A 54,891-nucleotide genomic window follows, 5' to 3' on the forward strand; every position below is an offset into this window, starting at 1 on the left:
TCGGCGACGGCCTCCATGGCGGTCTTGAAGATCTGCGGCATGGAATAATGCGCGACGACCTCGATGGTCTGGGCGCGAACCACATTTGGCATGGCAATGGTCGCGGCGCCGGCCATCAGGCCGAGCGTCGAGCGGCGGGTCATCTGGGTGGTCATCGGAACCTCTGGTTCGGGCCGGCTCAGGAGGATGGATCCGCCGCTCCGGCCCGTCCGGCGCGGCGGAATGGCAGAAGCGATCAGGCGCGCGGCAGGAGGCGGGCGACCTCGGCGGCCATGTCGGCGAGGGCGGTGTCGATCGGAGCCTTCTGCTCGACCACGCGGGTGATGTTGTCGGTGATGACGCGGGTGATGCGCACGCCGTTCGGGCCGGGGAAGGCGAACCACGGCACCATGAGCGGCATCTGGTTGACGCCGGTGCGAAACAGCGGGTTGGCGCGGTAGAAGTCACCGAGATGGCTGGAATCGGCGCCGGCAAGCGCGTTGACCGGCACGTAGCCCGTGCCCTTCACCATGATCGCGGTGCCCTCCGGGCTCGTTGCAAAGCGCAGGAACCGGTAAGCGGCCCGCTGCCTGGCGGGATCGCGGGCCAGCACCACGCCGGCGGCGCCGCCGGTCGGCAGGCGTCCCTTCTCGCGGTCGCCGCGCGGGAATGCCCAGGTGGTCAGGGCGAAGTTCTGGCCGAGCGAGTTGATCGCCGAACGCAGGAAGGCGGTCGACCAGAAATACATGCCGATCCGGCCAGCAGCGAAGGCCTGGGCGCCGGCCTCGCCGGCAAGCGTCGGCATCCCGCCCTCGCGCACCAGACGATCCAGAACGCCCAGCGTGGCGCGGCCCTCGGGCCCGGCAAAGCCGACCTCGGTCTCGGCCTCGTTCATCATGCGGCCGCCGAAGCCGAACAGCAGCGAGGAATACATCCAGTCGCCCTGCCAGCGGTAATAGGAGCCGTGGATGCCGTTGCCGAGAGCGGTGATGCGCTTCGAGGCCTCGATCACCTCGTCCCAGGTGGTCAGGGGCCTGTCCGGGTCGAGGCCGGCGCGGCGAAACAGGTCGGCATTGACGTAGACGATCGGATTGGAGGTGGCGAAGGCAAGACCGGCCTGGATGCCGGCCGCGCGGCCGAGGCTGAGCAGCTCTGGCGAGTAGCCAAGGGCACCGGCGTCGCCCTCCTGGGCGAGCAGGGGCGAAAGATCGAGAGCCAGGTTCCGCTCGGCGATGCCGCGGACCCGGTTCAGCCCCTGGAAGGTCAGGTCCGGCTGCTGTCCGGCCACGGCCTGGCGCAGCACAAGCTGCGTGCCGTCCTCGTAGTTCGGCGAGGGCGTCCGGTAGGACACCTTCACGTCGGCATTGCGCCGCATGAACTCGGCGGCGATCTGCTCCTTCACGTCCTTGTAGACGAGCGGCATGGCATAGTGGACCTCGATCTCGACCGGACTGGCGAGGGCAAGGCGCGGCGCGGCAAGCGTCGCGGCGGTGGCGAGAAGGGCGGTTCGCCGGCTCATCGATGAGGTCATGGGTCTCTCCGTCGGTTGCATGTCGAGAAGGGCGGGTGGCCGCCTCAGCCCTTGAGGCCGGTCATGGTGATGCCCTCGATGAAGCGGCGCTGGGCGATGAGGAAGGCGGCGACCAGCGGCAGGGTCGTGATCGTGGCGGCTGCCATCAGCGCGCCGAAATCGTCGCCCGCCTCCTCGGCGCGGAAATAGAGGACGCCGAGCGCGGGGGTCGCGAGCTCGCCCTTGCCGGAGACGGCGATCAGCGGCCAGAACAGGTCGTTCCAGTGCGCCACCACCGAGAAGATCGCGAAGGCGGTTGCGGCCGGCCAGGCGTTGGGCACGACGATGCGCCAGACGATGGACCATTCGCCGAGACCGTCCATGCGCGCGGCCTGGATCATCTCGTCCGGCATAGCGCGAAAGAACTGGCGGAACAGGAAGATGGCGAAGACCGAAATGGTCGAGGGGGCGATCAGCGCCGCATAGGTGTTGAGGATGCCGGTCTGGGCAAAGGCGATGTAGAGCGGGATGGCCGGGACATGGGCGGGGATCAGAAGTCCCAGCATGACGAAGGCGAACAGCGTCTCGCGGCCACGGAAGTTCAACTTGGCCAGCGCATAGCCGGCGGGCAGGGCGAAGGCGAGCTGGAAGACCAGGATGCCGAGGCAGACGATGGCGCCGTTCAGAAGATAGCGGCCGATCGGCACTTCGCGAAACACGCGCCCGTAGTTCCGGTCGACGGCGAAGGTTTCCGGGATCAGCGACATGGAGGCGCGCCAGACTTCGTCCAGCGGCTTCAGCGAGACCGAGATCATCCAGATGTAGGGCAACAGGAAGATCAGGCCGAGGACCGACAGCAGGATGAGCCGGGGCAGATCCGCGGCCAGGCTCTTGTCGTGCGGTGAGGAGGGGGTCATCGGTGCCTCACCCGTAGTGGACGCGGCGGTCAAGCACGCGCGTCTGGAGCATCATGAGAACCACCACCACCAGGAGGAAGACCACGGTGATGGCGCCCGAATAGCCCATGCGGAAGAAGGTGAAGCCTTCCGTGTACATGGTGAACAGCAGCACTTCGGAGGCCTTGTTCGGCCCGCCCTGGGTGAGCGTTGCGACGATGTCGAAGACGCGCAGGGCGCGGATCATGGTGATGGTCAGCACGAACAGGCTGGTGGGGCCGAGCAGCGGCCAGGTGACGGTCCAGAACCGCGACCAGGCCGAGCGCACGCCGTCGACCTCCGCCGCCGCGTAGAGGTCGCGCGGGATGGCGGTGAGGCCGGCCAGGAACAGCACCATGTTGAAGCCGATCTGCTCCCAGGTGCCGATGATGGCGAGCGTCCACATCACGCTGTCCGACGACCCGAGCCAGTTCGGCCCGACGACGCCAAGCGCCCTGAGCGCGGCATTCACCGGGCCGATGGTGGGGTGGAACATGTACTGAAACGCCGTGGCCATCGCGACCATCAGCGAGACCACGGGAAGGAAGAACACCGCCCGGAAGAACGCGCGCCCGCGTGTGCCCGCCTCGATCAGCATGGCCAGCAGCAGCCCGCCGATGATCGAGGCCGGCGTCGTCACCGCCACATAGAAGGCGGTGTTGCGGAACGAGGTGACGAAGCCGCGATCCTCCATCAGCTCGGCGAAATTGGCGAGGCCGACATAGCGCAGGCCCGGCGCGCCGAGCTCGTAGTCGGTGAAGGCGATGGCGACCACGGCGAGGGTCGGCAGGCCGAGCATCAGCACGAAGGCCGCGATGGCGGGCAGCGTCAGCATCCAGGCGGCGAGTGCCTCGGTCCGGCCGGGGCGGTCGGTCGCGCGGGCCGCTGAGGCCGGTGCGGGCAGGGCGATGTCAGACATAGCGGGGAACCCGCGGGGGCGTGGCCCGGACCTGTGCGGCGGCCGCGTCCCGGATCAGGCCGACGCGGCGGCCGGTGCGGTCGAAGGCGAGGAGGCGGCCCTCCTGCGGCAGGACGTGCAGCGCTTCCCTGGAGGGCGCATCCTCCCAGTCCTCCGGCGCGAGGCGCAGGATGAGCTCCGAGCCCTGCGCCGTTTCGCGCGCATAGACCAGCACTTCCGAACCCAGAAACTCGACGTGATGGGGCTTTGCCGGGATGCCGGCAGTGCCAAGCGTCAGGTGCTCGGGGCGGATGCCGATGTCGAGCGGGCCGGACGTGCGCGGGGCAACGGCCGTGGTCGTGTGGCCGGCAACCGTCACGCGGCCCTCGGGGCCGGCCTCTCCGGCAAGGATGTTGATGCGCGGCGAGCCGATGAATTTCGCAACCTCGATGGTGGCCGGCGTCTCGTAGACCTCGCGCGGCGAGCCGAACTGCAGAACGTGGCCGGCCAGCATGACCGCCACGCGGTCGGACATGGTCATGGCCTCGGCCTGGTCATGGGTGACATAGACCGTGGTGACGCCGACGCGCCGGTGCAGATCGACCAGTTCGCGGCGCATGTCGTGGCGCAGGGCCGCATCGAGATTGGACAGGGGCTCGTCCATCAGGAAGGCCTTCGGATGCCGCACGATGGCGCGGCCGAGGGCGACGCGCTGGCGCTGGCCGCCCGAGAGCTGGCCCGGCCGTCGCTGCATCAGGTGGTCGATGGACAGGAGCCGCGCGGCATCCTCCACTTCGGACCGGATCGCAGAGCGCCGCTCGCCCGTGCCGGCAATGAAGCGTCCGAGCAGCGGCGCGCGCTCGAAAGAGCTGAGCCGGCGCATGACCAGCGGCAGAGCGATGTTCTGCTCGACCGTCATATGCGGGTAGAGCGCGTAGTTCTGGAAGACCATCGCGACGTCCCGGTCCGCGGCGCGGCGGCCAGTCACGTCGATGCCACCGATGGCGACCGAGCCTGAATCGGCCTGTTCGAGGCCGGCGATGATGCGCAGCAGCGTGGTCTTGCCACAGCCGGACGGACCGACCAGCGAGACGAAGGCCCCCGCCTCGAAGCCGAGGCTGACGCCGTTGAGGACGCGCGTGGCGCCAAATGACTTCTCGACCCGGTCGAGAGTGATGCCGGCCATGAACCTGAACCTCCTGGATGAGGTCCGGTTAAGCGGTCCAGACAACAGTGCGGCGACGGGGGGATGACGTTTCACCGACATTCCTGCGACGGACCGGTGACACAGGCGATGCCGGGTTGCCTGTCGCGCGCCTGTCATCTGAGCCGGCTAGGCGACCTCTGATCCCTTCATCGGAGCTGCCCCATGCTGATCGCCCATCTGACCGACCTCCACGTACGGCCCGTGGGCTTGCCCGCCTATCGCACGGCCGAGACCAACATGCTGACCGAGCGGGCGATCGAGGCGGTGCTGGCGCTCAATCCCCGGCCGGACTGCGTGATCATTTCGGGCGACCTCACCGACAACGGGCTGATCCCGGAATATGAGAACCTGAAGCGCATGCTCTCCCGGCTGCCGATGCCGGTGTTCCTGATCCCCGGCAATCACGACCGCCGCGAGAACCTGAAACAGGTGCTGGCCGACTATCCCGGTCTGACGCAGCATCCGACCTATGCGCAGTGGACGGCCGAGCTCGGCCCGCTCAGGCTGATCGGCCTCGACACGGTGCTGCCGGAATCGGGCGCCGGCCGGCTTTGCACCGAGCGGCTCGCCTGGCTGGAGGAGAGGCTGGCCGAGGACCAGGCCCGCCCGACCGTGGTGGTCATGCACCATCCGCCCTTCACCTGCGGGCTCGGACATATGGACCGGATCGCGCTGATCGACGGCCGGGAGACCTTCGTCGACATCATCGCGCGCAATCCGCAGGTGGTGCGCATCCTGTGCGGCCATCACCACCGGCCGATCCAGGCCATCGTCGGCGGCACGCTCGCCATGGTCGGCCCCAGCATCGCCCATCAGGTGGTGCTGGACCTCAGCGGTGCCCAGACGGCTGCGTTCAACTTCGAGCCGGCCGCCTTCCATCTCCACCAGTGGCTGGACGAGACCGGTCTCGTCAGCCACACGGCCTATGTGGAAAAGGCGCCCGGCCCGTTTCCCTTCCTGCCGGACCCGGACTATCCGGGCCGGCCCAAGGCCTGAGGGCTCAGCCGACCGGCACGGTCTGCTTCATCGAGGCGCGTTCGGCGAACCCGGCATACCAGGCGGCAAGGCGGTCATTGCCGTTGCGCCAGCCGATGTCGGGGAAGCGGAAGTCGAGATAGGCGAGCGCGCAGCCGGCCGCCACGGTGCCGAGGTCGAGCCTGGTCTCCAGATGCTCGATCCACTGGCCGGAGAAGGTCGAGACCGTCGTGTGGATCTTGGTGATCTGACCCTTGGTCCAGTCGTTCCAGCGCAGCGATTCCGGGCGGGCGACGGTCTCGTAGCGGGCGAGCAGCGCGGCGTCGAGCAACTCGTCGGCCGCCGATTGCAGGACCAGCGCGCTCCAGCGTGCCGGCCCGCTGTCGGGGACGAGCTTCGGCGCATTGCCGATGGAGTCGAGATATTCGCAGATCACTCGGCTATCGTAGATGGCCATGCCGTCGTCGGCGACCAGGGTGGGAACCTTGCCGGTCGGATTGTGCGCCTTGATGGCGGCGTCCTGGTTGATCGGATGGGCCGCCGAGGCAAGCTTCTCGATCTGACCGTCGATGCCGCGCTCGATGGCGCAGACCATGACCTTCCGGACAAAGGGCGAGGCGGGGGAGAAGAACAGCTTCACAGCGGCGTTTCCTTGGGCAGGGATCTGCCGGCGCCGGTCATCGGCGCGCGCGTCCCGTCCGCATGACAATAGGGCGCCGAGGGTCCGGCGGCGAGATGGCGCGATGCAGGGGGCCGGCGCCCTGGCGGAATGGCTGGCAAACCAGTCGAAACGTGACGGTGGTCACTTCGCCGCAGCGCAACAAGGCGCATGGAAGGGGCAACGCATTCGCGCCCCATTGCCCCAGCCAAGGAGAACCGCCCATGGCGATCCATCCGGACGAAATACAGCCGGCAGCCCGTTGCTGGCCGCTTCTCGGGGCCCGGGGAGCGGCGCCGGCGGCCAGGTCCTGCCCCTCCCCCTGCCTCCAGAAGGGAGGTGGCCGAAGCCCTGATTTAACCTCGCGGAGGGACGCGCGGCCGGAGCCGGTCTGACTTTCTTCGGAACTCCCTCGGTCTCGGGACGTTGACCCAGCGAGCCCTTGTCGCAGGAGGACCCGCTATGACAAACCACGATCCCCGCGAACCGCGCCGCGCAGACGCCGATCCGATCGCGCCCGAGGCGCGCCGCACCAACACCGAGCCGCCGCTGCCGGTGGGCGATCCTCGCTTTGACCGCAGCCCCGGCAATCGCTGGATGGTCATCGGCGGGATCGCCGCTGCGCTCATCCTTGTCATCGTCGTGATGTCGATGCTGGGCTCGTCCGGGACGCCGACCGTCCGCGCTCCCGAGGCGCAGCGACCGCCGGTTGCTCAGGGCACCCCGGCCGTGGTTCCGCCGCCTGCCGCCGATCCGGGCACGACCGGCTCGGTTCCGCCGGCCCAGCCGATCCAGCCGGCGCCGCCTCCGCAGACGCCCGCCCAGCAACCCTGACGCGGCCTTCCGGCCTGTCACATCAGACGATTCAAGAAACACAAGGGCCGGTCCTTCGGGGCCGGCCCTTTGCTGTGCGCGCCTCCCGTCGCCGCAAGCCCTGCCAGCGCTGAACGCCTTGCCAGACGCTTGGAACTCCCGTCCCGGAGGAACCCCCCCGCCCTGACAAACGTTGATATGGCACCATTTCTCATTCCGGGAGACAGGACCATGACCCACTACGATCCCCGCGATATTCGCGAGCCGCGACCGGTGGATGTGGATCCCGCCACGCGTGATCGCCACATGCCGGGCAGCACCAATCATCCTTTGAGCGACCCGCGCCTGCAGGCTTCGGCAAGCGGCACGGGCGTGATGATCGTCGGCGGATTTGCCGCCGCCCTGCTGCTGGTGTTCCTGGTGGCTTCCATGTTTGGCGGGCCGGCCGAGCGGACCGCCCAGGCGCCGTCCGCGCCGCAGATGGAACAGCGCGCGCCGACCCCGGCTCCGCCGGCCCCGGCTGCCCAGCCGCCGGCAGCCGATCCGGCCGTGCCGGCCCCGAACCCGCCCGCCTCGCAGCCCTGACGGCACGCCAATCTGATCTAGGGTCCGGGAGAGGCTGATTGATGGCCCCGGAATTCTCAAGGGGGAGCGGCTCCGCAAGGGGCCGCTCCTGCCACTTCGGGGTCCGGGCCTCCTACCCGGCGCTTGCCTGGCTCAGAACGTCACCACGCTTCGGATCGACTTGCCCTCGTGCATGAGGTCGAAGGCGGTGTTGATCTCGTCGAGCGGCATGGTGTGGGTGATCAGCGAGTCGATGTCGATCTTGCCGTCCATGTACCAGTCGACGATCTTCGGAACGTCCGTGCGGCCTCTGGCGCCGCCGAAGGCCGAGCCCTTCCACACACGACCGGTGACAAGCTGGAACGGCCGCGTGGAGATCTCCGTCCCCGACGGCGCAACCCCGATGATGATGCTCTCGCCCCAGCCGCGGTGGCAGCATTCCAGCGCCTGGCGCATGGTCGTGGTGTTGCCGATGCACTCGAAGGAGAAGTCGGCGCCGCCACCCGTCAGGTCGACAATGGCCTGAACGACCTTGTCGCGGCCCACCTCGTCCGGATTGATGAAGTCGGTCATGCCGAACTTGCGGGCCATCTCGGCCTTGGCCGGGTTGAGGTCGATGCCGATGATCCGGTCGGCGCCCACCATGCGGGCGCCCTGGATGACGTTGAGACCGATGCCGCCAAGGCCGAACACCGCGACATTCGCACCCGGCCAGACCTTGGCCGTATAGATCACCGCCCCGATGCCGGTCGTCACCCCGCAGCCGATATAGCAGATCTTGTCGAAGGGGGCGTCCTCGCGGACTTTTGCCAGGGCAATCTCCGGCAGCACGGTGAAGTTCGAGAAGGTCGAGCAGCCCATATAGTGAAACACCTCGTTGCGGCCGCCGCCGGCGGGTTCGCAGGAAAAGCGAGATGTATTGTCGGGCATCAGGCCCAACCCCTGGGTGCCGCGGATGGCGGTGCACAGGTTCGAGCGTTGCGACAGGCAGGTTTTGCAGGCCCGGCATTCCGGCGTGTAGAGCGGAATGACATGGTCGCCGACCTTCACCGAGGTGACGCCTGCGCCCACCTCGCGGACGACGCCCGCGCCTTCGTGGCCGAGGATCGCCGGAAACTTGCCCTCCGAATCGAGGCCTGACAGCGTATAGGCGTCGGTGTGGCACACGCCTGTTGCCATGATCTCCACCAGCACCTCGCCGGCTTTCGGGCCGCCGATGTCGATGGTCTCGATGGTCAGGGGCTTGTTCGCCTCCCAGGCCACAGCCGCACGCGTCTTCATCCTCATCTCCATCATGCCCTGCGGCCGACTGCCGCGCACCGATGACACCACGGCGGCCAGATCGTCGCAACCGGCGGGTTGACAGTGTCAACGTAAGAAGGTAGGCAGTGTCAACCTGATGCTCGGAGGACCCTGTGATGGTGCCGCACAACCACACGACCGGCAGGCATGCAACGCCCTTCCTCCTGCGCTACGGGCCTTGGGCCGTGGTCACCGGGGCGTCGGATGGCATAGGCCGGGCCATGGCCCTGAACCTCGCCCGCCGGGGCTTCGGTCTGGTGCTGGCGGCTCGCCGGCCTGACCGCCTGGCGGCAGTGGCAGCCGAGGCCGCGGCCGCCTCGGGTATTGAACCGGTGGTGGTGGCCGCCGATCTCGGCACGGAAGACGGACTGAGGGCGCTGATCGATGCCTCTGCCTCGCATGACGTGGGGCTGGTGGTCTGCGCTGCCGGCTTCGGTACATCCGGTCCCATTGCTTCCGCCGATGCGGAGATCGAACGCGCCATGGTCCGGCTCAATTGCGAGAGCGTGATGCTGACCGTCCATCATTTTGCGGACCGTCTGTCGCGCCGCGGCAGGGGCGGCATCGTGCTGATGAGCTCGCTGGTCGCCTTCCAGGGCGTGCCTCGCGCCGCCCACTATGCGGCCACCAAGGCCTATGTGCAGACGCTGGCCGAAGGGATCCGCCGTGAGCTTGCCCCTGCCGGTGTCGATGTCATCGCCTCCGCTCCCGGGCCCGTGACGAGCGGCTTTGCTGCCCGTGCCACCATGACCATGGGCCGCGCCGAAACGCCGGACGTCGTCGCCCGGGGAACGCTCGCGGCTCTCGGCCGGCGCACGACTGTGCGTCCCGGCCTGCTCGCCAAGCTTCTGGGGGGGGCGCTTGCCCTGTTGCCGCGCGCAGGCCGGACCAGGATCATGGAGGCGGTGATGCAGGGCATGACGGGAGCGGGGCATGGCAAGGGCACGATCGGCAGTGGCGGACCTGCGTGAGGCCTGCGTTGGCGAGGCTATGGCGGTGATCGAGCAATCCGGGGTCGAGGCGCTCAGCCTTCGGGAGGTTGCGCGGCGGCTGGGGGTGTCGCACCAGGCGCCCTACAAGCACTATCCCAGCAGGGATCATCTGCTGGCGGAGGTGGTGCGCCGGATCTTCGACGGCTTCGCGCGTCACCTCGACGACCGTCCCGCGACCGACGATCCCCATTCAGATCTCAGCGCGATCGGTTCGGCCTATCTCGCCTATGCCAGTGCCCATCCGCTGCAATACCGCTTGATGTTTGCCACGCCCCTGCCGGACCCCGCGGGTCATCCGGACATGATGCGCAGCGCCCAGCACGCATTCGCCATTCTCGGACGGGCCATCGCCCGCATCCAGGCCATGTCCGTGCCCGCCGGCGGTGAACGCCTCGCCCAACTGGACGCCCTCTATGTCTGGGCAACCGTGCATGGCCTGGCCAGCATCATGCAGTCGCCGGCCGTCGGAACGCTGGGTCTGCCCGGAACCGTCCACCAGTCCATGCAGTGCCACGCCATGGCCCGGCTGCATCTGGCCCTTTCCGCGCCGCCACCGGAGGACGCCCTGCCATGACGCCGATGCGCGCAGGCCTTGCCGAAACCGTGCTGTGGTCGGTCGCCGGCCTGTGCGGGCTGCTGTTCCTTGCCACGCTCGTCCTGTGGGCGTTCGACAAGCGCCTCCTGGGGGATGCCAGCGTCTGGGCCAAGCCGATGAAGTTCGCCATCTCGGTTGGCATCCACACGGCGACCATGGCGCTGGTCGCCGGGATGCTCGGAGCAGGCTGGCGGTCGGCTGGCACGCTCACGGCTGTTGCGATCATCTATGCTGCCGCCTGTGCCGGCGAACTGGGCTACATCGTCGTTCAGGCGGCCCGCCAGCAGCACTCGCATTTCAACCAGTCCACGGCCTTCCACGCCGCCATGTACAATTTCATGGCTGCCGCAGCCGTCGTGATCACGGCCACGGCAGCCATTATCGGCATCATTGCCTTCGCAGACTCCGAGGCGCGGCTCGATGGCCCGGTCCGCCTTGCCATCCTGCTGGGCCTGGTCGGCGGCACGGTCCTGACGCTGGTCACCGCCTTCACGATAGGGTCCCGCCTCAGCCCCCTTGTCGGAACCGAGCCGGCCGGTGGAGCGCGCATGCCGCTGACCGGCTGGTCCCTGACAGTCGGCGACCTGCGCGCAGCCCATTTCCTCGCGACCCACATGATGCAGGTCCTGCCGATCGCCGGCCTTCTCGCCGTCTGGTTCCTGCCGGCGCCCGCCGCAACGGCAGCGGTCGCGGCGACGGCGCTGGTCTGGACCGGCCTGACGTGGCTCATCTATCGTCAGGCCCTGGACGGCGAGCCGATCATGGCCGCGTTCGCCCGATAGGACGTCGTGCGGAACATCGCACGCTGACATTGCGTGAACGCAAGGAGGATGCGCTGGATCGACGCAGATCACCGCCTATCTTGCATTGCGACACGGGACATCCCGTCCCCCCGATCCCGGGAGACACGCCATGACCAGCCTTGAGAGGCCCCAGAACGGCATCCACCACGTCACCGCCATTGCCGGTCCCGCCCGCCGGAACCATGCCTTCTATACCGAGGTGCTTGGCCTGAGGCTGGTGAAGAAGACCGTCAATTTCGACGATCCCGGCACCTATCACCTCTATTTCGGCGACGAGGCCGGCTCGCCGGGCACGATCCTGACCTTCTTTCCGTGGGAGCACGCGAACCCCGGCCGGCTCGGCATCGGTCAGACCCAGGAGACCGCGTTCCGGGTGCCCGAAGGCTCGCTGGGCTTCTGGACGCAGCGCTTCATCGAGCGCGGCGTTGCCCACGATAGCATCGTGAAGCGCTTCGGCGAGACGGTGTTGCCGTTCAGCGATCCGGACGGCATGCGGCTCGCCCTTGTCTGCACGCCCGGCGCGGAGGCCGAGGCGGGCTGGACGGGTGGCGGCATCGAGGCCGCGCACGCCATCCGCGGGTTTCATGGCGTCAGCCTGATGGTCGCCGACGGAACCCGGACGGGTGCGATCCTTGTCGACGTCTTCGGCTTCGAGGCTGCCGAGGCCGAGGGTCAGGTCCGTCGCTACCGCGTGCCGGGCACGACGATCGGCGGCGTGATCGACATCCGCTCGGCGGGCGACTTCCTGCCCGGGCGCGAGGGTGCCGGTTCGGTTCACCACATTGCGTTCAGGGCGGCGGATGATGCCGCGCAGGCCGCGATGGTGGACAAGCTCACCCGCGACCACGGCCAGCGGGTCACGGAACAGCGCGATCGCAACTACTTCCGCTCGGTCTATTTCCGCGAGCCGGGCGGTGTCCTGTTCGAGATCGCGACCGACGCGCCGGGCTTTGCCGTCGACGAGCCGGTTGGCCATCTCGGCGAGGCACTGAAGCTGCCGGCCGGCCTCGAGCCGATGCGTGCGCGCATTGAGGCCGTGCTTCCGGCCGTGGCGTGACGCTTGCGCCCGGCCACAGCCAGAACGCCCCCGCGGTTCACGCCGCGGGGGCCGTCCCCCTGGAGAGACCGCGATGACCCCTATGACCCCGACTGAAGCCGATGCCGGTACGGCCCTCAGCCACATTCACCGCTTCGTGCCGGGAACCGATGCCGGCCGGCCGCCGCTTCTGCTCCTGCACGGCACGGGCGGAGACGAGAACGACCTGCTGCCGCTCGGCCAGATGGTGGCGCCGGGGGCGGCGCTGCTCTCCCCGCGTGGGCGCGTAAGCGAGGGCGGCATGCCCCGCTTCTTCCGTCGCTTCGCGGAAGGACGGTTCGACGAGGAGGACGTGCGGCGGCGCGCCGACGAACTGGCTGACTTCATCGCGGCGGCACGCACGCGCTATGGCCTTGCCGCGCCCGTTGCGCTCGGCTTCTCGAACGGTGCCAACATCGCGGCGGCGATGCTCTACCGGCGGCCGGACGTTCTGTCCGGGGCCGTGCTGATCCGCGCGATGGTGCCGCTGCCGGAGGGCCCGTCCGCCCGTCTCGATGGCAAGCCCGTTCTCATGCTGACGGGGGCCATGGATCCGATCATCCCGGCCAGCAACGCGGAAGGACTGGCGGCATCGTTGACTTTGGCCGGCGCCGCGGTGCGGCACGAGATCCTGCCGGCCGGCCATGGCCTGACCCAGCCCGATATCACGCTGGCGCGCGAGTTTCTCGCGCGCCCGTGAGCCGGCCCGCCCGCGCCGGCAGGCCGGTCAGTGCGTGACAACCACGCGAGTGCCGACGCTGACCCTGTTCAGCAGGTCCATCACATCCTCGTCGTACATGCGGAAACAGCCGAAGGAGGCGGCCGTCCCGATCGAGCGGCGCATGCTCGCCGACGTGCCGTGGATGGCATATTCGCCGCCCGCCAGCGTCAGGGCCGCAGCCCCCATGGGATTGTTCGGCGCGCCGCCCGCAATGACGTCGGGCAGGCGCGGATTGGCGCGTCGCACGACGGCCGGCGGCGACCAGGCCGGCCGCACATGACGGCCGGAGATCACCGTCTCGCCGCGCCACTGCTCGGAGGGCCGCCCGACCGCGATGCGGTAGCGGATCGCCGTTCCGTTGTCCTGGACGAGATAGAGCCGGCGCTCGGAATTGCGGATGACGATCGTGCCCGGCGGCATGTCCTGCCGCAACCTGACAACCTCGCGGGCCTCGGCCCGATCCGTTGCTGAAAACCCTGCCAGTGCGGCAGGCGCAAAGATAGCTGCGGCGGCCAGCCACCGCTTCAGTCCCACTGTCATGACCCTCTCCCGCGCCGCCCTTCGGTCCCGGCGTTCGCGCCGAGGAAACGGGGCCTGCGCTTTCTGCTTCCCTACCGAGAGTGGAAATCCGCGGGCGAGAGTCAACGAGTCCTTTCCGGTTCCCGCCATGATGAGGCCCGGAAAATGCCGGTATGTGGCTGCCGCGCAACGCGGCGCCGGGGGGCGGTTCCGCGCAGTCGATTGACGCGACGTTCACCATGTCCCGCATTCAGGAAGCGTCAACCACGTCCCTCAACGGCGCCTGAGCCGGTCCCGCGTCATGGTCCCGCCGGGAGTGGGGACATGACGACGGATGGACCGAGACTGACGGATGCTGCCTCCGGCCGCCGAGGGTTATCGGAGCGGTCGTCGGTGCGCGGGATCACCGGCGTTGCGGTCATCGCGGCGTTGACCGCCCTGCCGCTGACCCTTCTCGTCCAGCCAGGCAGCCAGGGCCGCGACAGGGTCGAGGTGGCGATACGTCCGCTTTCGGATGATGCCGAGACACGCAGCAGCGTGCCAGTGTGGCGCGTGGCCCCGGTCCGCCATGCTGCCTTTGACGTCGATGCGCCGCGCTGGCGCCCGGCCGGACTGCAGACCAGCCTTCTCAGGCGTTCCGACGGCCTGTCACGCGAACTGTTCCAGTTCGGCGAGGCGACCGGCCAGGGTCGCCATGCGGTTCTGGCCGCCGATCGCGGTCGCACCGACCCTGCCGATGCGGAACAGGACGTGGCGAGGCTTGCAGCCGATCTCGCCATCGAGGCCGAGGTCAGGGGCGGCACGGAGACGCTCGAGACCAAGTTCGGACCCTTGCCGGTGGTGGAGATGACCATCGCGACGCCAGCGGGCCCAAAGGCCTGCCTCGGCTTCGCCCTGCGCGACGGAGAGGCGGAGTTCCGGGCGGCCGGATGGATCTGCAGCGCCGGCCAGGAAATCGTAAGCCGTCCCGAGGCGAGGTGCTTCCTCGACCGCCTGTTCGCGGTCAGTGCGGGAGACCCGCAGGTCGCCCAGGTGTTCACGAGGGCCGAGCTTCGCCGGCAGCCCTGCGCGGGTGCCTCGGGCACGCAGGCCGCGCCCGTCCGGGCCTTCGACAACCCCTCGGCAGCGCGCCTGAGAACCAACCGGCTCTGATCGGGACGGTGCCGTTAACCGGCGCTTAACCATAAAAGTCCAGCATGATCGCCAACTCGACAGGAGGCGCTCTTGGCCATTGGACAGATCAGCCCCGGATTGGCAGGTCCCGCCTCAACCGGACGCGAGGCCGCCGCGCCGGCTCCCGGTCGCAATCATGCCGGGCCGCGGGTCCAGACCGCCGGCGTCACCGTGACGCTGTCGCCGGAAGCCCGCCAGCACCTCAACCGGCTTGAGGGTTTCACGGCCACGATCGGCACGTCCAGACAGCCGAAGCAGATGGCCAAGCCCGGCCTGACTATCGACTTCCGGACCTGACGCAGCGCGCCCGCACGATCAGGCGGAGAGCCGCTGAAGCTCACTGACAATCGCATCGCCCATCGCGGCCGTTCCGATGACATGCGTGTTGTCGGAGCGGATATCGGCCGTTCGCATGCCGGAGGCCAGCACGTTCGTCACGGCCTTATCGAGCATGTCGGCCGCCTCGATCGCCTTGAACGAATAGCGCAGAGCCATCGAGAAGGACGAGATCGTCGCGATCGGATTGGCCGCGCCGGTGCCGGCAATGTCCGGCGCCGAGCCGTGGACAGGCTCATAGAGGGCCTTGCGCTTGCCCGAGACCGGGTCTTCCGCGCCGAGCGAGGCGGACGGCAGCATGCCGAGCGAGCCGGTCAGCATGGCCGCGACATCGGACAGGATGTCGCCGAACAGGTTGTCGCAGACGATGACGTCATACTGCTTGGGCCAGCGCACGAGCTGCATGGCGCAATTGTCGGCGAGGACATGCTCAAGCTCGACTTCGGCGAATTCGGTCTTGTGGACGCGGGTGACGACCTGCTTCCACAGGACGCCGGTCTTCATGACATTGTGCTTCTCGGCCGAGGACACCTTGTTGCGGCGGGTCTTCGCCAGTTCGAAGGCGACGCGCGTGATGCGCTCGATCTCGCCGGTGGTGTAAAGCTGGGTGTCAACGCCGCGCTGCGAGCCGTCCTCGAGCGTGACGATCTCCTTCGGCTCACCGAAATAGACGCCACCGGTCAGTTCGCGCACGATCAGGATGTCGAGCCCCTCGACCACGTCCGGCTTCAGCGACGAGGCAGCGGCCAGTGCCGGGAAGCAGATGGCCGGGCGCAGGTTGGCGAACAGGCCGAGGTCCTTGCGCAGGCGCAAAAGCCCCGCCTCCGGCCGCTTGGAATAGGGCACGTCGGCCCATTTCGGTCCGCCAACGGCGCCGAACAGCACGGCATCGGCCGCCTGGGCGAGCGCCATGTCACTGTTGGAGATGGCCTCGCCATGGGCATCGAAGGCTGCGCCGCCGACAAGGCCGCGTTCGGTCTCGAAGCTGGCAACGCCCTGCCGGCCGAAGAACGCGACGACCTTCTCCACCTCGCCCATCACCTCGGGGCCGATGCCGTCGCCCGGCAGGATGAGCAGCTTGTGAGTCGCCATGGTCGTGTCCTCGCTCCCGGGCGCCATGGCCCCGGCGGGCTGGCGCGTCCTGCAATGTCTGTCGGGTCGCCGCCGGACGGCGGTTCGATGGCAGCGCTCTAGCGTGACCCGAACGGGGCGGCAAGGTGCCGGAACGCATGAGGCGCGCCCCGGACGGGACGCGCCTCATGATGCGATTGGACGAAAGGACGGGCTGCCTACTCGGCGGCCGGGGTCTTCTCGGGGGCTTCCGCGGCCGGGGCGTCGTCCTCGGCGCGTGGCGTGCGCCGCCGACGCGGCTTGGCCACGACTGGCTCGTCCGCCACCTCGGCAGCGGCCGGAACGCCGCCCGTGATGAAGGACGGCAGACCGAGACCGACCTCCTCCTCCTCGCGCGCGACCTCGGGCCTGCGGGTCGGTTCACCCTGCGGCGCGTCGCGGTCGGGGCCGCCCTCACCGACCGGGCTGCCGGGCTCGCGGCGCGACTGGCGCTCGGCGAACCGTTCGGCCCTGCGCCGTTCGAAGCGATCACGGCGGCTCTCGTAGGGACGCCCGTCCTGACGCTGGCCCTCGCGCGCGGCGAAACCGGCGTCACCCTCGGCGCCGGCCAGATCGGGCTGGTCGGCTGCAGCCGGGTCGGCCGGTCCGCGCGGCCGGTCCTGACGCTCCGGACGATCCTGACGGTCCGGGCGATCCTGACGGTCCGGGCGATCCTGACGATCCGGGAAACGCTGACCGCCGCCGGGGAAGCGGTCCTGTCGGTTCTGACCCTGAAAGTCCCGCTGACCCTGATAGTCGCGCTGACCCTGATAATCCCGCTGGCCCTGGTAGTCGCGCTGGCCGCCGAAATCGCCGCGCGGCTGCTGCTGCGGGGGTTCGGGCCGCACGATGACCGGAGACTCGAAGCGCTTGTCGAAGGGGGACGCGAAATCGTCGTCGTCCTCGCCCTCGTCGGTCTCGTCGTCCTGGGTGGCCGGCTGGCCATCCGCGCGCAAGCCCGTCTGCTGCCGGAGCTGGTCATGCGCGGTGGCGATGATCCGGAAATAATGCTCGGCGTGCTGGAGATAGCTCTCGGCGGACACCGGGTCGCCCGACGAATGGGCATCGCGGGCCAGCTGCAGGTATTTCTCGGCGATATGCTGGGCGGTGCCGCGGATCTTTACATCGGGCCCGTTCGACTCGTAGCTGCGCGACAGCGGATTGGGTCCCTTGCCGCGATTGCGGCCGCGCATGCGCTTGTTATTGCCGTTCCTCATGTCGGTCCTTTGTCGACCTCTCCAAGCGACAGCCGTCAATGGCGGCTGTCCGGTTTGCGGGCTCTGGCCGTTCGATCCCCACGGGATCGCGGTCATGGCCCCGCTGCTCGTGCAGCATTCGGTGATCTACGGATATGCGGCCCCGGTGCCCCTGCACCCTGCCGCCGGCGCGCGCCGCGCCACGTCCTCGTTTCGGGGTCGGTCCACGGCGCCCCACGCGCCTGGCTCCGACGTCAGCAACCCACCAGACCGGATCGGTATCGTGTGTTCGACCAGCGGCATCAAATCCCAGCCGCATCGAATCCATGATGGCAAGTTAGCGTTTCGGCAGCCGGATTCCAAGCGGATTCTGTAACCGGGGGGCGCGGCGCCGTTGGCTCAGCGCTGGCGGACCGCCGCGATCAGCTCCTCGACCTTCGGCAGAATGCGCTCGACGATCACCGCCACCCCGCGCGGATTGGGGTGCATGCCGTCGCCGAGATTGAGTGCGGGCACCGCTGCCACCCCCTCCAGGAAAAAGCCGTCGAAGATCAGGCCGTGGCGACGGGCAAGCTCCGGGAAGATGGGGTTGAAGGCGGCCGCATAGTCGGGGCCCATATTGGGCGGCGCCAGCATGCCGGTCAGCAGGATGGCGATGCCGCGCTCCTTCAGCCGGGTGATGATCGTCTCCAGGTTGCGGCGGGTGATGGCGGGATCGATGCCGCGCAGCGCATCGTTGGCGCCGAGCTCCAGAATCACTGCATCGACGCCGTCGCCCACGGCCCAGTCGAGCCGTTCGAGGCCGCCGGTCGAGGTATCGCCGGAGACGCCGGCATTTTCCACCTCGACAGAGTGGCCGCGCGCCCGCAGGGCCGCCTGCAGCCGGGACGGGAACGCATCCTGCGCGGTGAGCTGGTAGCCGGCCGTCAGGCTGTCGCCCAGGGCAACGATGCGGATGGTCCGCTGGGCCAGCGCGGGCGACAGGCCGGCGAGATGAACCGCGGCAAGAACCGCAGCCAGAAGCCCGATCACACGCTTGCGCACCCGCTCTCCCTTCCAAACGCCTGTAGTCGATGCCATCTAGGCATTGGCCTGCCGCACCGCAACCGGCGGTCGGACCTTATCGATTGCCCTCCTGGAACCGCCGCATGGATGCTCTCACCGCCGCGCCCCCCGACGCCGCCATTGTGCTGACGGGGATCGACCTGTCACTGGGCCAGGGGGCATCGCGCGTCCACATCCTGAAGAGCCTCAGCCTGACCATCGGCCGGGGCGAGAGCGTCGGGCTGGTCGGGCCCTCGGGCTCGGGCAAATCGACGCTGCTGATGGTCATGGCGGGGCTGGAGCGGGCCGATGCCGGCACGGTCAGGCTGGCCGGCGAGGACATCGCGGCCATGAACGAGGACAGGCTGGCGCGCTTTCGCGGCCGCCATGCCGGCATCGTGTTCCAGTCGTTCCACCTGATCCCGACCATGACGGCGCTCGAGAATGTCGCCGTGCCGCTGGAGCTTTCCGGCGATGCGCACGCCTTCGACAAGGCGGCCGCGGAACTGGAATCCGTCGGCCTCGGCGGCCGTCTCAACCATTATCCGGCGCAGATGTCGGGCGGCGAGCAGCAGCGCGCCGCGCTCGCACGCGCGCTCAGCGTCCGGCCGGCCATCCTGTTCGCGGACGAGCCGACCGGCAATCTCGACGAGGCAACCGGGCGCAGCATTGTCGATCTGATGTTCGCCATGCAGGCGGAACGTGGCGCAACGCTCGTCCTGGTGACGCACGATCACGGGCTTGCCGAACGCTGCGACCGGGTCGTCAGGCTCCGCTCGGGGAGCATCGTCGAGGACCGCCGCCTGGTGACGCCGGCATGAGCGGTTTCGTCGCACGGCCGGCGCGGCTGCCGGTTGCCATCCGCATCGGCCTGCGCGACCTGCGCGGCGGGCTCAGGGGCTTCGGCATCTTTCTCGCCTGCATCGCGCTTGGCGTCGCCGCCATTGCCGGCGTCGGCTCGTTCGCGCGCGGCCTCGTCGAAGGTCTCGGCCGCGAGGGGCGGGTGATCCTCGGGGCGGACGCCTCCTTCCAGATCATGCATCAGGAACTGCCGCCCGCAGTCGTTACCGCGCTTGCCGAGCGCGGCACCGTCGCGGTCATGGCCGCCAGCCGGGCCATGGCGCGCGGGGGCGCGACCTCGACGCTCGTCGAACTGAAGGCGGTCGATCCCGCCGGCTACCCGCTGGTCGGCACCTTGGCGACCGAGCCGGGCGGCACCACGGCAGATCTCACCGGCCTGCGCGACGGCCGCCATGGCGTGCTGGTGGAACCGGCACTGCTGGCCCGGCTCGGCCTGACACCCGGCGACACGCTGACGCTTGGCGATCTGACTGTCGAGATCCGTGGCGTGATCCGCGACGAGCCCGACCGTCTGGCTTTCGGCGTCGGCTTCGGTCCGCGCCTGATCCTGTCGCTTGATGCCTTCCGGCAGACCGGCCTGATCCAGCCGGGATCGCTGATCCGCTGGCTTTATCAGCTGCGCCTCGACGATCGCATCGCCGGGGAGGCGGCGATCGCGCGCGTCGTTGCAGAGATGCGCGAGCGGTTTCCGGACGCCGGGTTCGACGTGCGCACGCGCATGAACGCCTCGCCGCAGCTTGCCACGCAGGTGCAGCGCTTCTCGCAGTTTCTCACCCTGGTCGGCCTGACCGCCCTGCTGGTGGGCGGCGTGGGCGTTGCCAATGCCGTGGCCGGGCTGGTCGATCGCAAGCGGGACGACATCGCCACCCTCAAGGCCGTCGGGGCAACCGGTGGCACCGTCTTCGCCATCATGCTCACGCAGATCGGCGGGCTGGCGCTGGTCGGCACCGCCATCGGGCTTGCCGCCGGGTCGGCGCTGCCCTGGTTGGTCGTGGCTTTGGCCGGCCAGATCATACCGGTTCCGATCGAGGTCGGCGTCTATGCCGGGGAACTGGCGGTCGCCGCCGGCTATGGCCTGCTGGTGGCGCTGGCCTTCGCCCTCTGGCCGCTCGGGCGGGCGCACGATATCCCGGTTTCCGCCCTGTTCCGCGACACGGTGGAAGCATCGTCGCGCTGGCCACGCCGGCGCTACATCCTGCTCACCGCCGGCGCTCTCGCGGCGCTCGTGATCCTGTCTGTCGCAACCTCGTTCAATCCGCGCCTGGCGCTCGGTTTCATGGCGGGAGCCGCGGCGATCTTCGTGACGCTGAGGCTGGTCGGGGCCGGCATCATGGCGCTCGCCCGCCGGCTGCCACGGGCGCGCCGGCCGGGACTGAGGCTCGCCATCGCCAACCTCCACCGACCGGGCGCGCTGACCCCCGCCGTGGTGCTTTCCCTGGGCCTCGGCCTGACCCTGCTGGCGGTGATCGCGCTGGTCGACGCCAGCTTCCGCCGGCAGATCACCGAGGCGCTGCCGGAACGGGCACCGTCGTTCTTCTTCGCCGACATTCCCAGCGGCGACGTCGCCCGTTTCGACAGTTTCATCGCCGAACGCGCGCCGGGCGCCGAGATCGAGCGGGTGCCGATGCTGCGCGGCCGCTTCGTCAGGCTCGGCGGGCGACCGGTCGAGGAGATCCGTGCGCGCGACGAGATCGCCTGGGCGCTGCGCGGCGACCGCGGCATCACCTATGCGACCACGGTGCCGCGCAATTCGCAGGTGGTGGAGGGTGACTGGTGGGCGCCCGACTATTCAGGCCCGCCGCTGGTCTCCTTCGACGAGCGGATGGGCAGCGGTTTCGGGCTGAAAATCGGCGACGAGGTGACGGTCAACGTCCTCGGCCGGAACATCACGGCCCGGATCGCCAATTTCCGGCGCATCCAGTGGGACAATCTCGGCATCAACTTCATCGTCGTGTTCTCGCCCAATGCCTTCCGCGGGGCGCCGCACACCCACCTCGCCACGCTCACCTACCGCGAGCAGCCGCCGGCGGCGGTGGAGATCGCACTGCTGCAGGCGGTGGCGGGCGCCTTTCCGGCCGTCGCTACCGTCAGGGTCAAGGACGCGCTGGAGACGGTCGGGGCCTTCGCCGCCCGCATCGCCACCGGCATCCGCGGCGCGAGCCTTGTGACGCTGCTGGCCTCGATCCTGGTGCTGGCGGGGGCGCTGGCAGCCGGCCATCGGGCACGGGTCTACGACGCGGTCATTCTCAAGACCCTCGGGGCGACCCGGCCCATGCTGATTGCAACCTATGCGCTCGAATATGCGCTGCTCGGCGCGGTGACCGCCCTCTTCGGCATCGCTGCCGGATCTGTCGCCGCCTGGGCAGTGACGACGCAGGTCATGTCCATCGGCTTCGCGTTCGAGCCGCTGGCCGCTGCCGGTATCGTGGTGCTGGCGGTGACCGTGACGGTGGGGCTTGGCCTGATCGGTACCTGGCGGGCGCTGGGGGTCCGGCCCGCGCCGGTGCTCCGCAACATGTAGAAGCCTACCTTCGCAGATGCACCATTGCCGCAAACTGGCGGTTTTTGACGGGTTTGCTTGCGACATACAGCCGCGTTGGCCGCGGCGCAGCACGTGGGCCTTGTGTCCGCCATGGTCTCGACCATATTGAGCGTCGGGAAGGTCGGCCTGACGGCGATCCGCTCCAAGGGAAACCCAGAGGTTCTTCCATGTCGAACTACGATCCGAATGCCCAAGCCTACGGTGGCTACGGCTATGGCCAGACGACGGCCGCCCAGCAGGCCCAGATCGATCAGGGTCTGCGGTCGTACATGATCGGCGTCTACAACTACATGATGCTGGGCCTGGCCATCACCGGCTTTGCCGCCCTCGGCATCTACATGCTTTCGGTGACGGGCGACGCCTCGCTGGCTGCCCAGGGTGCCCGCGGGGCCCTGCGCATTCCCGGCGGCCAGTTCCTGACGCCCTTCGGCGCCTTCCTGTTCGCCAGCTGGTTCAAGTTCGTGGTCATCCTCGCACCGCTCGCCGTGGTGCTGCTGCTCTCGTTCCGGGCCGACCGGATGAGTGCGCCGGCCGCCCAGATGACCTTCTGGCTTTATGCGGCGCTGGTGGGCGTGTCGCTGACCACGATCCTGCTCGTCTACACCCACACTTCAGTGGCGCGCGTGTTCTTCATCACCGCGGCCTCGTTCGGCGCCCTGTCGCTGTTCGGCTACACCACCAAGCGTGACCTGTCGGGCATGGGCACCTTCCTGATGATGGGCCTGTTCGGTCTGATCATCGCGATGATCGTGAACATCGGCATTGCCGCCTTCACCGGCCAGGCCTCGACGATGCTCCAGTGGATCATCTCGGTGGTGGGTGTCCTCGTGTTCGCCGGCCTCACGGCCTACGACACGCAGAACATCAAGAACGAGTACATCTACAGCCTCGCCTATTCCAACGACGGGTCGCTGGTGCAGAAGGCCGCCATCTTCGGCGCGCTGCAGCTCTACATCGACTTCGTCGGCATGTTCCAGTTCCTGATGGCGCTCCTCGGCTCGCGCGAAGAGTAAGGTTTCAGGGCTTTCGGTCGCATGGAAACCCCGGCTTCGGCCGGGGTTTCTGCGTTCCGGGTCGTTCCGCTGCCCCGCGGCACACCTGATCTCCGCCTGATACAGACGAAACGGGGCAACCGTCCGGCGATGTGAGCGGGAAAGACGGGCAGATTAATCCGGCTGGCACCAAGCCCCTGCCCGGATCCGATCAAGTCATGTCGCGCTTTCTCGCCTTTGCCGTTCTTGCCGCTGCAGCCGTCCTCGCGGCTCCGGCACCCGCATCCTCGCGCGAACTTGGAACCGCGCCCGAACTGCGCATCCTCGGATTCTCCGCCGATGGCCGCTATTTCGGCTTCGAGCAGGAGGGCGGCGACGGGGTCAACGAGAAGGGCGCCTTCGCCATCGATGTCGTCGACCGGGAGACCGGCCGATCGGCGCCGGATTTTCCGCGTGGTGCGACCCAGCTGACCTTCGACAGCGCCCCGGACGATCCGCGTCGGCAGGCCATCCGTAGCTTCCGCTTCAGTGAGGACGACAGCGAGACCGCCTCCACGCAGGCAATCCGGCGCTGGGTGCGGCAGACAGCGCGCCGGCCGCTCCAGGCCCTGCGTCTGGCCGATCCCGGCCGCAGGCTGGGCGGGCGCCATCACCGACCTGACCGCCACCGAGGGGCCGCTGCGTGTGATGGACAGGCCTGATATCGTCGGCGCCCATCCCGGCGTTTCGATGAAATACGCGGTGACCGCCGAGATGCCGGTGCCGGCCGACCCCGACCTGGCCTGCCGGGAGCGGGAGACGTCCGAGATGCATCGGCTGAGCGTGACGCTGGCGCCAGAGATTCCCTCCTGGGACCAGGACGCTGCAACCCGCAGTCCGGAGGCTTTCCGCACCCGGACGATCGCCATCCACTATGTCTTGCCGCCGAAGACGTGCCTGATCGCGCCGCGTATCACCGACATCGTGCGCAACGAGGCTGGAACCAGCATGGCGGTGGTCATTGCGCTGCTGATCGATGCCGGCTTTACGGACTCGGCCGAGTACCGGGCGGTGGTCTTCGCCCTGCCGCGGCCCTGACCCTACGTGGCCACCAGCACCAGAGCGCGCGGAATGCCCGCAAGGTCGGACCGGAGCGCCGCCAGCCGCAGGCCGTGGTCGCGCGCGATGAGCGCGACGGGGGCAGCCTGGCCGATGCCGAGTTCCAGCACCAGATGGCCCCCGGGCGCCAGCAGGGCGGGCACTCCGGCAAGGATCGCCCGATAGGCGTCGAGCCCGTCGGTCCCGCCGTCGAGAGCGAGCCGCGGATCATGGTCGCGCACTTCAGGGTCGAGCCCTTCGCAGATGGCGGCCGGAATATAGGGCGGGTTGGAGACGATCATCCCGAACGGGCCTGCGAGGCCCTTCAGCCAGTTGCCCTGCCGGAAGTCGGCCCGCGCGCCAAGGCCAAGCGCCGCGGCATTGGCGCGGGCCGCCTCAAGCGCCTCTGCAGACAGGTCGACACCCGTCCCGGTGGCCGCGGGGCGTTCGGCGAGGATCGCCAGCAGGATCGTGCCCGGGCCGGTGCCGAGATCGAGGATGCGGGTGGGCAGGCCGTCGGGCAGGAGGGCGAGTGCCGCCTCCACCACGGTCTCGGTATCGGGCCGGGGCACGAGGCAGGCGCGATTGAGTGCCAGATCGATGCCATAGAATGCGCGCATGCCGGTGAGGCGGGCGACCGGCTCGCGGCCCAGCCGGCGGGCGGCAAGGGCTGACAACCGGCCCGCTTCCTCATCGGTCAGGCAGCGGTCCGAGGCCATCCCGTGCAGGGCGGAATCGCTGCCGGCGACATGGCGGATCAGGGCGCGGGCATCGGCCTCCGGTTCGTCGAGGCCGGCCGCGCGGAAGGCTCCTGACAAGGCGACCCGCGCCTCCCGCAGCGTCTGGCCGGCGGCGATCACGCGGCCGCCTCGGCGGCCAGCAGGCCCGCCTGGTGGTCGGCGATCAGGGCATCGACGATCTCGCCCAGCGCCGTGCCGGCGACAATTTCGGGCAGCTTGTAGAGGGTGAGGTCGATGCGGTGGTCGGTGACCCGGCCCTGGGGAAAATTATAGGTGCGGATGCGCTCGGAGCGGTCGCCCGAACCGACCTGAAGGCGACGGTCCGCCGCCCGGCCGGCGTCAAGGCGCTGCCGCTCGTCGTCATAGAGGCGGGCGCGCAGGATGGCCATGGCGCGGGCGCGGTTCTTGTGCTGCGAACGCTCCTCCTGCACGAGCACCACGGTGCCGGTCGGCACATGGGTGATGCGCACGGCTGAGTCGGTCTTGTTGACATGCTGGCCGCCGGCGCCCTGGGCACGCATGGTGTCGATCCGCAGGTCCGCTTCGTCGATGGCGATATCGACCTCCTCGGCCTCGGGCAGCACGGCGACGGTCGCGGCGGAGGTATGGATCCGCCCTCCGGATTCGGTTGCGGGCACCCGCTGGACACGGTGTGTGCCGCTCTCGAACTTCAGCCGCGCATAGGCGCCCGAGCCCTTCACCGTGGCGACGATCTCCTTGAAGCCGCCGACCGTGCCCTCGCTCGCCGAGATGACCTCCACGGACCAGCCCTGCAGGGTGGCATAGCGCTCGTACATCCGGAACAGATCGCCGGCGAACAGCGACGCCTCGTCACCGCCGGTCCCGGCGCGGATCTCCAGGATCACGTTGCGGGCGTCGGCAGCGTCCTTCGGCAGCAGGGCGAGCCGCAGGGCGGTCTCTAGATCGGCGATCCTCGCGTCCACGGACGGCCGGTCGGCCCGGGCCAGGTCGGCCATCTCGGCATCGCCGGAGGCAGCAAGCTCGTCCAGCCCGTCGCGCTCGGCGATGGCGGTCCTGTAAGCCTTCACCGCAGCGACGACCGGATGGAGTTCGGCAAATTCACGCGACAGCGCCACGAAACGCTCGCCATCGGCGCCGGCGGCGAGTTCGGCTTCGATGACGGCCTGGCGGTCGACCAGCGCGTCAAGCTTGGCGAGCGGCAGCATCAGAGGCTAACGCCCTCGGCTTCGGCGAAGGACCTCAGCTCCTCGCGGATCGAGACGCCCGCCCGCGGCGCGTCGATCAGGGGGTCGATCAGGCCGCGCAGCCGTTCGAGGCTGAGTTCCAGCAGCATGGACTTCACCGGGCCGACGGCCGCGGGCGACAGCGACAGCGCGCGGTAGCCGAGGCCGGCAAGCGCCATGGCTTCCAGCGGCCGCGAGGCGATCTCGCCGCACAGGGTGACGGGCTTGCCGTGCTCGACGCCTTTGCGGGCGATGGCGCGCAATGCCCGCAGGATCGGCGGGGAGAGCACGTCGAAACGGTTGGCGACCCGCATGTTGCCGCGGTCGACAGCGAACATGAACTGGACGAGGTCGTTGGAGCCGACCGACAGGAAATCAACGCGGGAGAACAGTTCGTCGAGCTGGAACAGCAGGGCCGGGACCTCGACCATCGCGCCGATATGCACCCGATCGGGCATGCGGTGGGCATGGCGCCTGAGATGGGTCAGCTCGCGCTCGACGATGGCCTTGGCCTCGTCGAACTCCTCCACCGCGGCGATCATCGGGAACATGATGCGGATCTCGCGGCCGGCAGCGGCGCGCAGCATGGCGCGAACCTGGCTGCGCAGCAGGCCCGGCCGGTCGAGGCCGAGGCGGATGGCGCGCCAGCCGAGTGCCGGGTTCTCCTCCTGGATCACGTCCATGTAGGGCAGCACCTTGTCGCCGCCGATGTCGAGGGTGCGGAACGTGACCGGCCGGCTGCCGGCGGCGTCGAGAACCTTGCGGTAGAGGTCGAGCTGCTCGGAGGTGCGCGGCAGGGCGTTGGACACCATGAACTGCAGCTCGGTGCGGAACAGGCCGATGCCGGCAGCCCCGGTCTCCTCCATGAAGGGCAGATCGACCATCAGGCCGGCATTGAGGTGCAGCTTGATCTCGACGCCGTCGCGGGTCAGCGCCGGAAGGTCGCGGATGGCGGCGTACTGGGCCTGCCTGCGGGCACGGAAGCGCACCTTTTCGGCATAGGCCGCCTCGATGTCGCCGGTCGGGCGCAGGTGGATCTCGCCGGTCGCACCATCGATGATGATGGCATCGCCCTGGTCGGCAAGGCCGGTGACATTGTCCGCGTGCCCGACAGCCGGAATGCCCAGCGCCCGGGCGACGATGGCGACGTGGCTGGTCGGCCCGCCCTCTTCCAGCACGAGCCCGCGCAGACGCGAGCGGTCGTAGTCGAGCAGCGCCGCCGGTCCCATGTGGCGCGCCACGACGATGGCATTGTCGGGCAGGTCCTCGTGGGAGACGACCTTCTCGCCGGTGAGCTGGCGCATCAGCCGGTTGGCAAGGTCGTCGAGGTCGTGCAGGCGCTCGCGCATGTAGGGGTCGGTCTGGCGCATCATGCGCGCGCGGTTGTCCGACTGGACGCGCTCGACGGCGGCCTCGGCGGTGATGCCGGTGGCGATGGCTTCCTTCAGGCGCCGCACGAAGCCGCGATCGTGGGCGAACATGCGATAGGCCTCAAGGATGTCCTTGTGCTCGCCGCCGCGCGCCACCTCCTCGCTGTCCAGCATGTCGTCGATCTCGGCACGCAGGGCCTCGATCGCGCTTTCGAGCCGCGTGATCTCGGAGGCTGGATCGTCCGCGATCAGCTTGGTCACCTTCACGCGCGGCTCGTGCAGCACGACATGGCCAAGGCCGACGCCCTCGGCGAGGCCGGCACCGGAGATGGCCAGCGGCCGGCGCACCGCAGGTTCCTGCCCGGGTGTCGCCAGCGGCGAGAGCTCGCCGGAGGCGATCATCTCCGCCAGCACCATCGAGGTCGTCTGCAGCGCCTCGACCTCGTCCTCCTCGTATTTGCGGTGCGCTCGGTTCTGGACGACGAGCACGCCGAGCGTGTTGCCGCCGCGCAGGATCGGCACGCCGAGGAAGGAGTGGAAGATTTCCTCGCCCGTCTCCGGCTTGAACGAGAAGGAGGGGTGATCCTGTGCGTCGGAGAGGTTCAGCGGCTCAGCCGTCTGGGCGACCATGCCGACGAGGCCCTCGCCGGCGCCCATGACGGTCAGGTGGACGGCCTCGCGGTTCAGGCCCTGCGTGGCATAGAGCTCGAGCGCCGCGTCGACGCGCAGGACATAGACCGAGCAGACCTCGGCCACCATGTTGGCCGCGATCAGCACCACGATCTTGTCGAGGCGCTCCTGCGCCGAGATCTGCTCGGCCATCACCTCGCGGAGGCGGCGGAGCAGAAGGCGAGGACCGCCGAATGCGGGACGCATTGGCATGGTCACGATCTGGGCGTGTCGCCCGCTGGTAGCACAACCGGGGACGGCGGGCCCCCGCCGCCGTTCAACCATTAAGGTCCGCGATGCCGGTTTGCAAAGCCGGTGCCGCTCCGGAGCGGGTCCGGCGTCCTGATGCAGAAAAGTGCGGCCCGCCGCAAGACTAGCGTGTCGTTGCCTGCAGATGCGCGGCGAGAAAATCCCGCACCCTGATTCGCGCGTCGGCCCAGGCCGTGGCGTTGCCGCCGGTGGTCGCTCCGCGTCCGCCAGCCGCATTGGCGTTCATGCGGCCGGCGACGTGGCGGACCGGAGCAGCGCTGTCAAACGCATGGTGCGCGCCGGGATAAATGCGGATCTCCATGGGATGTCCGGCGGCTTGAGCCGCCCTTACCAACTGGTTGCACGGCTCGGCCGGTGTCCAGTCGTCCAGTTCGCCGGTCAGGATCAGTGTCGGTGCCAGTGGCCTGAACACGCCGCGATAGCTGGTGACGGGACTGGCCGGACCGGCCGCGTGCACCACCTCCCATTCGCCGTAGCGCGGTCCACAGGACGGATAGAGGGCGACCGCGGCGGCAAAACCCGGCGAGCCTCGCGCAATGTTGACCGGCAGGGCGAGGATCGAGGCCAGGGTCGTCGAGCCGCCGTGCGAGCCACCCATGACCGCAACCCGGCGGGCATCGACGAAGGGCAGGCTGCGCAGATGCGCGAGGGCCGCATAGGCATCGGCCACCCGGTAGCGCGGGGCAACGGCGCCACGGTTCGGTTCGGAACAGACGCCGCCGGGGAAACCGCGGGTCGAGAAGCTGTCCGGCCAGATCGTCACATAGCCGAGACGCGTCAGCTCCGACGACCAGCGCCAGGCTGCGCCTGACGAGCCGGGACCAAGGCCGGAACAGTCGTGCAGCAGGACCACGCCGGGAAAGGGTCCGTCACCCGCGGGCCTGGTGATCGTGAAGGGAATGCCCAGCATCGCGGATGTCTGAGCCGCAGCTGGGCCGATGGCGGACAGGGCGGCCACCAGCGCTGCCAGCAGAAGCTGCCTCAAGTCCGGCATCCCGAACGTGACCATGACCGCGTGCCCCGGATCGCCCTATGCCGCCTTGTCGAGGCCGTAGAGCGAATGGAGCGTGCGGGCCGCCAGCTCGGTATAGGCGGCATCGATCAGCACGGAAAACTTGATTTCCGACGTGGTGATCGCCCGGATGTTGATGCCCTTGTCCGCAAGCGCGCGGAAGGCCTTGGCCGCGACACCGGCGTGGGAGCGCATGCCGACGCCGATGCAGGAGACCTTCACCACGTCGGTTGCCGTCTCCAGCGCCGTGAACCCGATCACCGGCCTTGCATCCATCAGCACGCGGCGGGCGCGTTCCAGGTCTGCGCCCGGACAGGTGAAGGTGATATCGGTGGTCCCGTCGGAGGAGACGTTCTGGACGATCATGTCGACATTGATGTTGGCCTCGGCCAGCGGGCCGAAGATGGCGGCGGCGACCCCCGGCTTGTCCGCAACCGACCGGATGCTCACCTGTGCCTCGTCCTTGGAGAAGGCGATGCCGGTCACGACCTGCTTTTCCACGATTTCCTCCTCGTCGCAGATGAGAGTGCCCTGCTGCGGGGCGTCCGGATCGTCGAAGGACGAGCGGACATAGGTGCGCACGCCGTGAACCATGGACAGTTCGACGGAGCGGACCTGCAGCACCTTGGAGCCGAGGGAGGCCATTTCCAGCATCTCCTCGAAGCCGACCTTGTCGAGGCGCCGCGCCTTCGGAACGACCCGGGGATCGGTGGTGTAGACGCCATCGACATCGGTGTAGATGTCGCAGCGCTCGGCATGGATGGCCGCTGCGATGGCCACCGCCGAGGTATCGGAGCCGCCCCGGCCGAGCGTGGCGATGCGTCCGCTCTCGCGGGTGATGCCCTGGAAGCCGGAGATCACCGCCACCTCGCCCGCGTCGAAAGCGGCCTCGAGGTTGTCGGCGGGGATATCGGCGATGCGCGCGACCGAATGGGCCTCGTCGGTGACGATCGGGATCTGCCAGCCCTGCCAGGAGCGCGCGCGGATGCCCATGGAACCGAGCACGATGGCCAGCAGGCCCGCCGTCACCTGCTCGCCCGAGGCTACCACGGCATCATATTCGGCAAGGTCGTGGAAGGGCGCCGCCTCCTTGCACCATGCCACCAGTTCGTTGGTCTTGCCGGACATGGCCGAGACCACCACCGCCACCTTGTAGCCGGCCTCGACCTCGCGCTTGACGTGACGGGCGACGTTCCGGATCCGGTCGACATTGGCGACGGAGGTTCCGCCGAACTTCATCACGAGGCGAGACATGGTGAGGCTTTGTTGGAGCGGGCTTTGGTTGAAGCGGGCCTGGTTGAGGGGACGGGTGGAAGATCTGGCCGGGCAAGGGTCTCGAAAGGGCCCGTTGCGCTGCGGCGTGTTGGCGCGCATCAAGGCCGGGGGGCGAAAAGGCGCGTATCCATAACCACCGATCGGGGGTAAGGCAACGCGACCTTGGACGACCCCCGCCAGCCATGGTCCGGGCCCTTCTGAGAGGACATCGTCATGACGCTCCCGGCGACGACGCTCGATCCGGCCGAGGTGGAGAAGTTCTCGCGGCTCGCCGCCGAATGGTGGAACCCGCGCGGCAAGATGGCCGTGCTGCACAAGTTCAATCCGGTCCGTCTCGCCCATATCCGGGACCGGGCGGCCGAGGCCTTCGGGCGCGATGCGCGTTCGATGACGCCGCTGAAGGGGCTCAGGGTCCTCGATATCGGCTGTGGCGGCGGCCTCCTGTCGGAGCCGCTGGCGCGCATGGGCGCCGCGGTGGTCGGGGCCGATCCGGCGCGCACCAATGTGGAGACCGCACGCATCCATGCCGCGCAGTCGGGCGTTGCCGTCGACTATCGCTGCACGACGGCAGAGGACCTCGCGTCCGAGGGCGAGACCTTCGACATCGTGCTGGCCATGGAGGTGGTGGAGCATGTCGCCGACGTGCCGCTGTTTGTCTCGGCCTGCGCCGGCATGGTCCGCCCCGGCGGGCTTCTGGTCATGGCGACGATCAACCGGACCCTGAAGAGCTATGCGCTGGCGATCGTTGGTGCCGAATATGTCCTGCGCTGGCTGCCGCGCGGAACGCACGAGTGGGACCGGTTCGTGACGCCGGAGGAACTGGCCAGCGGCATCGCCGCTGCCGGCATGGCCGTCTTCGACCGGCGCGGCGTCCGCTACGACATCCTGAGGGATTCCTGGGTCGAGACGGATGATCTCGGCGTCAATTACATGGTGACGGCCCGGCGCCCCGGCTGAAGCCGGCGGCATGTTGGACCGGGCACCAGCCGGTGCTATCCTGATGTCATGCGCAGGTTCAGCCTGGTCCTCGTCATGGCGCTGATCTGCTGGCCGGCCCTCGGCCAGCCGCTTGAGCCCGCGCGCCGCCAGCCCTTCACGCCCGGTCCGCCCGTGACGCTGCCGCAATGCACCTGTCGGGCCGAAGGGCGTGACTGGACCGTCGGGCAGACGATCTGCCTGAGGACCACCGGCGGTGAGCGCCTTGCCATCTGCACAACCGACGAGAACGTGACGACCTGGCGTATATCGGATGTTCCCTGCGCCTCCTCTTCTTTGCCGTCCCCGTCGAGGCTGGCATTGATCCGGCGAAACCTTCGCTGATTCAGCGAAAGGGGGCTGTGCATCACAAAAAAACCGCGATACGCTTTGATCGGCTCTCAGGTCCGGGCGGCAAGGACCTGGCGGCGATCCGGTGTCGTACCGTGTCCGGAGCATCGCGGATATTCCTGGTCCGGAGCTCAGTCAGGTTCGCAATCGTGCGGAACCGGCAGTGCATTCCGAAAGGCTGACCGGCATGTCGATGACGGGTACCGTCAAGTTTTTCAATACTGAAAAAGGCTACGGCTTCATCAAGCCGGACGATGGGGGCAAGGACATCTTCGTCCACATCTCCGCCGTCCAGCGCTCTGGGCTCGCAAGCCTCGCGGAGGGACAGAAACTCTCCTTCGAACTCGAGCCCGACAAGCGCGGGAAGGGGCCGAAGGCGGTCAACCTCGCCGTCCGCAGCTAGGAGGCTGAGGACCGACATTCCCTAGCGTCGCGCGGTGGAGGCGCGCGCGGCGAAAGGTTTCGCCTTCACAACTTCGTGTTCTTTTGTCGATCCCGGGCGTCTGCGTCCGGCTGACGACGGGCCCGCCGCGGTCATTGTGACGCGGTGCAATTCCCTTTCGGCCGATCCTCGCCTAGGTATTCCGGCATCGCACGCGCCCGGACGCCGTCATGCCAGAGCCTGCTTCACAGCCCGCAACCGATCCCGGATCCGACCGGGATACGCTGTCTGTCGACGTCGCCATCGCTGGCGCCGGCATGGCGGGACTGGCGCTTGCGGTCGCGTTGAAACAGGCCCTCGGCGAGGGCTTTTCCGTGGCGGTCGCCGACCCGTCTCTTGCCGGTTCCGTGCGCGACGAGGGGCGCGCCTCGGCTTTTGCAGCCGCCGCACGCCGGCTGTTCGAGGTGCTGGAGGTCTGGCCGGCCATCGCACCCGAGGCTCAGCCGATCCTCGACATGGTGGTGACCGACAGCCGCACGCTGGATGTGGTCAGGCCGGTTCTGCTCACGTTTGACGGCGATGTGACGCCCGGCGAACCCTTCGCGCACATGGCGCCGAACGCGGTGGCGACCGAGGCGCTGCGCGCGCGCGCGCAGGCGCTCGGCGTGCGGTTCCTGCCGCAGGCGGTCGAGGCCCTGACCGGCGGGCCGGGCCGGGCCATGCTCGAACTCGCCGACGGCAGCCCGGTGACGGCCAGCCTCGTCGCTGCCTGTGACGGCGGGCGCTCGCGCCTGAGGGAGCTTGCCGGCATCACCACGGTCGGCTGGGACTACGGCCAGTCCGGCATCGTCTGCACGGTGGAGCACGAGGACGACCACGAGGGGCGCGCGGAGGAGCATTTCCTGCCCGCCGGGCCTTTCGCCGTCCTGCCCCTGAAGGGGCGGCGGTCGTCCATCGTCTGGACCGAGGAGAGCCGCCGGGCCGAGCGGCTCTGCGCCCTGCCGCAGGTCCTGTTCCAGGACGAACTGGAAACCCGCTTCGGCCACAAGCTCGGCCCGATCCGGGTGGTGGATGCCCCGCGTGCCTATCCGCTTGGCCTGCATGTCGCGCGCACGTTCGTCGGCGAGCGGCTGGCGCTGGTGGCGGATGCCGCCCACGTCATCCATCCGATCGCGGGTCAGGGCATCAATATGGGCTTCCGTGACGTGGCTGCGCTGGCCGAATGCGTGGCCGACGCGGCCCGTCTCGGGCTCGACCCGGGCTCGCCCGACGTGCTGGAGCGCTACCAGCGCTGGCGCCGTTTCGACACGGTGGTGATGGGGGCAGCGACCGACGGGCTCAACCGGCTGTTCTCCAACGGCTCCGATCCGCTGCGCTTCGTGCGCGATCTCGGCCTCGGCTTCGTCGACCGCATGCCGGGGCTGAAGTCGTTCTTCATCCGGCAGGCGGCGGGGATCGGCGGCGAGGCGCCGCGGCTGCTGCGCGGCGAAGCCCTGTAGCGCCTACAAATGCGTCGCCAGCCAGTGCAGGTCGGCGTCGCGGAAGCCCTGGTCCTCCATCGCCCTGACGGTGTTGCGCACGTAGTCGGGATTGGCGCCCGAGCGTCCGTGTCCCTGCCGCACGATGTGCAACTGCTTCTCGAGGCTGAGCCGGCCGGCATATTGCGGATGGCCGCGGTCGACGATGTAGGTCAGCGCCTGCACGACCGGATCGCCCGGCCGTGCCAGCGTCACACGCCGCTCGACCTCCAGATAGACCGCTGTGGCCTGCTCGCGTTCGCGCAGATAGGCGACCGTCGCCTCGCGCCGGGATCCGGCCACGCGGAAGGCGATGCCCCGGCAGGCGCCACCCCGGTCGAGGCCGAGCACGAGGCCGGGCTGTTCCGGCGTGCCGCGATGGACGTGGGAATAGACGCAGAGCGAGCGGTGCAGGCCGATCAGCCTGGCCGGGACCCGCTCCTCGAAATCGAAGCCCGGACGCCACATGATCGAGCCGTAGCCGAACACCCAGAAGTCGCCGTCATTGCCGATCATGAAGGGGGCCGGAGCGCGTCGGTTGCGGGGAGACGCAAGGCGCGTTCTGGTATAGAGGCGATCATTGCCTTGCAAGCCCCGCCGGAGATGAGTGCCCATGCCGAGACTGCGGACCATCCTGCTGCCCCTGGCGGCCGTCGGCGTCGCGGTTGCCGGCTGGAGCCTGGTCTGGCACTGGGGGGCGAACCGCGCGGAGGACCTCGTCCAGCGCTGGCTGTCCAGCGAGGCGGCCAACGGCCGGGTGATCCAATGCGCCGAGCGCACACGCGGCGGTTATCCGTTCCGCATGGAGATCACCTGCACCAGGCCGACGGTGGAACTGCGCGACGAAGCCCGACCCTACCAGACCTATCGCTTCGAGCGCCTGCATGTGGTCTCCCAGATCTGGAGCCCCGGCCATGTCATCGCCGAGGTCACAGGGCCCGCCGTGGTGACCACAGAGGGTGACCCGACTATCGTCACCGCAAACTGGCGCTTGTTCCAGGCCTCGGCGCGGCTGGCCATCGGCCGCTATGACAGCACGAGCGCCCATGCCGAGGCGCTGGAGGTGATGCGCAACGGCGAGGCGATCCTGCGCGCGAACCGGGCCGAACTCCACACGCGCCCCAATCAGGCCGACCCGATCAGCGTCGATGTCGTGTCAAAGCTGGTGTCGGCCCGCTTCGGCGAGCAGGTGGCGGCCCCGGTCGATGCCGAGGTCCAACTGGTCCTGCGCCGGCTGCTGCGCTCGCCGAGCCTGCCGCTGCCGCTGACGCCGCGGCAGTGGAAGGCCGCGGGCGGCTCGGTGGATGTGGTGCTGGTGCGCCTGGCGCAGGGCGAGGCACTGGGCATTGCCCGCGGCAATCTGCGCCTGACCCCCGAGGGCAAGCCGGAGGGCCAGATCGAGCTCCGGGTCGCCAATGCCGAGGCGGCCATCCAGGCGTCAGGCTTCGGCGCCACGCTCGGGCCTCTTGCGACCGGTGCGCTGACCCTTGCCGGCCGTCCGGCCGATGTTGAAGGCCGGCCCGGCCGCATGCTCAATCTGAGAGCAGCGGACGGGCGCCTGCAGATCGGTCCAATCCGCATTCCCCTGCCGACGATCCTGCCCTGAACCTGTCCCCCCAACGAACCGCAACAGACCGATCGCCATGAACGAGGGATCAGGCACCAGCAACGGGACGGGCAGCCTTGCGGCTCATGCCGACGAGGCGTCCGGGCTGAAGCTTCGGCCCAAGGCAACCCGGTCCGAGGAGCTTCAGACCAGTCTCGCGGAGGCGATCGTATCCGGCCGGCTCGTGCCCGGCTCGGCGCTGGACGAACTGCAGATCGCGGCCGAATATGCCGTTTCGCGGACGCCCGTGCGCGAGGCCCTGCGCCAGCTTTCAGCGTCCGGGCTTGTCGATATCCGGCCGCACCGCGGGGCCGTCGTGGCCAAGCCGGACGCTGCGGCCCTGCGCGACATGTTTGCCGTGATGGGCGAACTGGAGGCGCTGTGTGCGGCCCAGAGTGCGTTGAAGATGAGCCGCAAGGCGCGCGCGGATCTCGACAGTCTGCACGCAACCATGGCCGCGCTCGTGCGTGCCGGAGACCTTGCCGCCTACAGCCGCCTGAACATCGAGTTTCACGTGGCGGTCTATCGCGGGTCGGGCAATGCCTATCTTGCCGAACTCGCTTCCGCCACACGGCGCCGCCTCGCCCCATTCCGTCGGGCCCAGCTGGAGGGCCGCGACCGGCTCTCCCGCTCGCATCAGGAGCACGATGCCGTCGTCGAGGCGATCCAGCGGGGCGACGCGGAGCGCGCCCGTGCTGCCATGCTCCGCCATATCGGGTTGTCGGCACAGGCCTGGGAGGTGCTCTCCGCTGCCGGTTCGGACTCCCGAGAATGATTAAATCGTAGTCATTTTTTGGCTCCTTCGCCCTGATTGCATACAATTCAGCGGCACCAGACGGCTGCTTCGCGCGGGTAATCGCCTGGCGGACATTGGCCAAGCCGGTCCAGCCGGGCGAGAAATTCTGCATATTGTCATGAGCTTGGTCGATTGACGGCCACGGTTCCCGCCAGTCGGCGGCCCATTTTCCGGTCACCTCCGACGTTTGGCACAGGCATTGCGAGGCAACGGCATCAACCTGCCTGATTGCCATGCACCAGACCTGCCGACATCTCCGATCGTCCAGCCCGAACGCTCTCGGCCCGCACTGCTCCGGGAGGGCCAGGCTGTGACGGCAACGCTTCCATCCGATCTGCCTGGCAGCGAGGCGATCGAGATCGTCGTGGTCGGAGCGCATCTGTCGGGCATGGCGCTCAACCGCGAACTCGTTGGCCTGGGTGCCACCTTCCGGCGCACCGCAACGACGACGGCGGACTATCGCCTCTACGCCCTGCCCGGCGGACCGCCGGCGCGGCCGGGCCTCATCCGGGTCGCGGACGGAACCGGTGCGGGCATTGCCTGCGAGGTCTGGGCGCTGGAGCCGGCGGGTTTCGGGCGGTTCGTCGCCGGCATTCCCGCTCCCCTCGGGATCGGCACGCTTCGCCTTGCCGACGGCACCAGTCCAAAGGGCTTTCTGGCGGAGCCGCAGGGCCTCGTCGGGGCCGAGGAGATCACCGCCCATGGCGGTTGGCGCGCCTATGTCGCGCATCTTTCGGGGCAGGCCGCATGACAGCACCCGACCAACCGGGCCGGAAACGACAACAAGTGCCGGACCAGGACCGGCCACAGGCAGCAGAGGCGGGACAATCCGTCGAGAAAACCTTCCACAGGAGCCACACCATGATCCGTCGTCGTCATTTCCTTATCGGTGCGGGCGTTGCCGCCGGCACCCTCTCCGCGCCCGGCGTGCTGCGTGCCCAGGAACGCACCATCAAGATGGGCTCACTGCGCCTCATCCATTCCATGCCGCCGCATTTCTACGAGCGCTTTGCGCCGGCCGGCACGAAGATCGAGATCATCACCTTCGACAGCCCCACCGACGGCAAGAATGCCGTCGTCACCAAATCGGTCGATTTCGGCGCCTTCGGCATCGCCGCGGCGACGCTGGGCGCGGCCGCCGGCGAGCCGGTGGTGGTGGTCGGAGCCTTCTCCAACAAGGGCATGGGCGTCATTTCCAAGGCCGGCTCGGACGTCAAGACGGTGAAGGACCTCAAGGGCAAGCGCGTCGGCATCTGGCCGGGCTCCACCCAGGAGGTCTTCATCATGGAGCGCCTGCGCATGGAGGGACTGTCCATCCGCGACATCACGGCGGTGCGCGTCCCGTTCGGCGAGATGCATGCCATGCTCTCGCGCGGCGATATCGACGCCTATGTCGGCGCCGAGCCGGGACCGGGCCTGTCGATCTCCTCGGGCGTCGGTCAGCTGGTCGAATATCCCTATGGCACCAATATGGGCGGCCTCAACATGATCTTCGCCACCCATGAGGACACGGTGTCGGGCAAGGCCGATCTGGTGAAGACGGCGCTCGGAATCCACCGCAAGGCGGTCGAGTTCATGGTCGCCAACAGGCAGGTCGTGGCCGACATGACCGTGCAGCGGCTCGGCGCCAACCGCACGGCGGTCGAGCAGGCGCTCGGCGCCAACAATGTCGAATACGCCTGGAAGATGGACGAGACGATGCTGAAGCAGTCCCGGACCTATGCGGAGCAGATGCTGTCGCTGCGCCAGATCCGCGCCCTGCCGGACTTTGCCAAGTTCCTCAATCCGAAGTTCTCCAACGAGATCTCCGTCTGATTCGACGAGCAACCCGGCGTCGTCCGCTCCGCGGGCGGCGCCGGCCCGATTTCATGGCACGAGAGGACAGGACCCATGGCTCTGGTTGAGACGGTGCCGCCGCCGGCAACGGTGACCATCGAGAAGCCCGTGGGCAAGACCCCCTGGGAGAGGGTCAAGCCGCTGGTTCTGGCCCTCATCGTGCCGGCGCTGCTGCTCGCCTTCTGGCAGGTCGCCACGACCCAGCGCTGGACACGTCTGATCCCGACCCCCTACGAGGTCGGCGAGTACATGATCGATTTTGCCTGGGGCGGCATCTATGACGATGCCTTCTCGGCGACGCTGCTGACTCATCTCATCGCCTCGATGAGCCGCGTCTATGGCGGCTTCGCGCTGGCGGCACTGTTCGCCCTGCCGCTCGGCCTGATGATCGGCCGCATCCCGACGGCGCGGATGGTGCTTGACCCGTTCCTGCAGGTGATGCGCCCCATTCCGGTCACCGCCTGGCTGCCGCTGTCCATGATCCTTTTCGGGCTCGGGCCGCGGTCGGCCTTCGCGCTGGTCTGCCTCGGCGCCTTCTATCCGATCCTGCTCAACACGGTCTTCGGCGTGCGCTCGGTCGACCCGAAACTGTTCGAGGCGGCCTCCATGCTCGGCTGCGAGGGCAATGCGCAGTTCTTCAAGGTTGTGCTTCCGGCGGCCCTGCCGTCGATCTTCACCGGGCTCAGGCTCGGCCTCGGCCTTGCCTGGTTCGTCATCGTCGTCGGCGAGATGACCGGCGTTCCGGAGGGTCTTGGCGCCGTCATCATGGACGGCCGCACGCTGTCGCGCACCGAACTCGTCATCTGCGGCATGATCATCATTGGCATCGCCGGCTACATCTCCGACCGCATCGTCGTGATGATCGGCAACCGCCTGCTCGCCTGGAGCCCGACCCATCATGGCTGAATCGAAAACCCCCATCGTCGAGATCCGGCAGGTATCCAAGGTCTATCAATTGCAGGACCAGACCATCAACGCCCTGCACGATGCCAACCTCACCATCCGCAAGGGCGAGTTCGTCTGCCTGATCGGGGCATCCGGCTGCGGCAAGTCCACGCTGCTGCGGATCATCGCCGGGTTCGAGCGGCCGACCACCGGCGAGGCGCTGATGTGGGGGACGGCGATCAAGGGACCGGACCCGACGCGCGGCATGGTCTTCCAGGACTATGCGCTGTTCCCCTGGCTGTCGGTGCGCGACAATATCGGCTTCGGGCCGACGTCGCGGGGGCTGGCCAGGAGCGTGGTGAAGGAGACCGTCGACAAGTTCGTCGAACTGGTCGGCCTGACGAAGTTTGCCAATGCCTATCCGCACCAACTCTCCGGCGGCATGAAGCAGCGCGTGGCGATCGCCCGCGTGCTCGCCAACGATGCCGAGATCGTGCTGATGGACGAGCCCTTCGGCGCGCTCGATGCCATGACCCGCGAGCGCCTGCAGGACGAACTCCTCGACATCTGGCAGCGCACCGGCCTGACGGTCGTCTTCGTGACCCATTCCATCGAGGAGGCGATCTTCCTTGCCGACCGCGTGGTGGTCATGACGCCGGGTCCGGGCCGGATCGAGAGCGACAACGCCTCGACCCTGGCGCGTCCGCGCGATGTCGCCAGTCCCGAATTCAACGATATCCGCCGTGTGCTGGGCGCCAAGCTCCACAGCCACCATGGCAAGAAGGCGGCGTAAGGCCGAGCCGCAGTGCCCATGCGTCCCGAACAGCGCCTGCCCCATACCGCCGCCGTCGATCGCCCGCGCATCCATCTGCCCGATGGAAAGCGCCTCGCCGTCTGGCCGGTGGTCAATGTCGAGAACTGGCGGATCGAGAATCCGATGCCGCGGCAGGTGCTGGTGGCGCCGACAGGTGCGGCTCTGCAGCCCGACATCGCCAACTGGGCCTGGCACGAATACGGCATGCGGGTCGGCTTCTGGCGCTTCCTCGAGGCCTTCGAGCGCCGCGGCATCCGGCCGACGCTGTCCATCAACGGCTCTGTGGTGCCCGACTATCCGCGCCTTGCCGCGGCCGCGCGCGACGCCGGCTGGGAGTTCATGGGGCATGGCTGGCATCAGGTGCCGACGCACCGGATCGAGGATCAGCCGGGGATGATCCGCCAGACCGTCGAGACGCTTGCCGCGTTCACCGGCGAGCCGGTTGTCGGATGGCTGGGGCCGGGCCTGACCGAGACGCTGGAGACTGCCGACCATCTGGCCGCTGCCGGCATCGGTTATATCGCCGACTGGGTCGTGGACGACCTCCCCGCGCGTCTCAAGACCTCTTCGGGCCCCGTGCTGACCATGCCCTATTCGGTCGAGCTCAACGACATCCCGACCATCATGATCCAGCACCACCCGGCCCGCGAGTTTCTCGACCGGACAATGGCGCAGGCCGACCGGCTGATCGCCGAGGCTGCCAGCGCCGGCCCGCTCGGCGGGGCGAAGGTCATGGGCTTTGCCATCCATCCCTACATCATGGGCGTGCCGCATCGCATGGCGGTGATCGAGGCCCTGCTGGACGCGCTCATGGCGCGTCCCGAGGTGGTGTTCATGCAGGGCCGCGCGATCCGCGACTGGTACCTGGCCTCGGGCGATCCGACCTGATCAGGCGGCGGCCGTCGGCTCCGCCAGAACCATTGCCCAGAACACCCGGTAGCGGGAGCCCGGCCTGTAGCCGGTGGCGATGCCGAGGCGGGAGACGGCCGGATTCAGCATGTTGGCCCGGTGCGGCGGAGAATCGCGCCATCCCGAAAAGGCCTCGGCCAGGGTGAGATAGCCCGCGGAGGTGTTCTCGACCGCGGTGCGGTGGCGATAGCCGGCCGTTGTCAGCCGCGTGCCGACCGGTCCGGTGCGCACGCCCACCTGATCGGCACTGGCCATGGCGCCGGCCTGCGCCTCGGCGACCTCCATCAGCAGCGGATCGACCGCCAGCAGGCCGCGCCCATTGTTGCGTCGGAAGCCGGAAATCATCTCGGCGGCCATGGCAGCATCGACCCTGGCGCCGGTCTGGGCAAGGTTACGATAGAAGGTCGGCTGCTGGACGACAGGCGCGGGCGCCGAACAGCCGGCGAGCAGCAGGGCGGATCCGCCGCCCGCCAGGACCAGACGCCGCGACAGAAACACGGCGGAATCATTCAGCGCGCCATCAGCCATTGAACCGATACCTCGTCCCGGGACACTCACCTTGAACGGCGCGAGTGATGATCGCCATTGGTTAAGCAATTCCGTCAAGATTCGATCAACTTCATGATGATTGAGTGCGGCGGAGGAAAAAGGACAGGAACGATGCCCTGGTTTCGGTGTGAAGCGCGTGGAGAGCCCCAGCCGGCCACAGGCGCGGCCTTCGCGGCGACCCGCTTCGTCGAGGCCGATGCGGAGGCCACGGCAGCCACGCGCGTGCGCCGCTCGATTGCCCGCGAACTGGTTCGCTGGGGTATCTGCCCGCTGACTGCCGAGAGCCTGGTGTCGGTGGAGGCTGTCCGCCGGATCGATGAGGACGAGGTTCCCGGCATCGTCGCGCCGGACCTGGTCTGGATGGCGCCGGCCTGACCCGGCACCGACCCGTTCCGCTCACATGCCCGGCTGCAGCGTCGCCATGACCGCACCGACGACCGGGCCCGGTCTCCGGTAGGTTCCGGCCTGGACCAGCACGACGGCCCGCTGGCAGCCAGCCGCAATTCGTTCGCGGATGTTGACGACGAAGGTGCGAGCCCCGCCCGTCCACTCGCCGATGGCATGGTTGGAGCGGACGACGTTGCGATAGGTCACGGTCTGGCCGCGGTTCTCGCCGCGGCTGATTTCCACCGGCTCGTGAGAGGCGACACCGAACAGCGTCACGGTCGCCGGGTTCTCGGGACTGACGAGGCCGTTTTCCTGCGCGGCAATCGAGATCGACATGGTCTCGCCGGTGATCGTCACCGTGACCGGAACCGTCAGAACGCCGGACTGCGAGCCGGTCTGGGTCATGCCGCGCTCGACCGCCGACCAGTCCGAGCCAATGGCATGGGCGGCGCCGTTGATGATCACCTGCGGGGTATAGACCTGCCGGTCGCCGCGGACATGGCTGTAGGCCTTCTGCCGCTTGGCGTGGATCGGGCGGGCCAGCGTGTCGCGCCAGCCCAGATAATCCCAGTAGTCGACAGGCAGGGTGAGAGCGATGATGCCGGGCTCATCGGCGATGCGCGACAGGTTCCGGTCGGCCGGCGGACAGGACGAGCAGCCCTGGCTGGTGAACAGTTCCAGCACGGCGCGCGGTCGCTCACCGGCCGCGGCCATATCCGTCGAACCCAGCAAAGCGAGAGCGAGGGCAATGACGCCCCATGGTCCCGTCCGACGCATCACCGACCGCCCCACTTGCATCCTGACACTGGCATGAGCCTGATATGCTTGCCCCGAGCCTCCAAGGCTACTCACGCTTGGTTGAGAATTGCACAATCAGGCGTGAGGTCGCAGTGCCGGGACCGGGGGCGCCCCGTTGGCCGGGGCGCCGTGGCAGCCGCCTCAGGCGGCCAGGTCGCGCAGCACATATTGCAGGATGCCGCCGTTCCTGAAGTACTCGATCTCGTCCAGCGTATCGATGCGGCAGAGGATCGGCACCTTCTTCACCTTGCCGTCGGCATAGGTGATCTCGGCCTCCATCTTCTGACGCGGCTTGACCTTGTCGAGGCCCTTGATGGTGACGGTCTCGTCGCCCTTCAGGCCGAGCGAGGCCCAGGTCGTACCCTCGGCAAAGGTGAACGGGACCACTCCCATGCCGACCAGGTTCGAGCGGTGGATGCGCTCGAACGACTGGGCGATGACGGCGCGCACGCCCAGAAGGTTGGTGCCCTTGGCGGCCCAGTCGCGCGAGGAGCCGTTGCCGTATTCGACGCCGGCGAAGACTACCAGCGGCATCTTCTCGGCCGCATATTTCATGGCGGCGTCGTAGATCGGCATTTCCTCCTTCGAGGGATAGTGGATGGTGAAGCCGCCTTCCTTGCCGTTCGGTCCCATCATGTGGTTGCGGATGCGGATATTGGCGAAGGTGCCGCGCATCATGACCTCATGGTTGCCGCGGCGCGTGCCGTACTGGTTGAAGTCGGCGACATCCACCTTGTTGTCGAGGAGATACCTGCCCGCCGGGCTTGCAGCCTTGATGGAGCCGGCCGGCGAGATGTGGTCGGTGGTGATCTTGTCGCCGAGCAGGGCGAGGACGCGCGCGCCCTGGATGTCGCCGATCGCGGCAGGCTTCATGCCCATGCCGACGAAATAGGGCGGGTTCTGCACATAGGTCGATCCGTCATCCCAGGCATAGGTCTGGCCAGTGGGCGCCTTGACCTTGGCCCAGTTGGCATCGCCCTTGAAGACGTCCGCATATTTCTCCTTGAAGAGCTTCTTCGTGACGTTCTTCGCGATGAAGGCGCCGATCTCGGCCGAGGACGGCCAGATGTCGCGCAGATAGACGGGATTGCCCTTCTTGTCGGTGCCCAGCGGCTCCTTGGTCAGGTCCATGGTCACCGATCCGGCGAGCGCATAGGCAACCACCAGCGGCGGGGAGGCGAGGTAGTTCGCCTGCACGTCGGGCGACACGCGCCCCTCAAAGTTGCGGTTGCCGGAGAGCACGGCGCCGGCGATCAGGCCGTGGTCGTTGATGGCCTTCGAAATCTCCGCCGGCAGAGGGCCCGAATTGCCGATGCAGGTGGTGCAGCCGAAACCGACCAGGTTGAACCCGAGCTTGTCGAGGTCCTTCTGGAGACCGGAATTGGCGAGATATTCCGCCACCACCTGCGATCCGGGGGCCAGCGAGGTCTTCACCCAGGGCTTCGTCTTCAGGCCCTTGGCGACGGCGTTGCGGGCGAGCAGGCCGGCCGCGAACAGCACGGCGGGGTTCGAGGTGTTGGTGCAGGAGGTGATGGCGGCGATGGCGACATCGCCATGGCCGAGGGTGAAGTCCCGGCCCTCGACCTTGACGCGCCGCCCCATCTCGGCGGCCTTCTTGTAGTCGGTCTCCATGGCGCTTGCGAAGCCAGCGCCGACGGCCTCCAGCGCGACGCGGCCCTCGGGACGCTTCGGGCCGGCCATGGAGGGGACGACCTCGCCGAGTTCCAGCTCGAGCGTGTCGGTGAAGACCGGATCGGGCGAGGCCTTGGTGCGGAACAGCCCCTGCGCCTTGGCATATTTCTCGACCAGCGCGATGCGCGCGGCCTTGCGACCGGAGGTGGTGAGGTAATTCAGCGTCTCGTCATCGACGGGGAAGAAGCCGCAGGTGGCGCCATATTCCGGGGCCATGTTGGCGATGGTCGCCCGGTCCGCCAGCGTCATGTTGTTGAGGCCGGGGCCGTAGAACTCGACGAACTTCCCGACCACGCCCTTCTTGCGCAGCATCTGGGTGACGGTCAGCACGAGGTCGGTGGCGGTGACGCCCTCCTTCAGCCGGCCGGTCAGCTTGAAGCCGATCACCTCGGGGAGCAGCATGGATTGCGGCTGGCCGAGCATGGCGGCCTCCGCCTCGATGCCGCCGACGCCCCAGCCGAGCACGGCGAGGCCATTGACCATGGTGGTGTGGCTGTCGGTGCCGACCAGCGTGTCCGGATAGGCGACCTCGACCGTCTGCGAGACGGTCTTGCCGCGCACGGTCTTCTTCACCTTCTCCTTCCGGGTCCACACCGTCTGGGAGAGATATTCGAGGTTCACCTGATGGCAGATGCCGGTGCCGGGCGGCACGACGGAGAAGTTCTTGAACGCCTGCTGGCCCCATTTCAGAAAGCGGTAGCGCTCGCCGTTGCGGGCATATTCGAGATCGACGTTCTTCTTGAACGCCTTCGGCGAACCGAACTCGTCGACGATGACCGAATGGTCGATGACAAGATCGACGGGCACGAGCGGGTTGATCTTCTGCGGGTCGCCGCCGAGTGCCTTCATGGCGTCGCGCATCGCGGCGAGGTCCACCACCGCCGGAACGCCGGTGAAGTCCTGCATCAGCACGCGCGCCGGACGGAAGGCGATCTCCTTGCCGGCCTTGCCGCGGTCCTTCAGCCAGGCGGCCACGGCCTCGATGTCGGCCTTGGTGACCGATCGGCCATCCTCGGCGCGCAGCAGGTTCTCCAGCAGCACCTTCATCGAGAAGGGGAGCGCCGATATGCCGCTCAGCCCGTTCTTCTCAGCGTCCTTGAGGCTGAAATAGACATAGCTCCTGGTGCCGACCTTGAGCGTCTTGCGGGACTTGAAGCTGTCGAGCGACATGTGGCGATGATCCCCTCGTTCCGGAGGCCGGGTTCGCGCCCAGGGCGAAACGTCGGATGACGGGAGGAGCGCGCGGCCGTTGGGGGGCTTATAGAGGGATTCCAATCAGCCCGCCATACGGTTAGAAGCGCTTCTGATCGCCGCGCACGTCACCCTTTCGTCGGTAAGGACAAGGCCAGCCATGCTGCTCCGAGGCGATGCCCTGACCTGCCAGCGCGGCGGCCGCATCGTCTTTGCCGATCTGTCCTTTGCAATCGGCGCCGGCGAGGCCGTGCAGGTCGTCGGGCCGAACGGGGCCGGCAAATCGAGCCTCCTCAGGCTGATCGCCGGGCTGGTGCCGGTGGCGTCCGGTTCGCTCGCGCTGGATGGCGGCGATCCGGAGGCCAGCATCGGCGAGCAGGCCCATTATTGCGGCCACCAGGATGCCTTCAAGCAGGCGCTCACCGTTGCCGAGAACCTGGAGTTCTGGACCCGCTTCCTTGGCGGCGGCGGCCTTGCCACCGATGTGGCGCTCGACCGGCTTGGCCTCGGCCATCTCGCCGATCTGCCAGCGGCCTATCTGTCGGCCGGGCAGCGCAGGCGCCTCGCTCTTGCCCGTCTGCTGACGGTCGCCCGCCCGCTCTGGCTGCTGGACGAGCCGACCGCGGCGCTCGACGCAGCCAGCCAGACGCTGCTCGCAGGAATCATGGCGGGCCATGTGGCGGCCGGGGGGCTGCTGATCGCGGCGACCCATTCGCCGCTTGGCCTGCCGGCGCGGGAGCTGGCGATCGGGGGGGCTGCGTGAGGGGACCGCTCGCAGCCCTGTTCCTGCGCGACCTGCAACTCGCCGTCCGGGTCGGCGGCGGCGCCATGATCGGCGTCGTTTTCTTCCTGTCGGTTGTCACCATCGTGCCCTTCGGCGTCGGGCCGGACATGAACCTGCTTGCCCGCATCGGTCCCGCGATCCTGTGGATCGGTGCCCTGCTGGCGACCCTGCTCGGCCTCGACCGGCTGTTCCAGGCCGATGCCGACGACGGCTCGCTCGACCTCATCGTGAATGCGCCGGTGCCGCTGGCGCTGGTCGTGGCCGTGAAGGCTGCGGCGCACTGGCTGGCGACCGGCCTGCCACTGGTGATTGCCGCCCCGCTGCTCGGCCTCTTCCTCAACGTGCCGCCTGCGGCCATGGGCGTGGTCGCGCTGACGCTGGCTGTCGGCACGCCGGCGCTGACGCTGATCGGGACGGTGGGAGCCGCGCTTTCCGTCAGCCTCCGGCGCGGTGGTCTGCTCATGGCCATCCTCGTCCTGCCGCTGACCATACCCGTCCTGATCTTCGGGGTGGCGGCAACCCAGGCCGCCATCGTCGGGCCCATGTCATTCGCGGAGCCCTTCGCGCTGCTGGCGGCCCTGACCCTGGTCAGCGCCGTGGTCGGCCCGGTTGCCGCGGCGGCGGCCCTGCGTTTCGGTCTGGACTGAGGCGCGCTGGATTCGGGCGCGCAGACCACATTCGTGACCGGGGCTCGTCTTGCCGCGTTAACCCGCGATCCCCATAATCGCCCAACCCAACGCCTGCACCGCCATGAAGCTCGAATCGCCTCTCTTCGACAGCATCCGGGTGAAGCCCGAGGACGACCGCCGCGCCCGGGCGCGGCCGGGCATGCGCGTGTGCGCCTTCGCAGGCTGCAAATGCGAGGCGACCCATCGTGCGCCGCTTGGCCGTGACCGCGAGGGCGAGTTCCTCTGGCTCTGCCTCGACCATGTCCGCGAGTACAATGCGAGCTACAATTATTTCGCGGGGATGAGCGATTCTGCCGTTGCCGCCTATCAGAAGGACGCGCTGACCGGCCACAGGCCGACCTGGAGCGTCGGCGTCAATTCATGGACCCGCGACGGGCGGCGCGAAACGCGCCAGGACCGGCTGGATCCGCGTGCCGCGCGGGACCCGTTCGGCCTGTTCGAGGGCGCCGACTGGCGGCCTTCGGGAGAGCGGCCGGCGGAACCGGAAGGACGGATGATCCGCAATGCCGAGCGCAAGGCGCTGGATGCGCTGAATCTCGACATTCACGCGACCGCCGCCGAGATCAAGGCGCGGTTCAAGGAACTCGCCAAGCGCCTGCACCCGGACGCCAATGGCGGCGACCGCTCGCGCGAGGACAAGCTGCGCGAGATCATCCAGGCCTACAATTATCTGAAATCGGTCGGCTTCTGCTGACCCTTTCCCCCGTGTCCGGCAGATGGCACGCATCAGGAATGCGAATGGCTTTCCCGCGAAGGGCACCCTTCCGGCCCCATGTTCCGATCTGGTAAGGTCTTCGGGATCGTGACGATGTGAGCTCGCCGCGCCAAGCGCGGCATCGGAGGTTTTTCGTGACAGTGCAGACCGACAAGGTGTCCGGGACCCCGGATACGACCCTTTCCGTTCGCAAGGTCTTCGGCATCGACTCGGACATGACCGTTCCGGCCTATTCCGAGGGCGGAGACCATGTGCCGGACCTCGACACCGACTATCTGTTCGACAAGGCGACCACGCTCGCCATCCTCGCCGGTTTTGCCTATAACCGCCGCGTCATGGTGTCTGGATACCACGGCACCGGCAAGTCGACCCATATCGAGCAGGTCGCCGCCCGCCTCAACTGGCCCTGCATCCGCGTCAACCTCGACAGCCACGTCAGCCGCATCGATCTCGTCGGCAAGGACGCCATCGTGCTGAAGGACGGCAAGCAGATCACCGAATTCCGCGACGGCATCCTGCCGTGGGCCTATCAGCACAATGTCGCGCTCTGCTTCGACGAGTATGACGCCGGCCGCCCGGATGTGATGTTCGTCATCCAGCGCGTGCTGGAAAGCTCGGGCCGTCTCACCCTGCTCGACCAGAGCCGCGTCATCCGCCCTCATCCGGCCTTCCGCCTGTTTGCCACCGCCAACACGGTCGGCCTCGGCGACACGACCGGCCTCTATCACGGCACGCAGCAGATCAACCAGGCGCAGATGGACCGCTGGTCCATCGTCACCACGCTGAACTACCTGCCGCATGACAACGAGGTCGGCATCATTCTCGCCAAGGCCAAGAGCTTCGCCAAGACGGCCGAGGGTCGCGACCAGGTGAACAAGATGGTGCGCGTGGCGGACCTGACCCGCAACGCCTTCATGAACGGCGACCTCTCCACCGTCATGAGCCCGCGCACGGTGCTGACCTGGGCCGAGAACGCCGACATCTTCAAGGATATCGGCTTCGCCTTCCGCCTGACCTTCCTGAACAAGTGCGACGAGCTGGAGCGATCGCTGGTCGCCGAGTTCTACCAGCGCTGCTTCGGGCAGGAGCTGCCGGAGAGCGCGGTCAACGTGGCGCTGAGCTGACAGGTCCTGGAGGATCGACGTGGCTGGCCGGAGGAAAATGTCCACCGCCGGCCTCGTCATCGCCGAGGAGACCCGCGTCGGCGAAACCGCCCGTGCCGTGGTCAAGGGCCTCATCGCCTACAACACGGCGAAGGCCGGCCGGACGAAGTGGAAGCGCTTCGCCATCTCGGTCCGCGACGACGAGGGCACTGTTCGCGGCGGGCTAGTCGGCTTCACGATGTGGAACTGGTGCTTCGTCGAACTCCTCTGGATCGACGAGGCGCTGCGCGGAACCGGCATCGGCACCGACCTGATCGGAAAGGCCGAGGCCATCGCGGCGAAGCGCGGCGCGAGGCACATCTACCTGGACACCTTCTCGTTCCAGGGCGACGGCTTCTACCAGAAGCTGGGCTATGAGGTTTTCGGCGAACTGGACGACTTTCCGCCCGGACATCGCCGCATCTGGCTGAAAAAGGATCTGGCGTGAGTTCCAATTCGAAAGCCAAGCCGAATACGAAGGAAAGCCCGACCGAGCCGTTCAAGCGGTCGGTGGCCTCCTGCATGCGTGCCATTGCCCGCCGCGATCTTGAAGTCACCTATGCCGCCGACAAGCCCGGTCTTGCCGGCGACAAGGCGCGCCTGCCCGAGCCGCCGCGCCGGCTCTCGCCCCGCGACGCGGCCATCGTGCGCGGCCACGGCGATGCCATGGCGCTCAGGCTTGCCGTCCACAATGCCAAGGTCCACCGCTCCATTGCGCCCGAGGGCCAGCAGGCCCGCGCCGTGTTCGAGGCGGTGGAGAGTGCGCGCATCGAGGCCATCGGTTCCAACCGCATGGCGGGCGTGGCGCAAAATCTCACTGCGCGGCTGGAGGACCACTACCACCGCATGGGCAAATACGAGGCGATCACCGACAAGGCGGACGCGCCGATCGAGGATGCACTGGCCCTGATGGTGCGCGAGCGGCTGACCGGCCAGAAGGCGCCGGTGGAGGCAGCCAAGATCGTCGATCTCTGGCGTGAAACCATCGAGAGCAAGGCGGGCAAGAACCTCGAAGCCCTGGTGGGGCTGGAAAACAACCAGCAGGCCTTCGGCAAGGCGGTGCGCGACCTTCTGTCCTCGCTCGACATGGGTGACGAGCAGGGCCGCTCGGACGACGAGAACGACGACGACAATTCCGATAGCCAGGAGCAGGACGCGCCCGAATCCGGCGAGAGCCCTGACAGCCAGGACGAGGAGTCCTCGGACGGCATGCAGATGGACGATGCCGAGGAGATGGCCGACGAATCGCCCGACGGCGTCCAGGAGGCGTCCGACGCGGAGACGGCCGAACTTCCCGACGAGAACGAACTGGGCGATTCGGAGGATGCCAGCGAGCCCTGGCGGCCGAAGTCGCAAGGGGCCGAGCGCAAGGGCCCCGACTACAAGCCGTTCACGCCGAAGTTCGACGAAATCGTCGATGCGCCGGAGCTTTGCGATGCCGAGGAACTGGACCGGCTGCGCGCCTATCTCGACAAGCAGCTTTCCCATCTCGGGCCGGTGGTCGCCCGGCTCGCCAACCGGCTTCAGCGCCGGCTGATGGCGCAGCAGAACCGGTCGTGGAACTTCGATCTCGAGGAGGGCATCCTCGATCCGGCGCGGCTGCCGCGCGTCATCATGGACCCGATGGCGGCGCTCTCCTTCAAGCAGGAGAGCGACACCAACTTCCGCGATACGGTGGTGACGCTGCTCCTCGACAATTCCGGCTCGATGCGCGGCCGGCCGATCACGGTGGCGGCGACCTGCGCCGACATTCTTGCCCGCACGCTGGAGCGCTGCGGCGTGAAGGTCGAGATCCTCGGCTTCACCACCCGCGCCTGGAAAGGCGGGCAGGCCCGCGAGTTCTGGCTGCAGAACGGCAAGCCGGCCAATCCGGGGCGGCTCAACGACCTGCGCCACATCATCTACAAGGCGGCCGATGCGCCCTGGCGCCGCGCGCGCAAGAATCTCGGGCTGATGATGCGCGAGGGGCTGCTCAAGGAGAACATCGACGGCGAGGCGCTGGACTGGGCGCACAAGCGCCTGCTGGGTCGCTCCGAGCAGCGCAAGATCCTGATGATGATCTCGGATGGCGCGCCTGTGGACGATTCCACCCTTTCGGTGAACCCGGGCAATTATCTGGAGCGGCACCTGCGCTGGATCATCGAGGAGATCGAGACCCGCTCGCCGGTGGAACTCATCGCCATCGGTATCGGCCACGACGTGACGCGCTACTACCGCCGCGCCGTGACCATCGTCGATGCCGAGGAGCTCGGCGGCGCCATGACCGAGAAACTGGCCGAGCTCTTCGACGAGCACGCGATCGAGAATGCCGGCGGGACCCGGACGCGCAGGCGGGTGGCCTGATGGATCGTCGCGGCCTTCTGGCCCTGGCGGGTGGCGTGGTCGCTGCCGCGGCGACGTCCGCCTCAGTGGTTGCCCAGCCAAGGCCCGTGCCGCGGCCGGTGTCCATCACGATCCGCTCCTTTCCGGTCACCAGCTTCCTGCCGGGAGATGCGGGCCGCAGCCGGTTCGGCCAGCTGGAATACCGGGGCGGTCTGGAGTTGCAGTCCGATCATCCGCATTTCGGCGGCCTGTCGTCGCTGCGTCTCGACCCGGCCGGGCGCCAGCTCACCGCCATCACCGACAAGGGCTTCTGGCTCGGTGCGCAGGTGGACATGGAAGGTCCGCGGATCGCCGGGCTGTCGCAGGCGCGCATGGCACCGGTGCTCGGTCCCGGCGGGCGGACGCTGGCCTCCACCGGCAACTGGGACACCGAGGCCCTGTGGATCGAGGGCGGCACGGCCTGGATCGGCGTCGAGCGCACCCACCGCATCTTCCGCTTCGACACGTTCGGCCGCGAAGGGTTTCTCGCGCGCGGCACGTCCATTCCCGTGCCGATGGGCAGCCAGCGCCTGCCGTCGAACCGCGGCATCGAGGCGATCGGCGTGCTGCCGCGGCCCTCGCCGCTGGCCGGCACGCTGCTGGCCCTGTCCGAGCGTGGGCTCAATCCGGCGGGCGATATCCGGGGCTTCCTGATCGGCCGGGACGGATCGAGCGAGATTGCCGTCAGGCGGACCAACGATTTCGACGTCACGGACCTCGCATTCCTGCCGAATGGCGATCTGCTGATCCTCGAACGCTGGTTCTCGGCCTGGCGCGGCGTGGCCTTCCGGATCCGCCGCATCGGCATTGATGCGGTGCGTGCTGGCGCGACCCTCGACGGGCCGATCATCGTTTCCGGCGACATGTCGGCGCAGGTCGACAACATGGAAGGGCTGGCGGTCCATCGGGACGCCGATGGCGAAACGATCCTGACCATCGTCTCGGACAACAATTTCTCCTTCCTCCAGCGCACGCTGATCCTGCAGTTTGCCTGGAAGGGCTGAGGGCAGTCCGCGCGCCGCCCGGCCGATCCCGGAGATTGCCTCTGGCACGGCCGGGAGAAAGCGTGTATAGGCGCCCGTCTCACGATTTCAGCACGCTGCCGAGGCCTTCCGGTCCTGCGGCTCCGCCAGAGAGAGTTCCATGGCCGTTCCGAGAAGAAAGACGTCCCCCTCGCGCCAGGGCATGCGCCGTTCGCACGATGCGCTCAAGGCCCCGACCTATATCGAGGACAAGGATTCCGGCAACCTGCGCCGTCCGCACCATGTCGATCTGAAGACCGGCATGTATCGCGGCAAGCAGATCCTGAAGCCGAAGTCGACCACCAACGACTGATCCTTCGGGTCGCCTGCGCGACCGTCCCGACTGCCTGAAGCCGGCCCCGAGAGGCCGGCTTTCTGCATTTGTCGGAGGCTCAGGCGCCGGTATCGGCCTGCAGGCCGGCAGCCTCGATGCCGGCAACCGCCGCCAGTTCGTCATTGTCCGACGTGTCGCCCGAAATGCCGACCGCACCCAGCAGCGCGCCATCCGCATCGCGGATCAGCACTCCGCCCGGAACCGGCGTGATGCGGTCGCGGGTCAGCCCGCCGAGTGCTGTCATGAAATGCGGGCGATCGAGCGCCATCTTGTTCAGCGTGCGCCCGCCCACGCCCACCGCGATGCAGCCATAGGCCTTGCCGTGGGCGATGTCGGCACGCAGCAGCGCGTTGCCGTCCTCGACAGCCGTCATGCGCACCGCCCCGCGGGCATCGACGACCACCACACCCAGCGGCTTGAAGCCCTTGTCCCGGCCGTGGGCGAGGGCTGCGTCCACGATGGTGCGGGCCTGGGCGAGGGTGAGAAGGGTCATGACGGTCTCCGGTTCGCGGCAATGCGGGTCAGGCAACGGTCCAGACCCGGCGGGCTTGCGTCAAGCCCTGCGGGACGTGCACATGGCCCTCGCATGCAGGCCGTGGTCAAGGTGCCTGCTCTTGCGTTAGGTCTGAGACAAATGCAGGCGCGGCCGGACTGGCTGCGGGACAGGCCCCGGGCGGGACCGGGAGGAGGATGGCCGTGACGTTCCAGATGCGCAATTTCTACCAGCCGGGCCGCTCGTCCGCCTATGCGACCGAAGCCATGGCTGCGACGTCGCACCCGCTGGCAACGGCGGCCGCCCTCGATATCCTCAAGGCGGGCGGTACGGCCGCCGATGCCGCGATCGCTGCCGTCGGCGTGATGGCGGTGGTCGAGCCGCACATGACCGGCATCGGCGGGGACTGCTTTGCGCTCATCTCCAGGCCAGGCAAGCCGATCTGGGGCTATAACGGCTCCGGCCGGGCACCCAAGGCCGCGAGCGCTGCGGCCCTGCGCGCCGAGGGCCTGACGGGCATCGCTCCCGACAGCGTCCATTCCGTCACCGTGCCCGGCGCCATCGAGGCCTGGGAAACGATCCTCGGGACCCACGGCCGGTTCGATCTCGGCCGGGTGCTGGAGCCGGCCATCCGCTATGCGCGCGAGGGCTGGCCCGTGACCCCGCGGGTCGCCTACGACTGGCCGGCCGATGCCGAGGCGCTGGGGCGCGATGCGGGGGCCTCACGGCACTATCTCCTCGACGGTCGGCCGCCGCGCATGGGCGAGCGCATGGCAAGCCCCGCGCTGGCCGCGACACTTCAGGAGATCGCCGCCAGAGGTGCGAAGGGCTTCTATGAAGGCCGTATTGCCGAGGACATCGTCAGGACGGTCACGGCCAAGGGCGGACGGATGGCGCTCGAGGATCTCGCCAGCCATCACGGCACGGTCGAGACCCCGGTGATCGGCAGCTACAAGGGCACGGGCGTGGTCGAACTGCCGCCCAATGGCCAGGGCATCACCGCGCTGATCATCCTCAACATCCTGGAGTGCTTCGACATCGCTGGCATGGACCCGCTGTCGCCGGAGCGGCTGCATCTGGAGGTGGAGGCGGCGCGGATCGCCTATTCCCTGCGCGATGCGCATGTCGCCGACCCGGCGCATATGCGCCATTCTGTCGAGGAACTGACCGACAAGGGGTTTGCCAGAAAACTGGCAACGATGATCGACCCGAAGCGGCGCACGCCCCGGCTGATCCCGCCGCCGCCCGGCACCAACACGATCTACTGCACGATCGTGGATCGCGACCGCATGGCGGTTTCGTTCATCAACTCGCTGTTCCACCATTTCGGCTCGAAGATCTGCACGCCCGACACCGGCATCCTGCTGCAGAACCGCGGCTGCAGCTTCAACCTGGATGACGCCCACCCCAATTGCTACGGCCCGGGAAAGCGGCCGATGCACACGATCATCCCGGCCATGCTGGTGGAGGACGGCGAGGTGACCTGTTCCTTCGGCGTCATGGGCGGCAGCTACCAGTCCTCAGGCCACGCGCGCGTCGTCTGCGCGCTGGTCGAGGATGGCATGGACCCGCAGGCGGCCATCGACCTGCCGCGCGCCTTCTTCGAGGGCGAGAAGACCACGGTCGAGCCGACCTGGCCCGAGGCGACGATCAGCGCCATGCGGGACATGGGTCACGAGGTGCTGGTGGCGGCGAAGCCGATCGGTGGCGGCCAGATGATCCGGATCGAGAAATCCGGCTTCCTGGTCGGCGGCTCGGATGCCCGAAAGGACGGCCTGGCGCTCGGCTATTGAGGCCTGCGCGGGCGCCGGTCAGATGTCGCGGCGGACGATGCGACCCGGCCCGCCGGGGCGGCGCCCGCTGTCGGCGGACTGGTAGCTTGCCTCCGCCTCTTCCATGCTGGCCGTCATCCGGCGGCGCGCCTGTTGCAGGTTGAAGCGCGTGGCGAGCAATTGGGCGACGAAGGTGGCCGCCGGGCGCCGGTGAAGCGGCCAGAGCGGTTCGGGGTCGGCCTGCGTAACGGCAGGAAGGGTCTGGATCGCCTCGGCGAAACCTGTGCCCGTGTCTGCAGGCCGACGACGCTCGGCGAGCGTCTGGCGGCGCGTCCAGCGCAGCGGAGCCGTCCGTGTGACTTTGCCGATCGCGACCATGGTGGGCTCCCATGTGGGCCGGCGGAGATGCCGGTTCCGGTCGTGTCGCAAATGGTGTTCCATCGGATCCGTGCCAATCTGGCACAGCGGCGCAA

Annotated in this window: 57 protein-coding genes and 1 pseudogene (1 of these 58 only partly in view); 36 read left to right on the forward strand and 22 right to left on the reverse strand. The window is 68.3% G+C overall.

Features of this window, described 5'->3' with window-relative positions; translation table 11 throughout:
• The 5 genes from ACTIFS_RS10080 to ACTIFS_RS10100 all read right to left on the reverse strand — a co-directional run.
• Nucleotides 1-155: the 5' portion of an ABC transporter substrate-binding protein gene (locus ACTIFS_RS10080; RefSeq protein WP_439573962.1), read on the reverse strand. The gene continues 1,135 nt to the left of window position 1, outside the view; the window shows 155 of its 1,290 coding nt (coding positions 1-155); its start codon is at nucleotides 153-155; the stop codon falls past the left edge of the window.
• Nucleotides 156-235: 80 nt separating this feature from the next.
• Entirely contained in the window at nucleotides 236-1,498 is a 1,263-nt protein-coding gene (locus ACTIFS_RS10085) for an ABC transporter substrate-binding protein (protein WP_439574255.1), read from the reverse strand.
• 56 nt (nucleotides 1,499-1,554) lie between these two features.
• A complete protein-coding gene (locus tag ACTIFS_RS10090; RefSeq protein ID WP_439573963.1) occupies nucleotides 1,555-2,406 on the reverse strand; it encodes a carbohydrate ABC transporter permease in 852 nt (283 codons plus the stop codon).
• A 7-nt stretch (nucleotides 2,407-2,413) separates the two neighbouring features.
• Nucleotides 2,414-3,343: a carbohydrate ABC transporter permease gene (locus ACTIFS_RS10095; protein WP_439573964.1), complete on the reverse strand. Its 930-nt coding sequence runs from the start codon at nucleotides 3,341-3,343 to the stop codon at nucleotides 2,414-2,416.
• Complete coding sequence (locus ACTIFS_RS10100; RefSeq protein ID WP_439573965.1) at nucleotides 3,336-4,508, reverse strand: ABC transporter ATP-binding protein; 1,173 nt, start codon at nucleotides 4,506-4,508, stop codon at nucleotides 3,336-3,338. Before ACTIFS_RS10100 ends, ACTIFS_RS10095 begins: the two co-directional genes overlap by 8 nt.
• Before the next feature lie 183 nt (nucleotides 4,509-4,691).
• On the opposite strand from ACTIFS_RS10100, the gene ACTIFS_RS10105 reads away from it, so the two are divergent.
• The gene (locus tag ACTIFS_RS10105) at nucleotides 4,692-5,525 is read left to right on the forward strand and encodes a phosphodiesterase (RefSeq protein ID WP_439573966.1); all 834 of its coding nucleotides are present in this window, start codon (nucleotides 4,692-4,694) and stop codon (nucleotides 5,523-5,525) included.
• Nucleotides 5,526-5,529: 4 nt separating this feature from the next.
• Here the strand turns inward: ACTIFS_RS10105 and ACTIFS_RS10110 are convergent, their stop codons facing one another.
• Entirely contained in the window at nucleotides 5,530-6,144 is a 615-nt protein-coding gene (locus tag ACTIFS_RS10110) for a glutathione S-transferase (protein WP_439573967.1), read from the reverse strand.
• A 480-nt stretch (nucleotides 6,145-6,624) separates the two neighbouring features.
• Here ACTIFS_RS10110 and ACTIFS_RS10115 point away from each other — a divergent pair, with 480 nt between their 5' ends.
• Both ACTIFS_RS10115 and ACTIFS_RS10120 read left to right on the forward strand, forming a co-directional pair.
• The gene (locus tag ACTIFS_RS10115) at nucleotides 6,625-6,996 is read left to right on the forward strand and encodes a hypothetical protein (RefSeq protein WP_439573968.1); all 372 of its coding nucleotides are present in this window, start codon (nucleotides 6,625-6,627) and stop codon (nucleotides 6,994-6,996) included.
• A gap of 210 nt (nucleotides 6,997-7,206) precedes the next feature.
• Entirely contained in the window at nucleotides 7,207-7,560 is a 354-nt protein-coding gene (locus tag ACTIFS_RS10120; protein ID WP_439573969.1) for a hypothetical protein, read from the forward strand.
• Between the two features lie 132 nt (nucleotides 7,561-7,692).
• Here the strand turns inward: ACTIFS_RS10120 and ACTIFS_RS10125 are convergent, their stop codons facing one another.
• Nucleotides 7,693-8,820 carry an S-(hydroxymethyl)glutathione dehydrogenase/class III alcohol dehydrogenase gene (locus ACTIFS_RS10125; protein WP_439573970.1) on the reverse strand — a complete coding sequence of 376 codons (1,128 nt, stop codon included), beginning with the start codon at nucleotides 8,818-8,820 and terminating at the stop codon, nucleotides 7,693-7,695.
• A 137-nt stretch (nucleotides 8,821-8,957) separates the two neighbouring features.
• Between ACTIFS_RS10125 and ACTIFS_RS10130 the strand changes: the two genes are divergently transcribed.
• From ACTIFS_RS10130 to ACTIFS_RS10150, 5 genes are all read left to right on the forward strand, one after another.
• On the forward strand, nucleotides 8,958-9,812 hold the full coding sequence (locus tag ACTIFS_RS10130) for an SDR family NAD(P)-dependent oxidoreductase (protein ID WP_439573971.1): 855 nt from the start codon (nucleotides 8,958-8,960) through the stop codon (nucleotides 9,810-9,812).
• The gene (locus ACTIFS_RS10135; RefSeq protein ID WP_439573972.1) at nucleotides 9,775-10,407 is read left to right on the forward strand and encodes a TetR/AcrR family transcriptional regulator; all 633 of its coding nucleotides are present in this window, start codon (nucleotides 9,775-9,777) and stop codon (nucleotides 10,405-10,407) included. Before ACTIFS_RS10130 ends, ACTIFS_RS10135 begins: the two co-directional genes overlap by 38 nt.
• Nucleotides 10,404-11,210: a hypothetical protein gene (locus ACTIFS_RS10140; RefSeq protein ID WP_439573973.1), complete on the forward strand. Its 807-nt coding sequence runs from the start codon at nucleotides 10,404-10,406 to the stop codon at nucleotides 11,208-11,210. The genes ACTIFS_RS10135 and ACTIFS_RS10140 overlap by 4 nt, the downstream gene beginning before the upstream one ends.
• A gap of 130 nt (nucleotides 11,211-11,340) precedes the next feature.
• Nucleotides 11,341-12,288: a ring-cleaving dioxygenase gene (locus tag ACTIFS_RS10145; protein WP_439573974.1), complete on the forward strand. Its 948-nt coding sequence runs from the start codon at nucleotides 11,341-11,343 to the stop codon at nucleotides 12,286-12,288.
• A gap of 82 nt (nucleotides 12,289-12,370) precedes the next feature.
• Nucleotides 12,371-13,006, forward strand: coding sequence for an alpha/beta hydrolase (locus ACTIFS_RS10150; protein WP_439574256.1), 636 nt, complete (start codon nucleotides 12,371-12,373; stop codon nucleotides 13,004-13,006).
• A gap of 27 nt (nucleotides 13,007-13,033) precedes the next feature.
• Here the strand turns inward: ACTIFS_RS10150 and ACTIFS_RS10155 are convergent, their stop codons facing one another.
• Complete coding sequence (locus ACTIFS_RS10155; RefSeq protein ID WP_439573975.1) at nucleotides 13,034-13,567, reverse strand: L,D-transpeptidase; 534 nt, start codon at nucleotides 13,565-13,567, stop codon at nucleotides 13,034-13,036.
• Between the two features lie 372 nt (nucleotides 13,568-13,939).
• Between ACTIFS_RS10155 and ACTIFS_RS10160 the strand changes: the two genes are divergently transcribed.
• Nucleotides 13,940-14,698: a hypothetical protein gene (locus tag ACTIFS_RS10160; RefSeq protein ID WP_439573976.1), complete on the forward strand. Its 759-nt coding sequence runs from the start codon at nucleotides 13,940-13,942 to the stop codon at nucleotides 14,696-14,698.
• Nucleotides 14,699-14,770: 72 nt separating this feature from the next.
• The gene (locus ACTIFS_RS10165) at nucleotides 14,771-15,016 is read left to right on the forward strand and encodes a hypothetical protein (RefSeq protein ID WP_439573977.1); all 246 of its coding nucleotides are present in this window, start codon (nucleotides 14,771-14,773) and stop codon (nucleotides 15,014-15,016) included.
• A gap of 18 nt (nucleotides 15,017-15,034) precedes the next feature.
• On the opposite strand, the gene leuB is transcribed toward ACTIFS_RS10165, so the two are convergent.
• The 3 genes from leuB to ACTIFS_RS10180 form a co-directional block, all read right to left on the reverse strand.
• Nucleotides 15,035-16,147, reverse strand: coding sequence for a 3-isopropylmalate dehydrogenase (gene leuB / locus ACTIFS_RS10170; RefSeq protein ID WP_439573978.1), 1,113 nt, complete (start codon nucleotides 16,145-16,147; stop codon nucleotides 15,035-15,037).
• A gap of 197 nt (nucleotides 16,148-16,344) precedes the next feature.
• Entirely contained in the window at nucleotides 16,345-17,382 is a 1,038-nt protein-coding gene (locus ACTIFS_RS10175; protein WP_439573979.1) for a DUF4167 domain-containing protein, read from the reverse strand.
• A gap of 378 nt (nucleotides 17,383-17,760) precedes the next feature.
• Nucleotides 17,761-18,405, reverse strand: a complete 645-nt coding sequence (locus ACTIFS_RS10180) for an arylesterase (RefSeq protein ID WP_439573980.1) — start codon at nucleotides 18,403-18,405, stop codon at nucleotides 17,761-17,763.
• A 104-nt stretch (nucleotides 18,406-18,509) separates the two neighbouring features.
• Here ACTIFS_RS10180 and ACTIFS_RS10185 point away from each other — a divergent pair, with 104 nt between their 5' ends.
• From ACTIFS_RS10185 to ACTIFS_RS10205, 5 genes are all read left to right on the forward strand, one after another.
• Nucleotides 18,510-19,226 (forward strand): ABC transporter ATP-binding protein, encoded by a 717-nt coding sequence (locus ACTIFS_RS10185; RefSeq protein ID WP_439573981.1) that lies wholly within the window; start codon nucleotides 18,510-18,512, stop codon nucleotides 19,224-19,226.
• Entirely contained in the window at nucleotides 19,223-21,787 is a 2,565-nt protein-coding gene (locus tag ACTIFS_RS10190) for an ABC transporter permease (RefSeq protein ID WP_439573982.1), read from the forward strand. The genes ACTIFS_RS10185 and ACTIFS_RS10190 overlap by 4 nt, the downstream gene beginning before the upstream one ends.
• A gap of 188 nt (nucleotides 21,788-21,975) precedes the next feature.
• The gene (locus ACTIFS_RS10195) at nucleotides 21,976-22,821 is read left to right on the forward strand and encodes a Bax inhibitor-1/YccA family protein (protein ID WP_439573983.1); all 846 of its coding nucleotides are present in this window, start codon (nucleotides 21,976-21,978) and stop codon (nucleotides 22,819-22,821) included.
• Between the two features lie 197 nt (nucleotides 22,822-23,018).
• Entirely contained in the window at nucleotides 23,019-23,501 is a 483-nt protein-coding gene (locus ACTIFS_RS10200) for a hypothetical protein (RefSeq protein WP_439573984.1), read from the forward strand.
• On the forward strand, nucleotides 23,488-23,877 hold the full coding sequence (locus ACTIFS_RS10205; protein WP_439573985.1) for a hypothetical protein: 390 nt from the start codon (nucleotides 23,488-23,490) through the stop codon (nucleotides 23,875-23,877). Before ACTIFS_RS10200 ends, ACTIFS_RS10205 begins: the two co-directional genes overlap by 14 nt.
• 2 nt (nucleotides 23,878-23,879) lie before the next feature.
• Here the strand turns inward: ACTIFS_RS10205 and prmC are convergent, their stop codons facing one another.
• The 5 genes from prmC to ACTIFS_RS10230 form a co-directional block, all read right to left on the reverse strand.
• Complete coding sequence (prmC, locus tag ACTIFS_RS10210; RefSeq protein ID WP_439573986.1) at nucleotides 23,880-24,737, reverse strand: peptide chain release factor N(5)-glutamine methyltransferase; 858 nt, start codon at nucleotides 24,735-24,737, stop codon at nucleotides 23,880-23,882.
• Nucleotides 24,734-25,804, reverse strand: a complete 1,071-nt coding sequence (gene prfA, locus ACTIFS_RS10215; RefSeq protein WP_439573987.1) for a peptide chain release factor 1 — start codon at nucleotides 25,802-25,804, stop codon at nucleotides 24,734-24,736. Before prfA ends, prmC begins: the two co-directional genes overlap by 4 nt.
• Nucleotides 25,804-28,068 carry a phosphoenolpyruvate--protein phosphotransferase gene (gene ptsP, locus ACTIFS_RS10220; RefSeq protein WP_439574257.1) on the reverse strand — a complete coding sequence of 755 codons (2,265 nt, stop codon included), beginning with the start codon at nucleotides 28,066-28,068 and terminating at the stop codon, nucleotides 25,804-25,806. Before ptsP ends, prfA begins: the two co-directional genes overlap by 1 nt.
• A 166-nt stretch (nucleotides 28,069-28,234) precedes the next feature.
• Nucleotides 28,235-29,116, reverse strand: coding sequence for a dienelactone hydrolase family protein (locus tag ACTIFS_RS10225; protein WP_439573988.1), 882 nt, complete (start codon nucleotides 29,114-29,116; stop codon nucleotides 28,235-28,237).
• A gap of 45 nt (nucleotides 29,117-29,161) precedes the next feature.
• The gene (locus ACTIFS_RS10230) at nucleotides 29,162-30,397 is read right to left on the reverse strand and encodes an aspartate kinase (protein ID WP_439573989.1); all 1,236 of its coding nucleotides are present in this window, start codon (nucleotides 30,395-30,397) and stop codon (nucleotides 29,162-29,164) included.
• A 234-nt stretch (nucleotides 30,398-30,631) separates the two neighbouring features.
• Here ACTIFS_RS10230 and ubiG point away from each other — a divergent pair, with 234 nt between their 5' ends.
• The 4 genes from ubiG (at nucleotide 30,632) to ACTIFS_RS10250 (ending at nucleotide 33,625) form a co-directional block, all read left to right on the forward strand.
• Nucleotides 30,632-31,375 (forward strand): bifunctional 2-polyprenyl-6-hydroxyphenol methylase/3-demethylubiquinol 3-O-methyltransferase UbiG, encoded by a 744-nt coding sequence (gene ubiG, locus ACTIFS_RS10235; RefSeq protein ID WP_439573990.1) that lies wholly within the window; start codon nucleotides 30,632-30,634, stop codon nucleotides 31,373-31,375.
• Between the two features lie 75 nt (nucleotides 31,376-31,450).
• Nucleotides 31,451-31,738, forward strand: coding sequence for a hypothetical protein (locus ACTIFS_RS10240; protein ID WP_439573991.1), 288 nt, complete (start codon nucleotides 31,451-31,453; stop codon nucleotides 31,736-31,738).
• Nucleotides 31,739-31,931: 193 nt separating this feature from the next.
• Nucleotides 31,932-32,147: a cold-shock protein gene (locus ACTIFS_RS10245; protein WP_439574258.1), complete on the forward strand. Its 216-nt coding sequence runs from the start codon at nucleotides 31,932-31,934 to the stop codon at nucleotides 32,145-32,147.
• Between the two features lie 209 nt (nucleotides 32,148-32,356).
• The gene (locus ACTIFS_RS10250) at nucleotides 32,357-33,625 is read left to right on the forward strand and encodes a ubiquinone biosynthesis hydroxylase (protein WP_439573992.1); all 1,269 of its coding nucleotides are present in this window, start codon (nucleotides 32,357-32,359) and stop codon (nucleotides 33,623-33,625) included.
• A 3-nt stretch (nucleotides 33,626-33,628) separates the two neighbouring features.
• Here the strand turns inward: ACTIFS_RS10250 and ACTIFS_RS10255 are convergent, their stop codons facing one another.
• Entirely contained in the window at nucleotides 33,629-34,159 is a 531-nt protein-coding gene (locus ACTIFS_RS10255; RefSeq protein WP_439573993.1) for a gamma-glutamylcyclotransferase, read from the reverse strand.
• A gap of 97 nt (nucleotides 34,160-34,256) precedes the next feature.
• Between ACTIFS_RS10255 and ACTIFS_RS10260 the strand changes: the two genes are divergently transcribed.
• From ACTIFS_RS10260 to ACTIFS_RS10290, 7 genes and pseudogenes are all read left to right on the forward strand, one after another.
• Nucleotides 34,257-35,249, forward strand: a complete 993-nt coding sequence (locus ACTIFS_RS10260; RefSeq protein ID WP_439573994.1) for a DUF2125 domain-containing protein — start codon at nucleotides 34,257-34,259, stop codon at nucleotides 35,247-35,249.
• A 37-nt stretch (nucleotides 35,250-35,286) separates the two neighbouring features.
• On the forward strand, nucleotides 35,287-36,024 hold the full coding sequence (locus tag ACTIFS_RS10265) for a GntR family transcriptional regulator (protein WP_439573995.1): 738 nt from the start codon (nucleotides 35,287-35,289) through the stop codon (nucleotides 36,022-36,024).
• 370 nt (nucleotides 36,025-36,394) lie between these two features.
• Nucleotides 36,395-36,796: pseudogene (locus ACTIFS_RS10270) on the forward strand (allophanate hydrolase-related protein); the annotation flags it as partial.
• A 110-nt stretch (nucleotides 36,797-36,906) separates the two neighbouring features.
• Nucleotides 36,907-37,860 (forward strand): ABC transporter substrate-binding protein, encoded by a 954-nt coding sequence (locus ACTIFS_RS10275; protein WP_439573996.1) that lies wholly within the window; start codon nucleotides 36,907-36,909, stop codon nucleotides 37,858-37,860.
• 75 nt (nucleotides 37,861-37,935) lie between these two features.
• Complete coding sequence (locus tag ACTIFS_RS10280; RefSeq protein ID WP_439573997.1) at nucleotides 37,936-38,787, forward strand: ABC transporter permease; 852 nt, start codon at nucleotides 37,936-37,938, stop codon at nucleotides 38,785-38,787.
• Entirely contained in the window at nucleotides 38,780-39,559 is a 780-nt protein-coding gene (locus ACTIFS_RS10285) for an ABC transporter ATP-binding protein (protein ID WP_439573998.1), read from the forward strand. Before ACTIFS_RS10280 ends, ACTIFS_RS10285 begins: the two co-directional genes overlap by 8 nt.
• Nucleotides 39,560-39,577: 18 nt before the next feature.
• The gene (locus ACTIFS_RS10290) at nucleotides 39,578-40,468 is read left to right on the forward strand and encodes a polysaccharide deacetylase family protein (protein WP_439573999.1); all 891 of its coding nucleotides are present in this window, start codon (nucleotides 39,578-39,580) and stop codon (nucleotides 40,466-40,468) included.
• Here ACTIFS_RS10290 and ACTIFS_RS10295 read toward each other — a convergent pair whose 3' ends face one another.
• Entirely contained in the window at nucleotides 40,469-41,017 is a 549-nt protein-coding gene (locus ACTIFS_RS10295; protein ID WP_439574000.1) for a CAP domain-containing protein, read from the reverse strand.
• Between the two features lie 132 nt (nucleotides 41,018-41,149).
• Between ACTIFS_RS10295 and ACTIFS_RS10300 the strand changes: the two genes are divergently transcribed.
• Entirely contained in the window at nucleotides 41,150-41,413 is a 264-nt protein-coding gene (locus ACTIFS_RS10300; RefSeq protein WP_439574001.1) for a hypothetical protein, read from the forward strand.
• 21 nt (nucleotides 41,414-41,434) lie between these two features.
• Here the strand turns inward: ACTIFS_RS10300 and ACTIFS_RS10305 are convergent, their stop codons facing one another.
• Both ACTIFS_RS10305 and acnA read right to left on the reverse strand, forming a co-directional pair.
• Nucleotides 41,435-42,139 (reverse strand): DUF1223 domain-containing protein, encoded by a 705-nt coding sequence (locus ACTIFS_RS10305; protein WP_439574002.1) that lies wholly within the window; start codon nucleotides 42,137-42,139, stop codon nucleotides 41,435-41,437.
• Nucleotides 42,140-42,364: 225 nt separating this feature from the next.
• A complete protein-coding gene (gene acnA, locus ACTIFS_RS10310) occupies nucleotides 42,365-45,085 on the reverse strand; it encodes an aconitate hydratase AcnA (RefSeq protein ID WP_439574003.1) in 2,721 nt (906 codons plus the stop codon).
• 181 nt (nucleotides 45,086-45,266) lie between these two features.
• Here acnA and ccmA point away from each other — a divergent pair, with 181 nt between their 5' ends.
• From ccmA to rpmF, 8 genes are all read left to right on the forward strand, one after another.
• Complete coding sequence (gene ccmA, locus ACTIFS_RS10315; RefSeq protein ID WP_439574004.1) at nucleotides 45,267-45,869, forward strand: heme ABC exporter ATP-binding protein CcmA; 603 nt, start codon at nucleotides 45,267-45,269, stop codon at nucleotides 45,867-45,869.
• A complete protein-coding gene (gene ccmB, locus ACTIFS_RS10320) occupies nucleotides 45,866-46,537 on the forward strand; it encodes a heme exporter protein CcmB (protein WP_439574005.1) in 672 nt (223 codons plus the stop codon). Before ccmA ends, ccmB begins: the two co-directional genes overlap by 4 nt.
• 103 nt (nucleotides 46,538-46,640) lie before the next feature.
• On the forward strand, nucleotides 46,641-47,273 hold the full coding sequence (locus ACTIFS_RS10325; protein WP_439574006.1) for a J domain-containing protein: 633 nt from the start codon (nucleotides 46,641-46,643) through the stop codon (nucleotides 47,271-47,273).
• A 155-nt stretch (nucleotides 47,274-47,428) separates the two neighbouring features.
• Complete coding sequence (cobS, locus tag ACTIFS_RS10330) at nucleotides 47,429-48,418, forward strand: cobaltochelatase subunit CobS (protein WP_439574007.1); 990 nt, start codon at nucleotides 47,429-47,431, stop codon at nucleotides 48,416-48,418.
• 37 nt (nucleotides 48,419-48,455) lie between these two features.
• A complete protein-coding gene (locus tag ACTIFS_RS10335; protein WP_439574008.1) occupies nucleotides 48,456-48,884 on the forward strand; it encodes a GNAT family N-acetyltransferase in 429 nt (142 codons plus the stop codon).
• Nucleotides 48,881-50,779 (forward strand): cobaltochelatase subunit CobT, encoded by a 1,899-nt coding sequence (gene cobT, locus ACTIFS_RS10340; protein WP_439574009.1) that lies wholly within the window; start codon nucleotides 48,881-48,883, stop codon nucleotides 50,777-50,779. Before ACTIFS_RS10335 ends, cobT begins: the two co-directional genes overlap by 4 nt.
• Nucleotides 50,779-51,801 carry an esterase-like activity of phytase family protein gene (locus ACTIFS_RS10345; protein WP_439574010.1) on the forward strand — a complete coding sequence of 341 codons (1,023 nt, stop codon included), beginning with the start codon at nucleotides 50,779-50,781 and terminating at the stop codon, nucleotides 51,799-51,801. Before cobT ends, ACTIFS_RS10345 begins: the two co-directional genes overlap by 1 nt.
• 139 nt (nucleotides 51,802-51,940) lie before the next feature.
• Entirely contained in the window at nucleotides 51,941-52,132 is a 192-nt protein-coding gene (gene rpmF, locus ACTIFS_RS10350; protein WP_439574011.1) for a 50S ribosomal protein L32, read from the forward strand.
• A gap of 79 nt (nucleotides 52,133-52,211) precedes the next feature.
• Here the strand turns inward: rpmF and ACTIFS_RS10355 are convergent, their stop codons facing one another.
• Nucleotides 52,212-52,646, reverse strand: a complete 435-nt coding sequence (locus ACTIFS_RS10355) for a GlcG/HbpS family heme-binding protein (RefSeq protein WP_439574012.1) — start codon at nucleotides 52,644-52,646, stop codon at nucleotides 52,212-52,214.
• Between the two features lie 203 nt (nucleotides 52,647-52,849).
• On the opposite strand from ACTIFS_RS10355, the gene ggt reads away from it, so the two are divergent.
• Nucleotides 52,850-54,439, forward strand: a complete 1,590-nt coding sequence (ggt, locus tag ACTIFS_RS10360) for a gamma-glutamyltransferase (RefSeq protein ID WP_439574013.1) — start codon at nucleotides 52,850-52,852, stop codon at nucleotides 54,437-54,439.
• A gap of 18 nt (nucleotides 54,440-54,457) precedes the next feature.
• Here the strand turns inward: ggt and ACTIFS_RS10365 are convergent, their stop codons facing one another.
• A complete protein-coding gene (locus ACTIFS_RS10365; RefSeq protein ID WP_439574014.1) occupies nucleotides 54,458-54,796 on the reverse strand; it encodes a hypothetical protein in 339 nt (112 codons plus the stop codon).
• Between the last annotated feature and the right edge of the window lie 95 nt (nucleotides 54,797-54,891).

Source organism: Phreatobacter sp., from assembly GCF_051860605.1.
In the GTDB taxonomy this organism is placed as follows: domain Bacteria; phylum Pseudomonadota; class Alphaproteobacteria; order Rhizobiales; family Phreatobacteraceae; genus Phreatobacter.

Bases quoted from the DNA above. Each gene is read 5' to 3' on its own strand.
- ACTIFS_RS10085 (WP_439574255.1), bottom strand. From the start codon at position 1,498: ATGAGCCGGCGAACCGCCCTTCTCGCCACCGCCGCGACGCTTGCCGCG.
- ACTIFS_RS10090 (WP_439573963.1), bottom strand. From the start codon at position 2,406: ATGACCCCCTCCTCACCGCACGACAAGAGCCTGGCCGCGGATCTGCCC.
- ACTIFS_RS10095 (WP_439573964.1), bottom strand. From the start codon at position 3,343: ATGTCTGACATCGCCCTGCCCGCACCGGCCTCAGCGGCCCGCGCGACC.
- ACTIFS_RS10100 (WP_439573965.1), bottom strand. From the start codon at position 4,508: ATGGCCGGCATCACTCTCGACCGGGTCGAGAAGTCATTTGGCGCCACG.
- ACTIFS_RS10105 (WP_439573966.1), top strand. From the start codon at position 4,692: ATGCTGATCGCCCATCTGACCGACCTCCACGTACGGCCCGTGGGCTTG.
- ACTIFS_RS10115 (WP_439573968.1), top strand. From the start codon at position 6,625: ATGACAAACCACGATCCCCGCGAACCGCGCCGCGCAGACGCCGATCCG.
- ACTIFS_RS10120 (WP_439573969.1), top strand. From the start codon at position 7,207: ATGACCCACTACGATCCCCGCGATATTCGCGAGCCGCGACCGGTGGAT.
- ACTIFS_RS10125 (WP_439573970.1), bottom strand. From the start codon at position 8,820: ATGAAGACGCGTGCGGCTGTGGCCTGGGAGGCGAACAAGCCCCTGACC.
- ACTIFS_RS10130 (WP_439573971.1), top strand. From the start codon at position 8,958: ATGGTGCCGCACAACCACACGACCGGCAGGCATGCAACGCCCTTCCTC.
- ACTIFS_RS10135 (WP_439573972.1), top strand. From the start codon at position 9,775: ATGGCAAGGGCACGATCGGCAGTGGCGGACCTGCGTGAGGCCTGCGTT.
- ACTIFS_RS10140 (WP_439573973.1), top strand. From the start codon at position 10,404: ATGACGCCGATGCGCGCAGGCCTTGCCGAAACCGTGCTGTGGTCGGTC.
- ACTIFS_RS10145 (WP_439573974.1), top strand. From the start codon at position 11,341: ATGACCAGCCTTGAGAGGCCCCAGAACGGCATCCACCACGTCACCGCC.
- ACTIFS_RS10150 (WP_439574256.1), top strand. From the start codon at position 12,371: ATGACCCCGACTGAAGCCGATGCCGGTACGGCCCTCAGCCACATTCAC.
- ACTIFS_RS10155 (WP_439573975.1), bottom strand. From the start codon at position 13,567: ATGACAGTGGGACTGAAGCGGTGGCTGGCCGCCGCAGCTATCTTTGCG.
- leuB (WP_439573978.1), bottom strand. From the start codon at position 16,147: ATGGCGACTCACAAGCTGCTCATCCTGCCGGGCGACGGCATCGGCCCC.
- ACTIFS_RS10175 (WP_439573979.1), bottom strand. From the start codon at position 17,382: ATGAGGAACGGCAATAACAAGCGCATGCGCGGCCGCAATCGCGGCAAG.
- ACTIFS_RS10185 (WP_439573981.1), top strand. From the start codon at position 18,510: ATGGATGCTCTCACCGCCGCGCCCCCCGACGCCGCCATTGTGCTGACG.
- ACTIFS_RS10190 (WP_439573982.1), top strand. From the start codon at position 19,223: ATGAGCGGTTTCGTCGCACGGCCGGCGCGGCTGCCGGTTGCCATCCGC.
- ACTIFS_RS10195 (WP_439573983.1), top strand. From the start codon at position 21,976: ATGTCGAACTACGATCCGAATGCCCAAGCCTACGGTGGCTACGGCTAT.
- ACTIFS_RS10200 (WP_439573984.1), top strand. From the start codon at position 23,019: ATGTCGCGCTTTCTCGCCTTTGCCGTTCTTGCCGCTGCAGCCGTCCTC.
- ACTIFS_RS10205 (WP_439573985.1), top strand. From the start codon at position 23,488: ATGGACAGGCCTGATATCGTCGGCGCCCATCCCGGCGTTTCGATGAAA.
- prfA (WP_439573987.1), bottom strand. From the start codon at position 25,804: ATGCTGCCGCTCGCCAAGCTTGACGCGCTGGTCGACCGCCAGGCCGTC.
- ptsP (WP_439574257.1), bottom strand. From the start codon at position 28,068: ATGCGTCCCGCATTCGGCGGTCCTCGCCTTCTGCTCCGCCGCCTCCGC.
- ACTIFS_RS10230 (WP_439573989.1), bottom strand. From the start codon at position 30,397: ATGTCTCGCCTCGTGATGAAGTTCGGCGGAACCTCCGTCGCCAATGTC.
- ubiG (WP_439573990.1), top strand. From the start codon at position 30,632: ATGACGCTCCCGGCGACGACGCTCGATCCGGCCGAGGTGGAGAAGTTC.
- ACTIFS_RS10240 (WP_439573991.1), top strand. From the start codon at position 31,451: ATGGCGCTGATCTGCTGGCCGGCCCTCGGCCAGCCGCTTGAGCCCGCG.
- ACTIFS_RS10245 (WP_439574258.1), top strand. From the start codon at position 31,932: ATGTCGATGACGGGTACCGTCAAGTTTTTCAATACTGAAAAAGGCTAC.
- ACTIFS_RS10250 (WP_439573992.1), top strand. From the start codon at position 32,357: ATGCCAGAGCCTGCTTCACAGCCCGCAACCGATCCCGGATCCGACCGG.
- ACTIFS_RS10255 (WP_439573993.1), bottom strand. From the start codon at position 34,159: ATGATCGGCAATGACGGCGACTTCTGGGTGTTCGGCTACGGCTCGATC.
- ACTIFS_RS10260 (WP_439573994.1), top strand. From the start codon at position 34,257: ATGCCGAGACTGCGGACCATCCTGCTGCCCCTGGCGGCCGTCGGCGTC.
- ACTIFS_RS10265 (WP_439573995.1), top strand. From the start codon at position 35,287: ATGAACGAGGGATCAGGCACCAGCAACGGGACGGGCAGCCTTGCGGCT.
- ACTIFS_RS10275 (WP_439573996.1), top strand. From the start codon at position 36,907: ATGATCCGTCGTCGTCATTTCCTTATCGGTGCGGGCGTTGCCGCCGGC.
- ACTIFS_RS10280 (WP_439573997.1), top strand. From the start codon at position 37,936: ATGGCTCTGGTTGAGACGGTGCCGCCGCCGGCAACGGTGACCATCGAG.
- ACTIFS_RS10285 (WP_439573998.1), top strand. From the start codon at position 38,780: ATGGCTGAATCGAAAACCCCCATCGTCGAGATCCGGCAGGTATCCAAG.
- ACTIFS_RS10290 (WP_439573999.1), top strand. From the start codon at position 39,578: ATGCGTCCCGAACAGCGCCTGCCCCATACCGCCGCCGTCGATCGCCCG.
- ACTIFS_RS10295 (WP_439574000.1), bottom strand. From the start codon at position 41,017: ATGGCTGATGGCGCGCTGAATGATTCCGCCGTGTTTCTGTCGCGGCGT.
- ACTIFS_RS10300 (WP_439574001.1), top strand. From the start codon at position 41,150: ATGCCCTGGTTTCGGTGTGAAGCGCGTGGAGAGCCCCAGCCGGCCACA.
- ACTIFS_RS10305 (WP_439574002.1), bottom strand. From the start codon at position 42,139: ATGGCCGCGGCCGGTGAGCGACCGCGCGCCGTGCTGGAACTGTTCACC.
- acnA (WP_439574003.1), bottom strand. From the start codon at position 45,085: ATGTCGCTCGACAGCTTCAAGTCCCGCAAGACGCTCAAGGTCGGCACC.
- ccmA (WP_439574004.1), top strand. From the start codon at position 45,267: ATGCTGCTCCGAGGCGATGCCCTGACCTGCCAGCGCGGCGGCCGCATC.
- ACTIFS_RS10325 (WP_439574006.1), top strand. From the start codon at position 46,641: ATGAAGCTCGAATCGCCTCTCTTCGACAGCATCCGGGTGAAGCCCGAG.
- ACTIFS_RS10335 (WP_439574008.1), top strand. From the start codon at position 48,456: ATGTCCACCGCCGGCCTCGTCATCGCCGAGGAGACCCGCGTCGGCGAA.
- ACTIFS_RS10345 (WP_439574010.1), top strand. From the start codon at position 50,779: ATGGATCGTCGCGGCCTTCTGGCCCTGGCGGGTGGCGTGGTCGCTGCC.
- rpmF (WP_439574011.1), top strand. From the start codon at position 51,941: ATGGCCGTTCCGAGAAGAAAGACGTCCCCCTCGCGCCAGGGCATGCGC.
- ACTIFS_RS10355 (WP_439574012.1), bottom strand. From the start codon at position 52,646: ATGACCCTTCTCACCCTCGCCCAGGCCCGCACCATCGTGGACGCAGCC.
- ACTIFS_RS10365 (WP_439574014.1), bottom strand. From the start codon at position 54,796: ATGGTCGCGATCGGCAAAGTCACACGGACGGCTCCGCTGCGCTGGACG.